The sequence below is a fragment of the Microbacterium meiriae genome (assembly GCF_025143875.1).
Taxonomy (GTDB): domain Bacteria; phylum Actinomycetota; class Actinomycetes; order Actinomycetales; family Microbacteriaceae; genus Microbacterium; species Microbacterium meiriae.
This window is the reverse complement of the sequence record NZ_JAMBDU010000012.1, coordinates 55,770-107,372: the sequence shown is the minus strand read 5'-3', so window position 1 is coordinate 107,372 and position 51,603 is coordinate 55,770. Positions and strand designations below refer to the sequence as shown.

General features: G+C 70.9%; 51 protein-coding genes and 3 tRNA genes (1 of these 54 cut by a window edge). 17 read left to right on the top strand and 37 right to left on the bottom strand.

Annotation, left to right across the window (positions count from 1 at the left end; all coding sequences use genetic code 11):
- Positions 1-201: 201 nt before the first annotated feature.
- Entirely contained in the window at positions 202-2,757 is a 2,556-nt protein-coding gene (hrpB, locus tag M4D53_RS09545; RefSeq protein WP_259953677.1) for an ATP-dependent helicase HrpB, read from the top strand.
- 19 nt (positions 2,758-2,776) lie between these two features.
- On the opposite strand, the gene M4D53_RS09540 is transcribed toward hrpB, so the two are convergent.
- From M4D53_RS09540 to M4D53_RS09520, 5 genes are all read right to left on the bottom strand, one after another.
- Positions 2,777-3,511 carry an ABC transporter permease gene (locus M4D53_RS09540; RefSeq protein ID WP_187663261.1) on the bottom strand — a complete coding sequence of 245 codons (735 nt, stop codon included), beginning with the start codon at positions 3,509-3,511 and terminating at the stop codon, positions 2,777-2,779.
- Entirely contained in the window at positions 3,508-4,290 is a 783-nt protein-coding gene (locus tag M4D53_RS09535) for an ABC transporter ATP-binding protein (protein ID WP_187664094.1), read from the bottom strand. The genes M4D53_RS09540 and M4D53_RS09535 overlap by 4 nt, the downstream gene beginning before the upstream one ends.
- Positions 4,291-4,437: 147 nt before the next feature.
- Positions 4,438-5,034, bottom strand: a complete 597-nt coding sequence (locus M4D53_RS09530; protein WP_187663260.1) for a TetR/AcrR family transcriptional regulator — start codon at positions 5,032-5,034, stop codon at positions 4,438-4,440.
- A 10-nt stretch (positions 5,035-5,044) separates the two neighbouring features.
- Positions 5,045-5,785: an AAA family ATPase gene (locus M4D53_RS09525; protein WP_187663259.1), complete on the bottom strand. Its 741-nt coding sequence runs from the start codon at positions 5,783-5,785 to the stop codon at positions 5,045-5,047.
- A 108-nt stretch (positions 5,786-5,893) separates the two neighbouring features.
- Positions 5,894-7,387 carry an L-serine ammonia-lyase, iron-sulfur-dependent, subunit alpha gene (locus M4D53_RS09520; protein WP_187663258.1) on the bottom strand — a complete coding sequence of 498 codons (1,494 nt, stop codon included), beginning with the start codon at positions 7,385-7,387 and terminating at the stop codon, positions 5,894-5,896.
- A 136-nt stretch (positions 7,388-7,523) separates the two neighbouring features.
- On the opposite strand from M4D53_RS09520, the gene M4D53_RS09515 reads away from it, so the two are divergent.
- The gene (locus M4D53_RS09515) at positions 7,524-7,796 is read left to right on the top strand and encodes a hypothetical protein (protein ID WP_187663257.1); all 273 of its coding nucleotides are present in this window, start codon (positions 7,524-7,526) and stop codon (positions 7,794-7,796) included.
- Positions 7,797-7,888: 92 nt separating this feature from the next.
- Here M4D53_RS09515 and M4D53_RS09510 read toward each other — a convergent pair whose 3' ends face one another.
- The gene (locus M4D53_RS09510; RefSeq protein WP_259953670.1) at positions 7,889-9,619 is read right to left on the bottom strand and encodes an L-aspartate oxidase; all 1,731 of its coding nucleotides are present in this window, start codon (positions 9,617-9,619) and stop codon (positions 7,889-7,891) included.
- A 71-nt stretch (positions 9,620-9,690) separates the two neighbouring features.
- Between M4D53_RS09510 and M4D53_RS09505 the strand changes: the two genes are divergently transcribed.
- Positions 9,691-10,626 (top strand): LysR family transcriptional regulator, encoded by a 936-nt coding sequence (locus M4D53_RS09505; RefSeq protein WP_370428368.1) that lies wholly within the window; start codon positions 9,691-9,693, stop codon positions 10,624-10,626.
- Positions 10,627-10,703: 77 nt separating this feature from the next.
- Here M4D53_RS09505 and M4D53_RS09500 read toward each other — a convergent pair.
- The 14 genes from M4D53_RS09500 to M4D53_RS09435 all read right to left on the bottom strand — a co-directional run bounded on the left by M4D53_RS09500 (position 10,704) and on the right by M4D53_RS09435 (position 21,208).
- Positions 10,704-10,776, bottom strand: a tRNA-Arg gene (locus M4D53_RS09500).
- A gap of 77 nt (positions 10,777-10,853) precedes the next feature.
- The gene (locus M4D53_RS09495; protein ID WP_187663254.1) at positions 10,854-11,438 is read right to left on the bottom strand and encodes an asparagine synthase; all 585 of its coding nucleotides are present in this window, start codon (positions 11,436-11,438) and stop codon (positions 10,854-10,856) included.
- Between the two features lie 113 nt (positions 11,439-11,551).
- Positions 11,552-12,412, bottom strand: coding sequence for a hypothetical protein (locus tag M4D53_RS09490; RefSeq protein WP_259953669.1), 861 nt, complete (start codon positions 12,410-12,412; stop codon positions 11,552-11,554).
- On the bottom strand, positions 12,412-12,657 hold the full coding sequence (locus M4D53_RS09485; RefSeq protein ID WP_259953668.1) for a hypothetical protein: 246 nt from the start codon (positions 12,655-12,657) through the stop codon (positions 12,412-12,414). Before M4D53_RS09485 ends, M4D53_RS09490 begins: the two co-directional genes overlap by 1 nt.
- A 101-nt stretch (positions 12,658-12,758) precedes the next feature.
- The gene (locus tag M4D53_RS09480; protein WP_187663251.1) at positions 12,759-13,418 is read right to left on the bottom strand and encodes a GntR family transcriptional regulator; all 660 of its coding nucleotides are present in this window, start codon (positions 13,416-13,418) and stop codon (positions 12,759-12,761) included.
- 69 nt (positions 13,419-13,487) lie between these two features.
- Complete coding sequence (locus tag M4D53_RS09475) at positions 13,488-14,129, bottom strand: NADPH-dependent F420 reductase (RefSeq protein ID WP_259953666.1); 642 nt, start codon at positions 14,127-14,129, stop codon at positions 13,488-13,490.
- Positions 14,130-14,188: 59 nt separating this feature from the next.
- Positions 14,189-14,623 carry a Fe-S cluster assembly sulfur transfer protein SufU gene (sufU, locus tag M4D53_RS09470; RefSeq protein WP_259953664.1) on the bottom strand — a complete coding sequence of 145 codons (435 nt, stop codon included), beginning with the start codon at positions 14,621-14,623 and terminating at the stop codon, positions 14,189-14,191.
- Positions 14,620-15,927 carry a cysteine desulfurase gene (locus tag M4D53_RS09465; RefSeq protein ID WP_259953661.1) on the bottom strand — a complete coding sequence of 436 codons (1,308 nt, stop codon included), beginning with the start codon at positions 15,925-15,927 and terminating at the stop codon, positions 14,620-14,622. The genes sufU and M4D53_RS09465 overlap by 4 nt, the downstream gene beginning before the upstream one ends.
- A 143-nt stretch (positions 15,928-16,070) precedes the next feature.
- A complete protein-coding gene (locus M4D53_RS09460) occupies positions 16,071-16,874 on the bottom strand; it encodes a DUF1206 domain-containing protein (protein ID WP_259953658.1) in 804 nt (267 codons plus the stop codon).
- A 70-nt stretch (positions 16,875-16,944) separates the two neighbouring features.
- Positions 16,945-17,580, bottom strand: coding sequence for a GyrI-like domain-containing protein (locus M4D53_RS09455; RefSeq protein WP_259953652.1), 636 nt, complete (start codon positions 17,578-17,580; stop codon positions 16,945-16,947).
- Positions 17,581-17,668: 88 nt separating this feature from the next.
- Complete coding sequence (locus M4D53_RS09450) at positions 17,669-18,532, bottom strand: AraC family transcriptional regulator (protein WP_259953650.1); 864 nt, start codon at positions 18,530-18,532, stop codon at positions 17,669-17,671.
- Between the two features lie 83 nt (positions 18,533-18,615).
- Entirely contained in the window at positions 18,616-18,750 is a 135-nt protein-coding gene (locus M4D53_RS09445) for a methionine/alanine import family NSS transporter small subunit (protein WP_187663244.1), read from the bottom strand.
- Entirely contained in the window at positions 18,747-20,366 is a 1,620-nt protein-coding gene (locus M4D53_RS09440) for a sodium-dependent transporter (RefSeq protein WP_259953647.1), read from the bottom strand. The genes M4D53_RS09445 and M4D53_RS09440 overlap by 4 nt, the downstream gene beginning before the upstream one ends.
- Positions 20,367-20,416: 50 nt before the next feature.
- A complete protein-coding gene (locus tag M4D53_RS09435; protein WP_259953645.1) occupies positions 20,417-21,208 on the bottom strand; it encodes an SDR family NAD(P)-dependent oxidoreductase in 792 nt (263 codons plus the stop codon).
- Positions 21,209-21,324: 116 nt separating this feature from the next.
- Between M4D53_RS09435 and M4D53_RS09430 the strand changes: the two genes are divergently transcribed.
- Entirely contained in the window at positions 21,325-21,816 is a 492-nt protein-coding gene (locus tag M4D53_RS09430) for a MarR family winged helix-turn-helix transcriptional regulator (RefSeq protein ID WP_259953643.1), read from the top strand.
- 66 nt (positions 21,817-21,882) lie between these two features.
- On the opposite strand, the gene M4D53_RS09425 is transcribed toward M4D53_RS09430, so the two are convergent.
- Positions 21,883-21,971: transfer RNA gene (locus tag M4D53_RS09425), tRNA-Ser, on the bottom strand.
- A gap of 163 nt (positions 21,972-22,134) precedes the next feature.
- Here M4D53_RS09425 and M4D53_RS09420 point away from each other — a divergent pair.
- A complete protein-coding gene (locus M4D53_RS09420) occupies positions 22,135-22,842 on the top strand; it encodes a potassium channel family protein (RefSeq protein ID WP_187663240.1) in 708 nt (235 codons plus the stop codon).
- Between the two features lie 6 nt (positions 22,843-22,848).
- On the opposite strand, the gene M4D53_RS09415 is transcribed toward M4D53_RS09420, so the two are convergent.
- A complete protein-coding gene (locus M4D53_RS09415) occupies positions 22,849-23,853 on the bottom strand; it encodes a LacI family DNA-binding transcriptional regulator (RefSeq protein ID WP_259953641.1) in 1,005 nt (334 codons plus the stop codon).
- Between the two features lie 148 nt (positions 23,854-24,001).
- Between M4D53_RS09415 and M4D53_RS09410 the strand changes: the two genes are divergently transcribed.
- The 9 genes from M4D53_RS09410 to M4D53_RS09370 are packed head-to-tail and all read left to right on the top strand — an operon-like array spanning position 24,002 to position 34,640.
- A complete protein-coding gene (locus tag M4D53_RS09410) occupies positions 24,002-25,519 on the top strand; it encodes a sugar ABC transporter ATP-binding protein (RefSeq protein ID WP_187663238.1) in 1,518 nt (505 codons plus the stop codon).
- Positions 25,516-26,535: an ABC transporter permease gene (locus tag M4D53_RS09405; protein WP_232089176.1), complete on the top strand. Its 1,020-nt coding sequence runs from the start codon at positions 25,516-25,518 to the stop codon at positions 26,533-26,535. The genes M4D53_RS09410 and M4D53_RS09405 overlap by 4 nt, the downstream gene beginning before the upstream one ends.
- Entirely contained in the window at positions 26,532-27,635 is a 1,104-nt protein-coding gene (locus tag M4D53_RS09400) for an ABC transporter permease (RefSeq protein ID WP_187663237.1), read from the top strand. Before M4D53_RS09405 ends, M4D53_RS09400 begins: the two co-directional genes overlap by 4 nt.
- Entirely contained in the window at positions 27,632-28,663 is a 1,032-nt protein-coding gene (rhaS, locus tag M4D53_RS09395; protein WP_187663236.1) for a rhamnose ABC transporter substrate-binding protein, read from the top strand. Before M4D53_RS09400 ends, rhaS begins: the two co-directional genes overlap by 4 nt.
- 57 nt (positions 28,664-28,720) lie before the next feature.
- On the top strand, positions 28,721-29,101 hold the full coding sequence (locus M4D53_RS09390) for an L-rhamnose mutarotase (protein ID WP_259953636.1): 381 nt from the start codon (positions 28,721-28,723) through the stop codon (positions 29,099-29,101).
- Positions 29,098-30,264 (top strand): L-rhamnose isomerase, encoded by a 1,167-nt coding sequence (gene rhaI / locus M4D53_RS09385; protein WP_259953634.1) that lies wholly within the window; start codon positions 29,098-29,100, stop codon positions 30,262-30,264. The genes M4D53_RS09390 and rhaI overlap by 4 nt, the downstream gene beginning before the upstream one ends.
- Before the next feature lie 4 nt (positions 30,265-30,268).
- Positions 30,269-31,117: an alpha/beta hydrolase fold domain-containing protein gene (locus tag M4D53_RS09380; RefSeq protein ID WP_259953633.1), complete on the top strand. Its 849-nt coding sequence runs from the start codon at positions 30,269-30,271 to the stop codon at positions 31,115-31,117.
- A 47-nt stretch (positions 31,118-31,164) separates the two neighbouring features.
- Positions 31,165-33,201 carry a bifunctional aldolase/short-chain dehydrogenase gene (locus tag M4D53_RS09375; RefSeq protein ID WP_259953632.1) on the top strand — a complete coding sequence of 679 codons (2,037 nt, stop codon included), beginning with the start codon at positions 31,165-31,167 and terminating at the stop codon, positions 33,199-33,201.
- Complete coding sequence (locus tag M4D53_RS09370) at positions 33,198-34,640, top strand: rhamnulokinase (protein ID WP_259953631.1); 1,443 nt, start codon at positions 33,198-33,200, stop codon at positions 34,638-34,640. Before M4D53_RS09375 ends, M4D53_RS09370 begins: the two co-directional genes overlap by 4 nt.
- Before the next feature lie 7 nt (positions 34,641-34,647).
- Here the strand turns inward: M4D53_RS09370 and M4D53_RS09365 are convergent, their stop codons facing one another.
- The 4 genes from M4D53_RS09365 to serS all read right to left on the bottom strand — a co-directional run bounded on the left by M4D53_RS09365 (position 34,648) and on the right by serS (position 38,205).
- Entirely contained in the window at positions 34,648-35,907 is a 1,260-nt protein-coding gene (locus M4D53_RS09365) for an LCP family protein (protein WP_187663230.1), read from the bottom strand.
- A 48-nt stretch (positions 35,908-35,955) separates the two neighbouring features.
- Positions 35,956-36,040, bottom strand: a tRNA-Ser gene (locus tag M4D53_RS09360).
- Between the two features lie 42 nt (positions 36,041-36,082).
- A complete protein-coding gene (locus M4D53_RS09355; RefSeq protein WP_187663229.1) occupies positions 36,083-36,904 on the bottom strand; it encodes an HAD family hydrolase in 822 nt (273 codons plus the stop codon).
- On the bottom strand, positions 36,901-38,205 hold the full coding sequence (serS, locus tag M4D53_RS09350) for a serine--tRNA ligase (protein ID WP_259953629.1): 1,305 nt from the start codon (positions 38,203-38,205) through the stop codon (positions 36,901-36,903). Before serS ends, M4D53_RS09355 begins: the two co-directional genes overlap by 4 nt.
- A 57-nt stretch (positions 38,206-38,262) precedes the next feature.
- On the opposite strand from serS, the gene M4D53_RS09345 reads away from it, so the two are divergent.
- Entirely contained in the window at positions 38,263-39,261 is a 999-nt protein-coding gene (locus M4D53_RS09345; protein ID WP_187663227.1) for a diacylglycerol/lipid kinase family protein, read from the top strand.
- 15 nt (positions 39,262-39,276) lie between these two features.
- On the opposite strand, the gene M4D53_RS09340 is transcribed toward M4D53_RS09345, so the two are convergent.
- From M4D53_RS09340 to M4D53_RS09330, 3 genes are all read right to left on the bottom strand, one after another.
- Entirely contained in the window at positions 39,277-40,023 is a 747-nt protein-coding gene (locus M4D53_RS09340; protein ID WP_259953627.1) for a hypothetical protein, read from the bottom strand.
- Between the two features lie 57 nt (positions 40,024-40,080).
- Positions 40,081-41,541, bottom strand: a complete 1,461-nt coding sequence (cls, locus tag M4D53_RS09335; protein WP_259953625.1) for a cardiolipin synthase — start codon at positions 41,539-41,541, stop codon at positions 40,081-40,083.
- A gap of 86 nt (positions 41,542-41,627) precedes the next feature.
- Positions 41,628-41,801, bottom strand: coding sequence for a hypothetical protein (locus M4D53_RS09330; RefSeq protein ID WP_167627854.1), 174 nt, complete (start codon positions 41,799-41,801; stop codon positions 41,628-41,630).
- A gap of 112 nt (positions 41,802-41,913) precedes the next feature.
- Between M4D53_RS09330 and M4D53_RS09325 the strand changes: the two genes are divergently transcribed.
- On the top strand, positions 41,914-43,029 hold the full coding sequence (locus M4D53_RS09325; protein WP_259953618.1) for a DUF4192 family protein: 1,116 nt from the start codon (positions 41,914-41,916) through the stop codon (positions 43,027-43,029).
- Positions 43,030-43,040: 11 nt separating this feature from the next.
- Here M4D53_RS09325 and lysS read toward each other — a convergent pair whose 3' ends face one another.
- The gene (gene lysS / locus M4D53_RS09320; RefSeq protein ID WP_187663223.1) at positions 43,041-44,573 is read right to left on the bottom strand and encodes a lysine--tRNA ligase; all 1,533 of its coding nucleotides are present in this window, start codon (positions 44,571-44,573) and stop codon (positions 43,041-43,043) included.
- 121 nt (positions 44,574-44,694) lie between these two features.
- Between lysS and M4D53_RS09315 the strand changes: the two genes are divergently transcribed.
- The gene (locus tag M4D53_RS09315; RefSeq protein ID WP_259953616.1) at positions 44,695-46,545 is read left to right on the top strand and encodes a DUF2207 family protein; all 1,851 of its coding nucleotides are present in this window, start codon (positions 44,695-44,697) and stop codon (positions 46,543-46,545) included.
- A 26-nt stretch (positions 46,546-46,571) separates the two neighbouring features.
- Here M4D53_RS09315 and M4D53_RS09310 read toward each other — a convergent pair whose 3' ends face one another.
- The 7 genes in view from M4D53_RS09310 to folP are tightly spaced (at most 34 nt apart) and all read right to left on the bottom strand, a layout consistent with a single transcriptional unit that may run on beyond the window.
- A complete protein-coding gene (locus tag M4D53_RS09310; protein ID WP_259953614.1) occupies positions 46,572-47,264 on the bottom strand; it encodes a DUF2520 domain-containing protein in 693 nt (230 codons plus the stop codon).
- Positions 47,265-47,266: 2 nt separating this feature from the next.
- A complete protein-coding gene (locus M4D53_RS09305) occupies positions 47,267-49,315 on the bottom strand; it encodes a PH domain-containing protein (protein ID WP_259953612.1) in 2,049 nt (682 codons plus the stop codon).
- Positions 49,312-49,893, bottom strand: a complete 582-nt coding sequence (locus tag M4D53_RS09300) for a PH domain-containing protein (RefSeq protein ID WP_259953608.1) — start codon at positions 49,891-49,893, stop codon at positions 49,312-49,314. The genes M4D53_RS09305 and M4D53_RS09300 overlap by 4 nt, the downstream gene beginning before the upstream one ends.
- The gene (locus tag M4D53_RS09295; RefSeq protein WP_259953606.1) at positions 49,844-50,326 is read right to left on the bottom strand and encodes a DUF3180 domain-containing protein; all 483 of its coding nucleotides are present in this window, start codon (positions 50,324-50,326) and stop codon (positions 49,844-49,846) included. The genes M4D53_RS09300 and M4D53_RS09295 overlap by 50 nt, the downstream gene beginning before the upstream one ends.
- On the bottom strand, positions 50,323-50,859 hold the full coding sequence (folK, locus tag M4D53_RS09290; RefSeq protein ID WP_187663218.1) for a 2-amino-4-hydroxy-6-hydroxymethyldihydropteridine diphosphokinase: 537 nt from the start codon (positions 50,857-50,859) through the stop codon (positions 50,323-50,325). Before folK ends, M4D53_RS09295 begins: the two co-directional genes overlap by 4 nt.
- Positions 50,856-51,251, bottom strand: coding sequence for a dihydroneopterin aldolase (gene folB, locus M4D53_RS09285; protein ID WP_259953603.1), 396 nt, complete (start codon positions 51,249-51,251; stop codon positions 50,856-50,858). The genes folK and folB overlap by 4 nt, the downstream gene beginning before the upstream one ends.
- 34 nt (positions 51,252-51,285) lie before the next feature.
- Positions 51,286-51,603, bottom strand: partial view of a dihydropteroate synthase gene (gene folP, locus M4D53_RS09280; RefSeq protein WP_259953601.1) — the 3' end only. Its footprint extends 492 nt past the window's final position; 318 of the gene's 810 nt are visible here — the last part of the coding sequence; its start codon lies beyond the right edge, outside the window; its stop codon occupies positions 51,286-51,288.

Below are 51,603 nucleotides of genomic sequence, written 5' to 3'. Positions count from 1 at the left end.
CCCCCCCCCCCCCCCCGCCGCCGCCCCCGCCGGCGCGGCGCCCCCCACCCGCTGTCTGTCGTCGGGCACCGCCTCTGCCGGTTCACAACTCAGGAGATCGGCAAGCACGGACGCGGCGATCCGTCCCGCTGCGCCGAATCCCCCCGGATCTCCTGAGTTGTGAACGGCTCCGGGCGCCGATCGACCGGGCAGACTGGACGGGTGACCCGCGCTGCCTTCGACCTCGCCGCCATCGGTGCCGGCCTGTCGTTCGCGGGCGCCCTCGAGGAGCTCTCCGCTGCCCTCGACACGAGCGGCTCCGTGGTGGTGACCGCGCCGCCGGGCACGGGCAAGACCACCCTCGTACCGCCGCTCGTCGCCTCACGAACCACCGACCGCGTGATCGTCACCCAACCCCGCCGGGTCGCCGCGCGTGCCGCCGCCCGCCGACTCGCACACCTCGATGGCTCCCCGCTCGGATCCCGGGTGGGCTTCACCGTCCGCGGCGAGCGCACAGCCGGGCCGGATACGAGGGTCGAGTTCGTCACCGCCGGCGTGCTCCTGCGACGGTTGCTGGACGACCCGGGACTCGACGGCGTGAGTGCGGTCATCATCGATGAGGTGCACGAGCGTGCCCTCGAGACCGACCTCCTCGTCGGCCTGCTCTCGGAGGTGCGGGAGCTGCGGGATGACCTCGTCGTCGTCGCGATGTCCGCCACCCTCGACGCTGCCCGGCTCGCCGCCGTCATCGGCACCGCCGAGTCCCCCGCGCCGATCGTCGACCATGACGTCCCGGCCTTCCCCCTCACCGAGCGCTGGGCTCCGAGTCCCACGCCCCGCCTCGACGAACGGGGAGTCACCCGCGGCTTCCTCGACCACATCGCGAGTGTCTCCGCCTCCGCCGCCACCGAGCTGGTCCGCGAAGACCCCGAAGCCGACGTGCTCGTGTTCGCCCCGGGCGCTCGCGAGGTGTCGGAGATCGCCCGACGCGTCCGCACTCGGAACGGCGCCTTCGACGTGCGGGAGCTGCACGGCCAGATCCCGCCGGCGGAACAGGATGCCGTGATCCGCGGTCGTGCACCGGGGGGCGTGCCCCGCATCATCGTCGCCACCTCGCTCGCCGAGTCGTCGATCACGGTGCCGGGTGTGCGGATGGTCGTGGACAGCTGTCTGTCCCGGCAGCCGCAGCGCGACGCCGCCCGCGGCATGACGGGTCTGGTCACCACCGCCGCCTCCCGTTCCTCGTGCGTGCAGCGTGCCGGACGCGCGACGCGTCAGGGCCCCGGCATCGTCGTCCGGTGTGTGGACGAGCGCGCCTACGCGGCGGCTCCCGCGCGTCCGTCCCCGGAGATCGCGACGGCCGACCTCACCGGCGCCGCCCTCCTCCTGGCGTGCTGGGGTGCCCCGGGCGGAGCAGGCCTGCGGTTGATCGAACCGCTGCGAGCCGACAGTCTCGCCGACGCCGTCGCGGTGCTTCGCGGTCTCGGAGCGATCGACGACGACGGGCGCGCCACGGCCGAGGGCCGCGTGCTGGCCCGCATCCCGACCGATCCCCGGCTGGCCAGGGCGCTGCGGGACGGCAGCCCCGTGGTGGGGAGCCGGCTCGCCGCCGAGGTCGTCGCGCTTCTGGGCGGTGATCAGCGCGTCCCGGATGCCGACGTCGCCCACGCTCTTGTCGCGTTGCGGGGCGGCGGGACTGCGGAGGCCCGTCGCTGGCGCGAGGACGCGCGTCGTCTGGAACGCCTCGCCGATCCGACACCGGACACCCGCGCGGGTCTCGACGGCGTCGGTCTCATGATCGCGCTGGCCTTCCCCGAACGTGTCGCCCACCGCGTCGAGCACACGGGATCGGGAGCCACGTTCCTGCTGGCCTCCGGCACGCGGGCCGGAGTGAGCGGTTCCCTCGCGTCCTCGGAATGGCTCGCCGTGGCCGATGTCGCCCGCGCCTCGTCCCGGGCGGCCGCCGGTTCCGGTGCGGTCATCCGCACGGCGGCGACCCTCACCGAGGAGCAGGCGGAGCGCGCGGCGGGCCCCCTGATGAGCGACCGCGTGGAAGCCGAGTTCGTCGGAGGTCGTGTGCAGGCCCGCCGCGAGCGCCGGATCGGTGCGATCCTGCGTTCCTCGGTGCCGGTGCGAGCGGCGGCATCGACAGGGCGGGATGCCGTGGCCCGGGCGGTCCGACGCGATGGCCTCGGCATGTTCACCTGGTCCGACGGGGCGGAGGCCCTCCGCCGCAGACTCGCGCTGCTCCGACGTGAGCTCGGTGAGCCATGGCCCGATGTGTCGGACGCGGGGTTGATCGACGCCCTCGATGCCTGGATGGCACCGGAGCTCGAGGCTCTCGCATCCGGCACCCCCGCGAGTCGGCTGGATCTGCCCTCGGCGCTGCGCCGTCTGCTGCCCTGGCCCGAGGCCGTGCACCTCGAGGCCCTCGTCCCGGAGCGGCTCGAGGTCCCCAGCGGCTCCCGCGTCCGCATCACCTACCCGGAACCCGACGGGGATCCGACCGCACGCCCCGTCGTCGCGGTGAAGCTGCAGGAGTGCTTCGGGTGGGCGGAGACTCCCCGGCTGGTGGACGGCCGCGTTCCCGTCCTCTTCCACCTGCTGTCCCCCGCGGGGCGGCCGCTCGCCGTCACGGACGACCTCGCCTCGTTCTGGTCCGGCCCCTATGCCCAGGTGCGCGCCGAGATGCGCGGCCGCTACCCCCGGCACCCCTGGCCCGAGGACCCCTGGGCCGCCCTGCCGACGAAGCACACCAAGAACCGCGCCGCGCGCTGACCCAGGCCAGGACTCCGGCTCAGCGTGTACGCCGCCGCAGCGTGAGGGCGGCGAGCACCAGAGCGCCGACGGCGAAGGCCACGACGATGAGCAGCGGACCGAACACGTCCCTCCCCTCGTCCCCCGCCGTGACGGCGTTGATCGTATCGATCGCGTAGCTGAGCGGCAGCCAGTCGGAGATGGCGTACAGCACGTCGGGCATCTGGTCGCGCGGCATGAACAACCCGCCGAGGATGATCTGCGGGAACACCAGCAACGGCATGAACTGCACGGCCTGGAACTCGGTCTGGGCGAACGCGCTCGCCAGCAGGCCGAGGGCTGTGCCGAGCAGTGCGTCGACCACCGCGACGAGGCCCAGCTGCCACAGCGGTCCGTCGACGTCGAGCCCGCACACCCCGACCGCGAACGACACCGTGATCACCGCCTGCAGCACGGCCATCAGCCCGAACGCGAGCGCATACCCGAGGATGAAGTCGGCCTTCTCGAGCGGCGTGGTCATCAGCCGTTCGAGCGTGCCGGAACGGCGTTCGCGCAAGGTGGTGATCGACGTGATGAGGAACATCACGATGAACGGGAACAGCGCCAGGATGGCACCCCCGAACTGATCGAACACACCGTCCTGCTCGCTGAACAGCCAGGCGAAGAGACCGACGAGCAGGCTCGGGGCGATGAGCATCAAGGCGATGGACCGCGGGTCGTGTCGGAGCTGCGTGAGCACACGGCCGGCGGTCGCGAACAGCCGGCGGCCGTTCATGTCGCGTCCTCCTCCTGGCGCTCGTGCGCTTCTCGCCGCGCCCGCCGGGTGGTCGCGGCGCCGGCGGCCCTGTCACGTTCGATCAGCGCCAGGAACGCGGCCTCGGCGTCGGTCGTGCCGGTGTCGGTGAGCAGGGACGACGGCGTGGTGTCGGCGATGATCCTCCCCTCCCGCATCAGCAGCAGCCGGTCGCAGCGCACCGCCTCGTCCATCACGTGACTGGACACGATGAGCGTGACGCCCCGGTCGGCCAGCCGGCGGAACAGGGTCCAGAGCTCCGCCCGCAACACGGGGTCGAGTCCGACGGTCGGCTCGTCCAGCACGATCAGTTCCGGCAAGCCGATCAGAGCCACCGCGAGCGACACCCGCGTCGCCTGGCCGCCGCTCAGCGCATCGACGAGCTGCGTGGCCTGTGCGCCGAGGCCGACCTCCTGGATGACCCGGTCGACATCGCCCTTCGGCGCCTTCAGGAGCGACGCGAAGTACGAGAGGTTCTGCCGCACGCTGAGGTCGCCGTAGACCGAGGCGCCCTGCGTACCGTAGGCCACGCGGTGCCGGAGCCGACGCGAACCGCCCGGCTCACCCAGAACGGTCACGTCGCCGGAGGCGATCCGCTGCACACCGACGATCGACCGCATGAGCGTGGTCTTGCCGCACCCCGAGGGGCCGAGGAGACCCGTGATCTGCCCGCGGGGGACGGCGAGGTCGATGCCGTCGAACACGGATACGGCCCCACGCCGCACGCGGAGCTGCGTGATCTCGACCGCCGCGTTATTCATCATGCGATGAATTATGCGCCTCGCCTCGTCGGGCGTCAACGGCTCCGTGGGCACAGCTGCGGAGCGCCGGATCGACACGCCGTCGCCGGCCCGTGCCGACCGGCGCGGCGGTCGAGATCTCCGCAGCCGTGCCCGGGGACGCGGGCGTCAGTCGAAGAGGTAGCGCTGGACGGTGGGGCCGACGCGGCGGACGAGCTCCTCGACGGAGGCTCCGGCGAGCGCGGGGAGCTGCAGCACGTAGCGACCGATGAGCATGCCGGCGATCTGCGAGGCGACGAGGGCGGCGCGGAGGTCGGCGTCCTCCACGTCGAGGCGTCGTGCCACGCGGGAGAGCAGTTCGCGGGAGAGGAAGCCGGCGAGCAGGGGGGTCGTCAGCCTGCTCCCGATCGCCGTGCGCAGGAGCAGCACCCCGCGGCGGCGCACGTCGGGCTTCTCGAACGCGTCGAGCACGTAGCGGACGAGCCGGGCCCCCGCTTCGTCCTTCGGCCCCGCGAGGATCTCCGGGACGTCGAGGTCGGGGCGCAACGGGATCCCGGCGGCCTCTGCGAACAGGTCGGCCTTGGTGCCGAAGTAGTGGTGGACGAGTGCGGAGTCGACCCCGGCGCGGGCGGCGATCGATCGCACCGTGGCGCCGTCGTACCCCTGCGCGCCGAACTCGTCGACGGCCGCGGACACGATGCGCTCGCGGGAGTCGGTGCCGCCGCGCGGGCGCCCGCGTCGTCTCGGCGCCCTCTGCTCGGTCATGCCCGTCAGCCTACGGCTCCGCGGAGCCTCGCTCGTCGAGCAGATGCCGGAGATACCGCTGCGGCTGCCCGAGGAACGAGCGCCAGTGGTTCACGATCTCGAGGTCCTCCCAGGCGGCAGGGCGGAGCCCCCACTCCCCGACCTCCAGGATGGTGGCGCCCGGGAGCGCCGCGAGCACCGGGGAGTGCGTGGCGCACAGCACCTGGCCGCCCTCGTCGGCGATGCGCTGCAGCACGGCGATCAGCGTGAGAGTCGAATGGAACGACAGGGCGGCCTCCGGCTCGTCCAGGCAGTAGAACCCCGGATCATCGAAGCGGCTGTCGAGCAGGGCGAGGAACGACTCCCCGTGGCTCATCTCGTGGAAGGGCACGTCGCCGCGCAGGGAGGGGTTCTCCTCGAGGTACGTGTAGAACGAGTGCATCGTCTCGGCCCGCAGGAAGAATCCCCAGCGGTGCGCGCCGACGCCCCGTTGGAGGCGCAGCCAGTCCGACAGCGGCGACTCGGTCGGACGTGTCCGGTGCTGCGCCTGCCGGGATCCGCCTTCCGGGGAGAGACCGTACGCGATCGCGATGCCCTCGACGAGGGTGGACTTCCCGCTGCCGTTCTCGCCGACGAGGAAGGTCACTCCCGGTCCCAGATCCAGTCCCTCGCGCAGCACCTGTGCCACCGCGGGGATGTTCGTCGGCCACGTCCCGTCCGGGGTCGGCGCCTCGTCGTTCGCCCGCACCGCGACGACCGGCTGCTGCCGCATATGCCTCTCCCTTCCCTCCTCCGTCGACCCACCCCTCTGTGTGCCTGCCACCCCTCTTCATGCGCACGCAACGGGCCGGAACGCACGAGAGGGGGTGGGTCGGCGAGGTCAGCACTCGATGACGTTCACCGCCAGACCGCCCTCGCTGGTCTCCTTGTACTTGGTCGACATGTCGAGACCGGTCTGGCGCATCGTCTCGACGACGGCATCCAGCGAGACATAGTGGCTCCCGTCGCCGCGGAGCGCGAGACGTGCGGCGGTGACCGCGGTGGAGGCGGCGATCGCGTTGCGCTCGATGCACGGGATCTGCACGAGTCCGCCGATCGGGTCGCATGTGAGGCCGAGGTGATGCTCCATCGCGATCTCCGCGGCGTTCTCGATCTGCCGGTTCGTGCCGCCCATCACCGCGGTGAGCCCACCCGCGGCCATCGCGCACGCGGAGCCGACCTCGGCCTGACACCCGCCTTCGGCGCCGGAGATCGAGGCGTTGGCCTTGAACAGCGACCCGAGGGCGGTAGCCGTCAGCAGGAACCGGCGGATGCCCCGGCGGCGATTGGCCTCCGCGATCTCCGCGTCCTCCCCGTCGAGTGCGGGAGCGGGCGGCGGGGCCCCGTCGAACCCGAGCAGCGCGCTGCCGACGAGCTCCCCGTACGGCGTCACCGCGTTCCCGGCGCCGAGCCCCGAGTCGGCGAGGAAGCGCCACCAGTACATCGCCACCGCGGGGAGAATGCCCGCCGCGCCGTTGGTCGGAGCGGTCACGACGCGCCCACCCGCCGCGTTCTCCTCGTTCACGGCCAGCGCGAACGCGCCGAGCCACTCGCCGGGCAGCTCTCGGTGCCCCTCGGCTTCGACCGCCTCGAGCTGTGCGCGGATCGTGCCGGCGCGGCGCTTCACCTGCAGCATGCCCGGAAGCACCCCGTCGGCGTGGAGCCCCGCGTCCACGCAGCCCGACATCGCATCCCAGATCGCGTCGAGGCCGGCGGCGACCTCCTCCTCGCTCCGCAGCGCCGTCTCGTTGCGGCGGGCGACCTCCGCGATGGACAGTCCGAGCTCGTCGCACAGGGCGAGCAGCGAGGCGGCATCGGCATACGGCTGCGGGAAGGCGCCGGTGGAGAGCTGCGCTTCCTCCCCCTCGCGCCGGATGAACCCGCCGCCGATCGAGTAGTACGTCTGCTCGAACAGGATGGTTCCGTCCCGGTCACGGGCGATGAGCGTCATGGCGTTCGGATGACCGGGGAGGCGGGTCCGCGGCGCGAACACGATGTCGTCCTTCCGGAACGGCACCGCGTGGGCGCCGTCGATCCGCAGCGGCTCCCCCTCGGGGTAGGCGGACCAGGCCGCGCGCACCGCCGCCGGGTCACAGGTCTCGGGTGCGAGACCGCGCAGCCCCGCGACCACCGCGTCCGGGGTGCCATGGCCGATGCCGGTGGCGCCGAGCGAGCCGTACAGCGTGCATTCGACCCGGGCGATGCGGTCGAGCTCGCCGGAGCCGGAGAGCCGGCGCGCGAAGTCGAGTGCCGCCCGCATCGGTCCGACGGTGTGCGAGCTGGACGGGCCGACGCCGATGGAGAAGAGGTCGAAGGCCGAGACGTACGCAGTCACCCCTCCAGGCTACGCCGACTTCGCGGATCCGGTTCACCGCGATTAACCGCGTCGCCGACGGGTCCGCGTCAAGGCCCTTCATCTCGCGTCGAGGCGGAGGCAGGCTGAGAGCACGACATCGCAGAAAGGGACGATCATGACCGACAACACTCCCGAACCGACCGCGAACGACGAGCTCTCGCCCGAGGCGCAGACCCCCACGCCGACCCCCGCGTCCGACACCTCGGAGGGCGAGGCGACGACGCCGGAGCAGGCGGACTCCCCGGAGGACGCGGACCCGGCCGAGGTCCCGAGCACCGAGGAGCTGGAGGAGCCCAGCACCGAGAAGTCCCCCGGCGAGGAGCCGAAGGCCCCGAAGCGCGACGACCCGGAACCGGATCACGAGGCCGTCGGCCTCGGCGTCGACTGACTCCCTCCCCGAAACCCCGGACTACCGCCGAGACCCCGCCCCGCAGACGTCTGCAGGGCGGGGTCTCGACGCGAGAGCGGGGTCTCGGGGATCTACTCGACGAGCTTGCCGGTCGTGTCGACGTCGCGCACGAGCTCGGCGATCTCCTCGGGGATCGCGGGGATCTCCTCGCGGGTCACGCCGGCGGACGGGGACCACACGAGGTTCACCTGCAGCGTGGGATCGGTGTCCGGGAAGTCGCTGCGGTTGTGGCATCCGCGAGTCTCCCGACGCTCCCGCGCCGCCTCCAGCGTGGCCCGGGCAGCGAGCGCGGAGGCCTTGAGGTCGAACGCGTGCGCGAGGTCCTGGAATCCGGCGATGTCCGGGTGGATGCCGATGTCCTCCATGCGCCCCTCGATCATGTCGAGGTCGGCGAGGCCCGCCTTCAGCCCGTCCTCCGACCGCACCACGCCGGCGTACTCCGTCATGAGGTTGCGGATCGCGCGCTGCAGAGCCCGCACGTTCTCGCGCCCCTCCGCGGCGAGGAGGTCGTCGATCTCGGCACGAGCGGCGGCGACCGCATCGGCCGACCGGCGCTGGGCGTCGAGCCCCGCGGCGTGGGCCATGGCGGCCTGACCGACGATCCGGCCGTAGACGAGCAACTCGATGAGCGAGTTCCCGCCGAGACGGTTCGCGCCGTGGAGTCCGCTCGACGCCTCCCCGATCGCGTACAGCCCGTCGACGTCGGTCTGGTGGTCGTCCGGCCGCACCCACACGCCGCCCATCGAGTAGTGCGCGGTCGGCGCGATCTCGATCGGGTCCGCGGTGATGTCGAGCATCTGCAGCTCCATCATCGTCTGATAGACGCGCGGAAGCCGGGTCATGATGGTCTCGCGGGGCAGGTGCGACACGTCGAGCCAGACGCCGCCGTTCTCCGTACCGCGGCCCTCCTGGATCTCCGTGTAGGCGGCGAGCGCGACACGGTCGCGCGTCGACAGCTCCATCCGCTCGGGGTCGTACTTCTCCATGAACCGCTCGCCCCGGGCATTGCGGAGGATGCCGCCCTCCCCGCGCGCGGCCTCGGAGATGAGGGTGCCGGCGGCGTTCTCGGGCTCGATGATGCCGGACGGATGGAACTGCACCAGCTCGGGGTCGCGGAGTCGCGCCCCCGCCTCGACCGCGAGCCGGAAGGAGTCTCCGGTGTTCTCGTCACGCCTCGACGACGTCCGGCGCCAGATGCGGTTGTGCCCGCCCGCGGCGAGGATCACCGCGTCCGCATGGATGAGGTAGCGCGTGCCGTCCGCCTGATCGAAGCCGTACGCGCCGAAGATGACGTTGTCGCGCACGAGCAGACGGGTGATGTAGACGTTGTCGAGGATGGGGACGTCGAGCTGCTCGGCGCGGGCGACCAGCGTCCGCTGGATCTCGAGGCCGGTGTAATCGCCGGCGAAGGCGGTGCGGCGGTAGGTGTGCGCACCGAAGAAGCGCTGCGAGATGCGGCCGTCGCCCTCGCGGGCGAAGTCCATGCCCCAGCGCTCGAGGTCGCGGATGCCGCGCTCGGCGCCCTGGGTGACGATCTGGACGGTATGGGGGTTGGCGAGGAGGTAGCTTTCCTTGATCGTGTCCGCCGCGTGCTGCTGCCAGCTGTCTTCGGCGTCCATCGTGCCGAGAGCGGCGTTGATGCCGCCGGCCGCGAGCGACGTGTGGGCGTCCTGCCGCGGGCGTTTGCCGACGGCGAGCACGTCGACGCCGTGCTCGGCGACCTCGATCGCGGCGCGGAGCCCGGAGCCTCCGGTGCCGATCACGAGGACCGTGGTGGAGATCTGACGTTCGGGTGCATTCATGCTCTCGACGCTAGTTAGGCGATCCTAATAACTCCAATGCATAGTTCGTCTGGAAACCATGCGGGTACGCTATGGATATGAACCTCGAGCAGCTCCGCGGGTTCGTCGAAGTCGCCCGCCTCGGCCACTTCACCCGCGCCTCCGAGCACCTCCACCTCGCCCAGCCGTCGCTGAGCCGTCAGATCTCGACCCTCGAACGCGAGCTCGGCGCCGAGCTGTTCCATCGCGCGCGCGGCCACATCGCCCTGACGGCGGCCGGGGAGACGGTCCTCCCTCGCGCGCAGCGCATGCTCGCCGAAGCCGACGCCATCCGCGACGAGGTGGCCGAGCTCGCCGGGCTCCGCCGTGGACGGGTGCGACTCGGCGCCCCGCCCACCCTGTGCATCAGCCTCGTGGCGGAAGCTCTCAGCTCGTTCCATGCCACCCACCCCGGCATCGATCTGCACCTCACGGAGGGCGGCTCTCGCCTGCTCGTCGAGCAGCTCGCGGTCGGCGCGGTCGACATCGCCCTCGTGACCCAGTCCGAGGGTCCGGTGCCGGCAGGGGTCAGCCTCACGCACGTCCCGCTGCTCGCCGAGGAGCTCGTGGTGATCTCGTCGGCGGCGGCCCCTCCGGTGACCCACGGCTCGTCCGTGAGCCTGGCGCACCTCGCCACGCTCCCGCTCATCCAGTTCGACGAGAGCTACGAACTGCGCGCCGCGATGGACGCCGTCTTCCGGGCCGCCGATCTCACCCCGACCCTCGCGCTGGAGGGCGCGGAGATGGATGCGGTGCTGCGCTTCGTCGAGCGCGGCGTCGGCGTCGCGGTGGTCCCGGCGATGGTGCTGTACGAACGCCCCGCACTGCGATCCGCGCGTCTCGCCCACCCCGCGATGTCCCGGACGATCAGCCTCGCCCACCGCTCCGACGTGACGCCCGCCGTCGCGGTCGCCGCGATGCGGTCGGCGATCATGGCGACGGCGGCCGACCTCGCGGAACGCGATCCCGCTATCACCAGCCTGCTCTGACCGCGGCACCTGCCCCCGGACAGCGAAAACCCCCGCCGCTTCCGCGACGGGGGTTTCCGTACTGTCTCAACACAGTGTGCGCCTCGAGGGACTCGAACCCCCAACCTTCTGATCCGTAGTCAGATGCTCTATCCATTGAGCTAGAGGCGCAGGACCCGCGGTGCTTTACCGCTCAGCGGGCCGACGACCAGCCTACAACAGACGAGACCGGAAAGCGAAACGAGGGCTCACTCCCCCTTCGCGGCCACCTTCTCCTGCTTCTTCCGCCGCTTCTCCCTGGCCCGCTGCTGCGAGGAGAGCGCCTGCAGGTCGACGAGCCGCAGTGCCTGCATCCGCGCCTCACGCATACGTGCGTAGTCGGGATCCTGATCGGGTCGCATGCCCTCGACGCGCAGTCGACGGTCGAGGTTGTGCCGCACGTCGGCCCAGGCCGCCGCGCGCGCCTCCTCGACGATGCTCTCCAGCTGGGCACGGTCATCCATCATCTCGCGCAGACGCTGCGCGACGCCGAGCGACTGCTTCGCCCGCCTCCGGAGATTGCGCACATCGCGGTCGCGGTAGTCGTGCGTGCCGACCGGATCGGAATGCCGACCGCGGGCGCGCTTGCGCAAGGCCGTGACCGTGGCCGCGGCCTCCTCGGACTCCTCGGCCATCGCCCCGAGCGCAGCCCTCGCATCCTCGACGTACTTGTCGAGGTCGAAGACGCCGTCCTCGGCGATGGTGCCGATGAGGATGTGATTCTTCACGGCGAGGCGCGCAGCGGCCGTCGCGATCGCGACGCCTTCGGCGATGGCATCCGCAGTCCGTCCCACCGGCACCTCCTTCTCTCGAGCGTACCGGTACCGATGCCGCGCAGTCTCGGCCGGATTGGCTCCGGATCAGCATGCCGCACACCTCCGACATCGAAGCCCGTGTCGGGCCGGGGCTAGCGGACGACCCCGACCCAGATACCGGAGGCCCAGGTCTGCTGCTCGCCGGAGCACCCGACCGAACCCGGGAAGCCGCGGACGACGGCCATGCAGTTGGCCAGGAACTCCGGATCGCCGCCGAACATCGTCGCGTAGGCGCCGGACGAGGTGAGGGCACCCCAGACCCGGAACTGATGGATGTGGGCGAGCTCGTGCGCCATCGCCCAGTTCAGGCGTCCGTCGCTCCACCCTGTGATGTCGGCACGGTACTTGATGTAGCCGTTGCTGTTGGCGCAGGCCGGCGCTGTGCCGCCCGCACACGACGACGACTCGTACAGCCCGACGCCCCCGCCGCCCACCCGGTCGAGGGCCGCGCGCACCCGCGCATAGCCGTCCGGCCCGCTCGACGTCCACACGGGCCCGCCGGGACCGGCGCTCTGCGATGCCTGCCACCCTGCGACCTCGGTGCCGACCTTCTGCGTGAGCGCCTCGACCGTCGCGGTCGCCGCGACCACGGTGTCGGGATCGTGGCGCTCGGCGCGCACCGTCTCCTGAGCCGACCGGGCGGACGCGAGATGCGCCGCGGTGTCGACCTTGCCGTCCGCACCACGGAGGACGGCCGCGAGCGTCGAGAGCTCCTCGAGGAACGCGGGACGCACGGCCAGCACGGCGGCCCGATCCGCGGTGTCCTGCTCGGCCTGCGCGACGGCGCCGGACAGGTGGTCTGTGCGCTGCGCGGCGTCGTGCGATCGGTCGGCCAGAACGGAGAGCTGCGCCAACGCCTCCGCCCGCTCGTGGTCCAGCGCGTCGGCCCGGGCGACGACGGCCGCCGCGAGGAGCACGGCCACCGACACCGTCACCGCCAGTTTCCGGCGCATCACGGCAGGAAGCCCGTCGTGTTCGAGAGATCGGCGTCCTGCTCAGCGATACGGGACCGGAGTTCGGTGAGACGCTCCGCGAGGGCGAGGTTCTCCGTCTGCGACTCGTCGAGCACGTCCTCGATCCGAGCGATCTCGGCCTTCACAGCGGCGACGTCCGCGGCACGCTCCTGGTCGGCCACGACGAGGAGCGCAGCACCGCCGAGCAGGAGGATTCCCCCGACGACGACAGCAAGATTTCGCATCTCGCTCCCCAGGACAGCGCGAACAGACCGGACCGACTCCGACCGGACAAGGATACAACCGGCCTTCCGCGCGGTGGGGGTGTCATCGCAGACGGACGCGCTCAGCCGGTCACGGTCTGCGCCAGCCGTCGTTCGGCTGCCGAATGTCCGCTGGCCAGGTGAGCGGGGACCATCCGGCGCACCGCCTCGACGTCCCGCGCGGCGACGGCCTCGAGGATGACGCGGTGCTCGTCCGCCATCGCCGCCAGATCGTCGTGTTGTCCGAACAGCCACCGCAGGCGGGTCAGGAACACCGCGATGAGCTCGCCCAGCATCTCGTTGCCCGCCAGATCGACGGCGATCTCGTGGAACTCGGCCGCCGCTGTGCGCGCGGTCTCGGCGTCTCCTGCCCGCGCCGCCGCAGCCTCGCGCTCATAGGCATCCCGCAGGCGTGCGAGCCCGGCGGCGTCATGCCGCTCGGCCGCGAACACGAAGATGAGGGTCTCGATCGCCTCCCGCACCTCGGCGAAGTTGCGGATGTCGTCATGGGTGAACTCCCGCACGACCGCCCAGGTCCGCGGTCGTGCGACCACCACGCCCTCCGCGACCAGGGTCCTGATCGCCTCCCGCACCGGGAGACGCGACACCTGCAGCTCGGCGGCGATGTCCCGTTCCACGAGACGCGATCCCGGAGGGCGTCGCCCGAGCACGATGTCGTCTCGGAGGATCCTCGTGACCCTGACCGACTCGAGTTCCCCGCCTACCCCCACAGCCCCCGCCATCCGGGCATTCTCGCACCCCGGCCCGGGATTGGCCAAGTTTGGTATCCCAGACCGGAGGCGCGAGCCGACTCAGGGCAGACGGTTCGCCCGCGCGACGTTCGCGGTCAGCTCTTCCGCGTTCTGCCGGACGACGTACGCCGGACGGTCGCGCTCGACCCGCCACGACTCGCTGAGCGGGCCGACGTTGACCGTGTCGAAGCCGGCCTCGTCGTAGAAGCGGGTCACGAAGGCCACAGCCTCGGCGTCATCACCCGCGGTGGCCAGCGCCCGACGGTTCGGCGTACCGGCCGGAGTCCCGTCGGTCGTGATGTCCGCGGCGTAGATGTGGTTGAACGCCTTGGCGATCCTCGACTCCGGGAGCTGCGCCTGCACGAGCTCGGACGTGGTGGTCTCGCCCTTGTCGAGGGCCTCGATGTGCCCGTCGCGCTCGAAGTAGTAGTTGTTCGTGTCGAGCACGATCTTCCCGGCGAGCTGTGCGGCGGGAAGCTGATCGATCGCGTGCAGCGGCACCGTCACCACGGCCACGTCCGCCGCGGCGGCCGCTTCCTCCGCCGTCGCCGCCTTCGCGTGCGGCCCGAGCTCTGCGACGAGGTCGGCCAAGGTCTCCGGCCCTCGCGAGTTCGCGATCACGACGTCATAGCCGTTGGCCACCGCCACTCGGGCGACCTGGCTGCCGATGTTGCCTGCTCCGATGATTCCGAGAGTTGTCATGCTCGGGCCAACGTCTGCCGCCCGATGCTATTCCCGGTCCGAGACAGGAGCGGACGAGGTCAGAGGCGCGTGAGCGCGTCCTCGGCCGCCACCCAGGCCAGCATGGCGCACTTCACGCGAGCCACATACCGGGAGACCCCGCCGAGGGCCGCGGCGTCGCCGAGCAGCTCCTCGTCCGGCTCGATCGTGCCCCGGGAGCGCATCGCCTCGCGGAAGGCCGCGATGCGCACCTCGAGCTCGTCCACGGTGAGGCCTTCGGCGAGCTCGGCGAGCAGGGAGGCGGACGCCTGGGAGATGGCGCACCCGTGCCCCTCCCACGCGATCGCCTCCACGTCGCCGTCGGCGCCGCGATGCACCTGCAGGGTGACCTCGTCGCCGCAGGTCGGGTTGAGCTGATGCGACTGCGCCGCGATCTCCTCGCGGAGCCCGAAGCCGTGCGGCGTGCGCGAGTGGTCGAGGATCAGCTCCTGGTACAGGCTCTGCAGGTCGCTCATGCGCCCCTCCCGAAGAACGCGATCGCCCCGGCGACCGCCTCGATGACGGCATCCACCTCGGACGCTGTCGTGTACAGATAGGTGCTCGCCCTCGTCGACGAGGTCACACCGAGCCGGCGGTGCAGCGGCTGCGCGCAGTGGTGCCCGACGCGCACGGCGATGCCCCGGTCGTCGAGGAACTGCCCGACGTCGTGCGAGTGGATCCCGGCGACGTCGAAGCTTGCGAGCCCCACGCGCGGCAGCTCGATGCCCGCACCCAGGACCCGCACGCCGTCGATCGCCCCGAGCCCGTCGACGAGTCGCTGCCCGAACGCGGCCTCGTGCGCGGCGATGCGATCCATCCCCACCGCGGAGAGGTAGTCGACCGCGGCGGCGAGCGCGATCGCCTGGGACACCCGCTGCGTGCCCGCTTCGAAGCGCTGCGGCGGTGGCAGGTATTCAGCCTCGGTCGTGGTGACGGTCGTGATCATGGAACCGCCCGTGAGGAACGGGGGCATCGCGGTGAGGACCTCGCGACGGCCGTAGAGCGCCCCGATGCCGGTGGGGCCGAGCATCTTGTGGCCGGAGAGGACGGCGAGATCGACCCCGAGCGCGTGGAGGTCCAGCGGCAGGTGCGGAGCCGACTGGCAGGCATCGAGCAGCGTGAGGGCGCCGACCTCCCTGGCCAGCGCGACGAGGGTCTCGACGGGGTTGATCACGCCCAACACGTTCGATACGTGGGTGAAGGCCACGAGCTTCGTGCGCTCCGAGATGAGCTCCGCGGCCGCATCCAGACGGAGGGCCCCGTCGTCGTCGAGCGGGATGACCCGGAGCGTGGCCCCGGTGCGCGCAGCGAGCTCCTGCCAGGGGATGAGGTTGGCGTGGTGCTCCATCTCGGTGGTGACGATCTCGTCCCCCTCGCGGAGCCGGAGGACTGCAGCGGCGGCACCGCCCCGGCCGAGCGAGGCATTGGAGAGGGAGTAGGCGACGAGATTGACGGCCTCGGTGGCGTTCGAGGTCCAGACGATCTCGTCGTCGTCGGCGCCCACGAAACGAGCGAGCGTGCTGCGGGCATCCTCGAACAGCTCGGTCGCCTCTGCCGCGAGCGTGTGGGCGCCGCGGTGGACGGCCGCGTTCATGGTGGTGGCGAAGCGTCGTTCGGCGTCGAGCACGGACTCCGGACGCTGCGACGTCGCGCCCGAGTCGAGGTACGCCAGGGGGTGGCCGTGCACGCGGGTGTGCAGGATCGGGAAGTCCTCGCGGATCCGCTGCACCTCGGTCTCGGTCAGCGGGGTGATCACGTCGACTCCGGGAGAAGCGCTCATCGTTCCAGTCTCCCATCTTCCGCGTGGCCCGGGTCCGGCTCCGGGCGGGCACAGCTTCGGAGACGGGACGAGACACCCCGGGCCGTGCGACTACCGAGCGGCGCGTCGGCGGCGATCTCCGAAGTCGTGCACGGGCGGAAGGACTAGGACATGCGGGCGAGACGGGCCCGCGCGATGCAGAAGGCGCCGTACAGCGCGAAGCCGACGCCGACCGCCCCGAGGATGAGGCGGCCGAACGGCAGGGTGAGGAGACTGTGCAGGGCGGCGTCGAGCCCCGCGGCGCGCTCCGGATCCTGCGTCACAGCGGCCACCACGAACAGCACGCCGGTGACTCCCACCGCGATGCCCTTGCCGATGTAGCCCACGATGCCGAGGGCCATCACTCCGGCTCGGGCGGCTCCGGTCGGCACGTCGATGAGCTTGCGGAACGAGCGCATGACCCCGCCGACGATGAAGCCGATGCCGACACCGATGACGCTGAGACCGATCACCACGAGCAGCACCACCCCGCCGGGCGCGGACAGGACCACCTGGCTCAGGGTCTTCGAGGCGTCGGAGGACTCCGCCCGGCCGCCCACGGCGTAGATGAGCGCCAGTCCGGCGATCACGAGGTACGTGCCGGAGATGCCGAAGAGCTTGAGACGCTTGCCCCACTTCTTCGTCTCGGCGGGGTCGGCGGCGAGGAACCCGCTCGCCACCTGCCACACGGCGAGCGCGAGGAGGCCCACGGCGATCGCGAGCAGCAGCAGTCCCCCGACCGGGTTGTTGCGCACCTGCTCCATCGCGCCGTCCTGGTCGGCGTCACCCGACCCGCCCGCGGCGATCGTGATGGCGATCGCGCCGATGATGATGTGGATGACGCCGAGGACGACGAAACCCGCGCGGGCGGTCCGCCGGAACGCGGTGGAGTCCTTCGCCACGCGCGCCGCATGCTTGACGGTGCTCATGCTCGAAGAGTATCCGCCGCGGGCGGTCGGAATCAGGGGGTTGCTTTCCGCACGCGCGGTGCGGAAGTGCTCAGGTGATCCGCTCCACCGGCTGCCGCAGGATGGTGCGCAGCTTCTCCGGGGCCGTCCGGCGACGGTCGCTGAGGTAGATCTCGTGGTGCCGACCGCGCATCCGCAACCCGTTCTCCGGGACGAACCGCTCGTGCAGCTCCTCCAGCACGGGGCCCTCATCGTCGAACGGTCCGACGTGCACCGTCTGCACGCACAGCCCCTCGTCGAGCACCTCCCGCCGGACCGCGGCCAGCGCCGGGAGCTCCTCCCCCTTCTTCGCGCTCTTCGCCGCGACCGACTCGACCGCGCGGTCGAAGAAGGCGGGAGCGACGTGGTCGCCGACCATGATCATCAGCGTCCAGAGCCAGGTCGACTTGTCGCGCCGGGTGGTGAACGACGCCATGTCGGGCGCGTGCCACAGGCCTTCCAGGGGCATCACGACCTGATCGACGCCGAGCTCGGCACGGCTGGCGAACTTGAGCGTGTACGCCAGCGGGTAGAGGGCAGCGACCGCGTCGAAGAACGCCGGCGCGGTGTTCGGATCGCCGGCGCCGTCGACCATCAGATAGGTCAGTGGCGGCACGTCGAGGATCCGGAAGGTCCCCCGTTTCGCCTGGTACGCATCGAGCGTCTTCTTCGGATCGGTCGCCGTCATGGCCTGCCCCCGCTTCGTCGTCGTGCGGTCAGTGTGCCCCAGGGCACCGACATCGGGTCGAGCCCCACGGGCCCGACCCGATCCACGCTCAGCTCTGCTCGACGGGGAGCCAGAGCTCACAGGAGGCCGTGTCGCCGGTGAACTCCCGGTAGCGGACGATCGAGGGCCCGGGTCGCAGCCGCCACGGGTTCGACGGGAACCACTCGGTCGCCGTCGCCGCCCACAGATCCTGCAGAGTCTCCGGAAACGGGCCGCTCGCGCCGAACACGGCCCACGTGCCCTCCGCCACGCGCAGGGTGTCGAGCTCGTCCGGAACCGCGGTGTCGTCGCGCACGGCCACCCCGTGCAGGTAGGTCAGCGGCGTCCCCTCCGGGGCATCCGGATCGATGTCGGCGGTCACGGCGAGGATGCCCGCGGGCTCCTCGTTGCCGAGCGCCTTGAGGCGGGCGTGCTCCTCCGGCGGGATGGCGGCGATGTGCGCCTGGATGTGCGGATTGACGCCGACGTGGATGAGCGGGACCTCCGCGGCATGACCGACGAGGGCGAACGCGGGGCGGTGGGTGATGGTGACATCCATCGGGGTGCTCCCTTCGACGCTCAGGCGGAACCGGAGCGTGGGTTGTGTGCGGAGAGGACCCCCGTGCCGACGCGCGTCCGCCGGCCCGATGCCGTGCACGGCGCGGAACGCCCGGGCGAACGCCTCGGTCGAGCCGTAGCCGTGCCGAACGGCGACATCGAGCAGACTCGGTGCACCGGCGGCGAGCTCCGCACCCGCGAGCGTCATCCGACGACGCCGCACGTATTCGGTCAACGGCACCCCGGCGAGCGCCGAGAACATCCGGCGCAGGTGGTACTCGGTGGTGCCGTGCGCGCGGGCGAACGCGGCGACGTCGATCTCCTGACCGCTGTCCGCGTCGACGAGGTCGACCAGGGCGTTGAGCGTGCCGATCACGGGGGTCCTCCTTTCCCCACCATCGTGTCGCCGCAGCCCTCCCGGCACCCGATCGTCCCGGTCCGATGCGATCGGGTCGGAGATCAGAGCTCGGTCGGCACCGCCGGCTCGGCGTCCTCCACCTCGGGGTGCCGAGCGAGGTTCACGACGGCGGCGATGAGGCCGCCCCACACCGTGACCATGGCGATGATCATCATGACGATCGCAGTGGTGGTCATGCCCCTGCTCCCTTCGTCTGCGCGGCCGGGACGGCGATGCTCGTCGTCTCCGGATCGGCGGCGTACTCCTCCTGGTCCAGGAAGTCGTCGTAGCCGACGTCGTCCTTGGCGCGGGAGCGCCTGCTCCACGGCACCAGCGACAGCAGTACTCCGCCGACCACCAACGCGATGACCATGCCCCAGCCGAACACGCCGAGGAACCAGCCGGGGTAGCCGCTGTACGGCTCCGCGATCTTCGTCAGGAGTTCGGTGATCAGCAGGTACCCGAGCACGAGCGGGGCCAGCACGCCCACGAGCAGGCGCCAGAGGAGGCCGACGCGGAAGCTCGAACGGCGGTTCAGGTGCTCCTGCAGCTGCGGCAGCTTGTGCAGCACCCAGGCCACGACGATCACCGCGACGAGGGCGACCGCCATGATGCCGAAGGCGTTGACGAAGGCATCAGTGGTGTCGAGTACCGACAGCGCGGTGGTGGTGGAGAACAGCGCGGCGGAGATGATGGCCAGCGGGATCGAGACGACGAGGGTGGTGCGCACCCGCGCCCAGCCGAGCTTGTCCTGCAGTGCCGCGACGATCACCTCCAGGATCGAGATCATCGAGGTGATCCCGGCGAAGACGAGGGCGCCGAAGAACAGCACGCCGATGATCGACCCGCCGGTCGCCTGGGACACGATCGTCGGGAACGCGACGAAGGCGAGGCCGATGCCCGAGGTCGCGACGCCGGAGACATCCGTGCCCTGCGCCTGCGCCATGAACCCGAGGGCCGCGAACACGCCGATGCCGGCGAGGATTTCGAAACCGGAGTTGGCGAACGCGACCACGAGGCCCGAGCCGGTGAGGTCGGTCTTGCGCTTCAGGTACGAGGCGTAGGTCACCATGATCCCGAAGGCGACGGACAGCGAGAAGAAGATGTGCCCGTAGGCGGAGGCCCACACGGCCGGGTCGGCGAGTGCCTCCCAGTTCGGCGCGAAGAAGGCGTTGAGACCGTCCAGGGCGCCGGGGAGGAAGAGGGCCTGCACCACGAGCACGGCGAACATGAGGGTGAGCAGCGGCATCAGGATCATGTTGGCGCGCCCGATACCGCGCTTGACGCCGAGCGCCATGATGATGATGACGATCAGCCACACCGCGATCAGCGGCAGGCCCACCTGCGGCACGAACTCGCCGGAGAGGCCGACCTCCGCGACGTCGGCGGACTGCAGGAAGTCGACGAAGAAGAAGTCGTTCTCGTTGCCCGCTCCCCAGGTGAGCTGGGCCGAGAACCAGGTGTACATGCCGGCCCAGGCGACGATCACGGCGTAGTACACCGCGATGACGACGCAGATCAGCACCTGCCACCACCCCAGCGGTTCGGCGGCCCGGTGCAGGCGTCGGAACGCGAGCGGCGCGGAGCCCCGGAACCGGTGGCCGATCGCGTAGTCCAGGAACAGCAGCGGGATGCCGGCCGTCAACAACGCACACAGATACGGGATGAGGAACGCACCGCCGCCGCCCTCGTAGGCGACGTACGGGAAGCGCCAGATGTTCCCGAGACCCACGGCCGAGCCGATCGCCGAGAGGATGAACACGTTCCGCGAGCCGAAGGCCTCGCGCTGCGGCGTCTGGGTGGGTCTAGGCATGCCCGCGAGGATACCGGAAGCCATGGGCCCCGGCGAGTGACGCGCTCGGGTCAGAGCATCGCCGTCAGCACGCCCCCATCCGCCCGCAGCGCGGCGCCGTTCGTCGCGGAGGCCCGGACGCTGGAGAGGTAGACGACGAGGTCCGCGACCTCGGTCGGATCGAGGAAGCGCTCCAGGAGTGTGGTCGTGTTCTGTCCGATGATCGCCTCTTTCATCACGTCCACGGAGACGGACTGGGCTGCTGCGACGGCGGCGACGCTCGCCGCGACGCCCTCCGAGTAGGTCGGGCCACCCAGGACGGTGTTGACCGTCACGCCGGTGCCGCGGGTGAGCTTGGCCAACCCGTTGCCGAGGGCGATCATCGCCGCCTTCGTCACGCCGTAGTGCACCATGTCGGCCGGGACGTTCACGCCGGACTCGCTGCTGACCAAGACGATGCGTCCCCAGCCCCGGTCCCGCATCCCCGGCAGGAGAGCCCGGGAGAGGCGCACTCCGCTCATCACGTTCACCTCGAAGTAGCGCGCCCAGTCCTCATCGGTGATGTCCGCGAAGTCGGCGAGTCCGAAGAGACCGACGTTGTTGACGAGGATGTCCACCTGACCGAGCTTCTCCGTCAACGCGGCCACCTGGTCGGGATCGGTGAAGTCCGCGGCGATCCCGGAGACGGCCGCACCGGGATGCGCGAGGGCCACGGCGGCGACCGCCGCGTCGACGCGTCCCTCGTCACGACCGTTGATCACGACATCGACCCCCTCGGCAGCGAGAGCGGACGCGACCGCATATCCGATCCCCTGGCTCGACCCGCTGATGAACGCCCTCTTGCCGCGCAGCCCCAGTTCCATCCGTCTCCCTCTCGCTTCAGCGGACCTCCCGCATGACTTGCCTGAGCAAGTCATACTAGCCGCTGTTCACTTTCCCAAGCAAGCGACGAGCATGGCTCAACCGCTACGGTGGAGGAATGTCGCCGCTCTCCCCCGCCCCCTTGAACGCCGAAGAGATGGACGTCTGGTCGGCACTCGCGACGCTCCTCGAACGGCTCCCTGCGGCCCTCGACGCGCAGTTGCAGCGGGACAGCGGGCTCACCCACTTCGAGCACGGGATCCTCTTCGCCCTCGATTCGGCGCCGGAGCGCACCCTCCGCCTCAGCGTCCTCGCCGGCTACGCGAACAGCACGCTGTCCCGGCTCTCCCGCGCCATCACTCGCCTGGAGGCGAAAGGCTGGGTCCGACGCGAAGTCGACGCGGAGGACGGGCGCTTCACCCTCGGCATCCTCACCGACGCCGGCCATCGGAAGGTCGAGGAGTCGACTCCCGCCCACCAGGCCCTCATCCGCCGCGTCGTCTTCGATGCCCTCACACCGGCGCAGGCGCGGCAGCTCGGCGCGGCCAGCCGGAAGATCTCCGCCGCACTCTCCCCCGACCCGACCTGGACGCCGGGGACGCCGGCGTGAGGAGGGCCCGTCCGCACGCGAGAACACGAAAGCCCCGGCGAGCGGACTCGTCGGGGCTTCTCCGTGCGGAGACGAGGGGATTTGAACCCCTGGTCCCCGTGAGGGGACTCCACCTTAGCAGGGTGGTGCACTAGGCCGGACTATGCGACGTCTCCAGGCATCCGGCTCGAGAGCACGGATGCACCCCACCATCATAACGGGTCCGACGCGTGGTCACGAACCGCCGGTCTCGGACGCTCCCCGGCGCGGGCCGGCCGCCCTGCGATACTGGCCGCACGTTGCGAGGGCCCGCCCCCCGCGGACGCGAGAGGAGACGCCATGTCCGAGCCATCGGGAGCGCACGTCCGCGCGGGGTTCGCCGCCCCGGCCGACCCGAGGCGCGGCGCCCTCGGCTATGCCACGGTGCTCGCCCTCCTCATCGTCTCGTACGGACTGTGCGCGGCCCAGCCCGGCACGGTTCCCAGCCCCTGGGCGTTCCTGGCGATGCTGGTCACGGTCGCGATCGTGTTCCGCGTGACCAGGGCCCGCGCCCTCGTGCAGCGGGTGTCGTGGGTCGTGCTCTCGGCCGCCGGGCTCGCTGCCCTCCTCGCGGCGTTCTTCGCCACGGACAGTCCGGCCCTCGCCGTCGCCCTCTCCGCCGCCTCCATGATCGCGCTGCTGGTCGCGCCGTGGGCGATCATCGCGCACCAGGTCACCCGACGAGGCCTCGACGTCGAGGCCCTCCTGGCCGCCGTGACGGCCTACATCCTCGTGGGCATGTTCTTCGCCTTCGTCTACAACCTGCTGTCGCTGCTGCTGCCGACCCCGCTGTTCGGCGATGCGGCGAGCGATTCGCTCGGCAATCAGCTCTTCTTCTCGTTCACCGCCCTGACGACGACGGGCTACGGCAACCTCGTCCCCGTCGGATCGGGCGTGCAGGCGGTGGCCATCGCCGAGGGGATCACCGGGCAGCTCTTCCTCATCACCGCCGTGGCGCGCATCATGCGGGGCGCCAGCGCCCAGCGCTCCACGCCGACGCCGGCCTGACCGCGGTCACTCCCCGGTGGTCGAGCGGCGGGCGACGAGCTCCGGCCGGAACAGCACGTGCTCCGGCGCGGGCGCCACGTCGTCCTGGCCCCGCAGCAGCAGGTCGACCGCGGTGGAGCCGATGAGCGCGGCCGGCTGCCGCACCGAGCTGAGCGGGATCACGGCGGCCGCGGCGAAGTCGATGTCGTCGTAGCCGACGAGCGCGATGTCCTCGGGGACCCGGGCATCGCCGGTCATCACCAGGCTCTGCAGGAGGCCGAGGGCCAGGAGATCGTTCGCCGCGAAGACGGCGTCCGGCCGGTCCCCCGCGGCACGGTCGAGGATCTGCGCACCGGCGCGCCGCCCCTCCTCGACGGTGAGCGCGGAGGTCGCGATGAACTCCAGCCCGACCCCTGCCGCAGCCGCCGCGGCCTGCGCGCCGCTCAGGCGATCGGAGACCTGGCGCAGCGCGACCGGGCCGCCGACGAAGGCGATCCGGCGACGGCCGACCGCGAGCAGGTGCTCCGTCGCGATGCGCCCGCCCTCCACGTCGTCGACGGCGACGGAGGCGAACCGCTCATCCTGCGATTCCCGGTCGACGAGGACGGCGTGCGTACCGCGCTCATGCATCCGCACCAGCCGCGGCAGTGACTCCGCCACCGGGGTGACGAGCACACCCGTCACCCGCTGCTCCTCGAAGAGGTCCAGGTGCATCGCCTCGCGCTCCTGCTTCTCGTCGCTGTTCGCGACGAGGACGGAGAGTCCGTGCTGGTCGGCGCGCTCCTCGGCCCCGCGGATCACCTCGGCGAAGAACGGGTTCCGGATGTCGAGCACGACGAGCCCGATCGTGCGGCTGCGCCCGGCACGGAGCTGCCGCGCCGCGTCGTTGCGCACGAACCCGAGACGGTCGATGGACGCCTGTACGCGAGCGACGGTCTCCGCGGCCACCTTCTCCGGCCGATTGAGCACGTTCGACACGGTCCCGACGGAGACACCCGCGTCCTCGGCGACCTCCCGCACACTGACGGCCATCGCGCCCTCCCTCCGGTTCCCGCCGCTGAAACGACTCATCCGCGGGGATCGCCTCAGACTCTCACGCCGTATTGACACGCGTCAACACAGCCCCTAGTCTCAACTCCATCAGGGTTTGAAACGATTCATTCCCTCAATGGAGAGAGAAATGATGTCCTCACCCACGACGGCGCCCGTGCTCGAGCTCGCCGACGTCCAGAAGGCCTTCGGGTCGGTGATCGCCCTGCGCTCCGGCACCATCGCCGTCCACCCCGGTTCCATCCATGCGCTCGTCGGCGAGAACGGTGCCGGCAAGTCGACCCTCGTGAAGATCGTCGCCGGTCTCTACCAGCGCGACGGCGGAGTCTTCCGCCTCCGCGGCGAGGACGTCGACTTCACCTCGACCGCGCAGTCGAAGGCCGCCGGCGTCGCGGTGATCTACCAGGAGCCGACACTCTTCCCCGACCTCTCCGTCACCGAGAACATCTTCATGGGCCGCCAGCCGGTCGGGCGGTTCGGACGGATCGATCGCAAGGCCATGCGCCACGAGGTCGAGCGCCTCTTCACCCGCCTCGGCGTCACGATCGACCCCGACCGTCCCGCCGAGGGCCTGTCGATCGCGGACCAGCAGGTCATCGAGATCGCCAAGGCCGTCTCCCTCGACGCCACGCTGCTCATCATGGACGAGCCCACCGCGGCACTGTCCGGCGTCGAGGTGGAGCGTCTGTTCGCGATCGCCCGGAGCCTGCGCGACGAGGGCCGCGGCCTCATCTTCATCTCGCACCGGTTCGACGAGGTGTTCGCGCTCTGCGACACCGTGACGGTCATGCGGGACGGCGCGTACATCGCGACCTCCGCCATCGCCGAGACCACCGTGGACGAGCTCGTCCATCAGATGGTGGGTCGCGAGGTGTCCGAGCTGTTCCCGAAGCAGGAGGCGACGATCGGCGAACCGTTGCTCGAGGTCGAGGGGCTGACCAGCCCCGGCCTCTTCCACGACATCTCCTTCTCCGTCCGCGCCGGCGAGATCGTCGGACTGGCCGGCCTCGTCGGCGCCGGACGCAGCGAGGTCGCCCGCGCCGTCTTCGGCGTGGACGGGTACCGCGAGGGCAGCGTGCACATGAAGGGGCGCCGTATCCGCGCCCGGCGCCCGGTGGACGCCATGCGCGCCGGGCTCGCCCTCGTCCCCGAGGATCGCCGCAAGCAGGGCCTCGTCATCGAAGCCGGCGTCGGCGGCAACATCACCCTCGCGATCCGTCGGCGCCTCGCCCGCCTCGGCCTGCTCACCACGGCGATGGAGAACCGTGCCGCCCGGGAGTGGGCCTCGCGGCTGGAGGTGAAGACGCACGCGCTCGACACCGTCGCCGCCACGCTCTCCGGCGGCAACCAGCAGAAGGTCGTGCTCGCGAAGTGGCTCGCGACGCAGCCGCAGGTGCTCCTCATCGACGAGCCCACCCGCGGCATCGACGTCGGCACCAAGTCCGAGGTGCACCGTCTGCTGTCCCAGCTCGCCGGTCAGGGCATGGGGATCCTGATGATCTCGTCCGAGCTGCCCGAGGTCCTCGGCATGGCCGACCGCGTGCTCGTGATGCGCGAGGGTCGCATCACGGCCGAGATCCCCCGCTCGGAGGCCACCTCCGAGAACGTCATGTTCGCCGCGACGCACGCATCGGAGCTCAGCTCGTGACCACCGCCATCCCCGTCTCCGCGCTCACCAAGCGCATCTCCGGTCTCGGCAGGGCCCGCGAGTTCGGCATCCTCCTGGCCCTCGTGCTCGTGGTGACCGCCGCGACCCTCAACAACCCCAAGTTCTTGTTCAGCGCCGACGGCTGGCGCGACCTGCTGCTGACGCCCTCGATCCTCGTGCTCGTCGCGGTAGGACAGGCCATCGTCCTCATCACGCGCAACGTCGACCTGTCCGTAGGGTCCGTGATGGGTCTGACCGCCTACCTGACCGGACGACTCTTCATCGACATCCCGGGCATCCCGATCGTGCTGGTCGTGGTCGCCGCCGTGGTGCTCGGCGCCCTCCTCGGCCTCATCAACGGCGCCCTCGTCGCGTACGCCAAGGTGCCGGCGATGGTCATCACCCTCGGCACCCTCTACGCCTACCGCGGCATCAACGTGCTGTGGACCGGCAGCGACCGCGTGAACGCGTCCGACATGCCGCGCGACTTCCTGGCTCTGGGCACGGGCCAGCTCCTCGGCATCCCGATCCTCGCGATCGTCGCGGTCCTCGTGCTCGCCGTCGCCGCCTGGTACATGAAGAACACCCGCGGCGGCCGGGAGTTCTACGCGATCGGCTCCGACCCGGCGGCGGCCGAGCTGTACGGCCTGCGTGTCACCCGCCGCGTGCTCACCGCTTTCGTCCTGTCGGGGGCCCTCGCCGGACTCGCCGGCGTCTTCTACGCGGCCCGCTACGGCACCATCAACTCCCAGGCGGGAGCGGGATGGGAGCTGGACGCGGTGGGCGCGGCCGTCATCGGCGGCGTCGCGATCACCGGCGGCATCGGCTCGGTCTGGGGCGCGGCGATCGGCGCCGTCCTCCTGCTGACCATCAACCGGGCGCTGCCGATCCTCGGCATCCCCGACTTCTGGCAGCGTGCCGTCGTCGGCCTGCTCATCATCGGCGCCATCGTGCTCGACCGCGTGCTCGCGGTACGGCAGAGACGGCGGCTCATCGAGGCGAGGGACGAATCATGACCACCGCGACCGCCACCGCGACCACCCGCGTCATCCGCGACTACGACAAGCCCCTGTGGCGTCGCCTCCTGCTCACCCGCGAGGCCGCGATCGTGGGTCTGCTCCTGCTCGTCGCGATCGTCTCGGCGTCCAGCATCCGCGGGTTCGGACAGCCCATCACGCTGACCTACCTGCTGCTCGACATCGCCCCGATCCTGCTGATCGCCCTGCCGATGACCCTCATCATGATCACCGGTGAGATCGACCTCTCGGTGGGCAGCATGGTCGGACTGTCCAGCGTCGTCACCGGCGCGCTGGTGCAGGCGGGGATCCCTTTCGAGCTCGCGGCCCTCGCCGCCCTCGTCGTGGGCGTGGTCGGCGGAGCGTTCAACGGCTTCCTCGTGACAGTCGTCGGCCTGCCCTCGCTCGCCGTCACGATCGGCACACTCGCGCTCTTCCGCGGCCTCGCCGTCGGGCTGCTCGGCACGGCGGCCGTCACCGACTTCCCGGAGTTCTGGACGGCTCTCGCCAAGGCGAAGATCGCCGGGACCCCCATCCCCGTCATCACGATCCCGTTCCTCGTGCTCGTCGCGGTCTTCTCGGTCCTGCTGCACTTCACGCCGTTCGGCCGCGGGGTGTACGCGATCGGTCTGTCGAAGGACGCGGCCCACTTCTCCGGTGTGCACGTCGAGCGCACGAAGCTCATCCTGTTCGTGCTGTCCGGGGCGGTCGCCGCGTTCGCCGGCATCTTCTACACGCTCCGCTACGGCAGCGCCCGCGGCGACAACGCCACCGGCCTCGAGCTCCAGGTCATCGCGGCCGTCGTGCTCGGCGGCGTGTCGGTGTTCGGCGGTCGCGGCAAGATCTACGGCGTCATCGCCGCCGCCTTCCTCATCGGAGCGCTCGCGAGTGCACTCCGCCTGGTGAACGTCACCTCCGACGTCATCAACATCATCACCGGCACGCTCCTCGTGATCTCGGTGGTGGCCGCAAGCTTCCTGGCCTGGCTGCAGAAGGCACGCCGCCGACCGGGCAGACCCCCCGCCGGTGCCGCCACAGCGACGAAGGCACCGATGGACGCCGCATCCGCGGCATCTCCCGACGAAAGGAACGAACAATGACGTTTGCACGCAAGCGTGTCACCGCCTTCGCCGCCCTCGCGGTGGCGGCGGCGGTCGCACTGACCGGCTGCGCCGGCTCCACCGACGGCGGAGGAGACGGCGGCGGCGACGGGTCGGACGCCTCGATCACCTTCCTGCCCAAGAACCTCGGCAACCCGTACTTCGACACGTCCAGCGAGGGCGGCAAGAAAGCCGTCGAGGAGTTCGGCGGCACGTTCTCCGAGGTCGGCCCGGCCGAGGCCACGCCCGACGCCCAGGTCAGCTACATCAACACGGCCACGCAGCAGGGAGTCGGCGCCCTCGTCGTCTCGGCCAACGACCCGCAGGCCATCTGCGACGCGTTGAACGAGGCCAGGGACGCCGGCGTCAAGGTCGTCACCTTCGACTCCGACACCAACACCGACTGCCGCGACCTGTTCATCAACCAGGCCGACTCCGAAGGCATCGCGAAGGTGCAGATCGACCTCATCGCCGAGCAGATCGGCGGCGCCGGGGAGATCGCCATCCTCTCCGCCTCGGCCAACGCCACGAACCAGAACGCCTGGATCGAGCTGATGGAGGAGTACGTCGCCAGCGAGTACCCCGACATCACGATCGTGGAGACGGTCTACGGCGACGATGACGACCAGACGTCGTTCGACAAGACGGCCGCGCTGCTGCAGACCCACCCCGACCTCAAGGGCATCGTCTCGCCCACCACGGTCGGCATCGCCGCCGCGGCGCGCTACCTGTCGACGTCCGACTTCAAGGGCCAGGTCGCGCTGACCGGCCTCGGCACGCCCAACCAGATGCGCGAGTACGTGGAGGACGGCACCGTCACCGCCTTCGCGCTGTGGAACCCGGCCGACCTCGGCTACCTGGCCGCCTACGCCGCGCAGGCCCTGATCGCGGGTGACATCACCGGTGAGGAAGGCGACACCTTCGAGGCCGGCGACCTCGGCGAGTACACCGTCGGCGCCGACGGCGTCGTCCTGCTGGGCGACCCGTTCGTGTTCGACGCCGACAACATCGGCGACTTCGACTTCTGAGTCGCCCTCCGGCCGGCGCCCCCCGCGGGCGCCGGCCGGACCTCCGAGAGGAATCGCATGACCCGCGTCGCCTTCCAGCTCCAGGTGAAGCCCGAGCTGCTGTCCGAGTACCTCGCCCGCCACACGCCGGTGCGTCCCGAGATGCTCCGCGAGATCGCGGCCGCCGGCCGGCGCGACTACAGTCTCTTCCTCGGTGCCGGCGGCGTGCTCTTCGGCTACTACGAGACCGATGACGATGCGGCCGCGCAGGCCTACCTCGCCGCCTCCCCCGTCGCCGCACGCTGGGAAGCCGAGATGGCCCCCTTCTTCCTCGAGCTCGACGGCCGTCCCGATCAGGCCGCCACCCCTCTCACCGAGGTGTTCCACCTCGAAGACCAGCTCGCCGCCGCCGGCGAGAGCGCCACACCCGCCACCGACAACGAAGGCCGTGCATCGTGAGCATCCTCACCCCCGACATCCTCGCCGCGCTCGAGAAGCAGAGCATCGAGCTGCCCAGCTGGGCGTTCGGCAACTCCGGGACCCGGTTCAAGGTGTTCAGCACTCCCGGCACGCCCCGCGACCCGTACGAGAAGATCGCGGACGCCGCGCAGGTCCACGCCCACACCGGGCTCGCCCCGACCGTGGCGCTGCACATCCCGTGGGACCTCGTCGACTCGTTCGACGACCTGCGACGTCACGCCGAGGACCAGGGCGTCTCCCTCGGCACGGTGAACTCCAACACCTTCCAGGACGACGACTACAAGTTCGGCGCCCTCACCCACGAGGATGCGGCCGTCCGCCGCAAGGCCATCGATCACCACCTGGCCTGCATCGACGTCATGGACGCGACCGGCAGCCGCGACCTGAAGATCTGGCTCGCGGAGGGCTCGAACTATCCCGGGCAAGCGGATCTGCGCGGGCGGCAGGATCGGCTGCACGATTCTCTGCAGCAGATCTACGCGCGCCTCGGCGACCACCAGCGCCTCGTGCTCGAGTACAAGTTCTTCGAGCCCGCGTTCTACCACACCGACGTGCCGGACTGGGGGACGTCCTACGTGCAGGTGACCGCCCTCGGTGACAAGGCGATGGTCTGCCTCGACACCGGTCACCACGCGCCGGGCACCAACATCGAGTTCATCGTCATGCAGCTGCTGCGCCTCGGGAAGCTCGGCTCGTTCGACTTCAACTCCCGCTTCTACGCGGACGACGACCTCATCGTGGGTGCCGCCGACCCGTTCCAGCTGTTCCGGATCCTGTTCGAGGTGATCCGGGGCGGAGGGCTGAACAACCCCGACGTGGCGTTCATGCTGGACCAGTGCCACAACATCGAGGACAAGATCCCCGGACAGATCCGCTCCGTGCTGAACGTGCAGGAGATGACAGCGCGTGCGCTGCTCGTCGACCGCGAAGCCCTGACGACCGCTCAGCGCAGCGGGGACGTGCTGACGGCGCACGCCGTCTTCATGGACGCCTTCTCCACCGACGTCCGTCCGGCGCTGGCCGAATGGCGAGAGGGACGGGGTCTCCCCGCCGACCCGATGGCGGCCTACGCGGCCTCCGGGTACGGGCAGCGGATCGCGGAGGAGCGCGTGGGCGGCGTGCAGGCCGGCTGGGGGGCCTGAGCCGATGACCGCGCACGACATCCGCGACCACGTCCTCGACGGCCCGCACGGTCCGCTGCGTGTGCGCGTCTACTCCTCGAAGTCGCCGAGCGGCCACGGCCTGGTCTGGGCGCACGGCGGCGGATTCGCGGGCGGCGACATTGACATGCCGGAAGCCGACGCCGTCGCACGGGCGTTCGTAGATCGGGGAATCGCGGTCGTGAGCGTGGACTACGCTCTCGCCCCGATCACCCCCGAGTGGACCGCGCGCCTCGGCGCGCCCGAACGCGGCGGCGTGCACTACCCCGTCCCGCACGACGAGATGGTCTTCGCGTTCCGCTGGGCCGCCACGTCGGACGTCGCCACGCGACGATGGGCGATCGGCGGAGCCAGCGCAGGTGGCAACCTTGCGACCGGCGCGGCGCTCCGCCTCTCCCACGAGGGCGGCATCGTGCCCGCTCTCGCCGTCCTCGCCTACCCGACGTTGCAAGCGGTGCAGGCGGCGCCCGGCCCAAAGCTGCGCGCCCTGCTCGACGGAGATCCTTCCGCCGACGTGTTCACCCCCGACTTCGTGCGTGGCATGTATGAGAACTACCTCGGCGGCGACCCCGAGACGGCGGACGTCTATGCCATCCCCGGCACCGCAGCATCCGCGGCGCTCGTCTCCTTCCCGCCCACCATCATGGTCAACGACGAGACCGACGAGCTCCGCGTGTCCGGCGAGACATTCGCCCGAGCCCTCACCGCCGCCGGCGTCGAGGTCGCCGTCGCTGTCGAGCCGGGCACCACCCACGGCCATCTCAATCGCCCCGAGGAATCCGCGTTCGCCTCGACGATCGATCGGTTCGCGGCTCGGATCCTGCAACTCCCCTGACTCTCCGGCGCCGACCGGGTATTTTCACTTACGAACCGAGGACTCGCATGACGAACCCCACCGCCGCCGAACTACTCGCGCGGAGCAACCGCCTGGGCGCCGACCCCAAGAACACGAACTACGCCGGCGGCAACACGTCCGCCAAGGGCACCGAGATCGACCCCGTGACCGGGCAGCCGGTCGAGCTCCTCTGGGTCAAGGGGTCGGGCGGGGACCTCGGCACGCTGACCGAGAACGGCCTGGCCGTCCTCCGCCTCGATCGCATGCGCGCGCTCGTCGACGTCTATCCGGGCGTCGAGCGGGAGGACGAGATGGTCGCCGCCTTCGACTACTGCCTCCACGGCAAGGGCGGCGCCGCCCCCTCGATCGACACCGCGATGCACGGCCTGGTCGATGCCCCGCACGTGGACCACCTCCATCCCGACTCGGGCATCGCGATCGCCACCGCCGCCGACGGCGAGGAGCTCACGAGAGCGATCTTCGGCGACCGGGTCGTCTGGGTGCCGTGGCGCCGCCCGGGCTTCCAGCTGGGGCTGGACATCGCGGAGATCAAGGCGGCGAACCCGCAGGCCATCGGCACGATCCTCGGCGGACACGGCATCACCGCCTGGGGCGATTCCTCCGAGGAGGCGGAGGCGAACTCCCTCTGGATCATCGACACCGCCGCCGCCTACATCGCGGAGCACGGGTCCCCCGAACCGTTCGGCGGCACGCGCTCGGGCTTCGAAGCCCTGCCGGAGCCGGAGCGCCGCGCGCGGGCGGCCGCCCTCGCCGGAACCATCCGCGGGCTCGCGTCGACGGACAAGCCGATGGTCGGTCACTTCACCGACAGCAACGTGGTCCTCGACTTCCTCGCCTCCGAGAAGGCCCCGGCCCTCGCCGCCCTCGGCACGAGCTGCCCCGATCACTTCCTGCGCACCAAGGTCAAGCCGCTCCTCCTCGACCTCCCTGTCACGGCGACCGTGGAGGAGCAGACCGCACGGCTGCGGGAGCTCCACGCCGCCTACCGCGCCGACTACCAGGCCTACTACGACGCCCACGCCACGGCCGAGTCGCCGGCGATCCGCGGCGCGGATCCGCTGATCGTCCTCGTGCCCGGCGTCGGCATGTTCTCCTACGGGGCGAACAAGCAGACCGCTCGGGTCGCCGGCGAGTTCTACGTGAACGCCATCAACGTCATGCGCGGTGCCGAGGCGCTGTCCACGTACTCCCCCATCTCCGACGCCGAGAAGTTCCGCATCGAGTACTGGGCGCTGGAGGAGGCGAAGCTGCAGCGCATGCCGAAGCCGAAGTCCCACCAGGGCCGCATCGCCCTCGTCACCGGTGCCGCGAGCGGGATCGGCAAGGCCATCGCGACCCGCCTCGCCGCGGAGGGCGCCTGTGTGGTCGTCGCCGACCTGGACCTGGACAAGGCCAGGGCCGCGGCCGCCGAGCTCGGGAACGACGACGTGGCGATCGGCGTGGCCGCGAACGTCGCCGACGCCGATGCGGTGCAGGCCGCGATCGACCAGGCGGTGCTCGCGTTCGGCGGCATCGACCTCGTGGTGAACAACGCCGGCCTGTCGCTGTCGAAGCCTCTGCTGGAGACGACCGAGAAGGACTGGGATCTCCAGCACGACGTGATGGCGAAGGGCTCGTTCCTCGTCTCGAAGACCGCCGCGCGCGTGCTCATCGACCAGGGACTCGGCGGCGACATCATCTACATCTCCTCCAAGAACTCCGTCTTCGCCGGCCCGAACAACATCGCGTACTCGGCGACGAAGGCCGACCAGGCGCACCAGGTGCGGCTGCTCGCCGTGGAGCTCGGCGCGCACGGCATCCGGGTCAACGGCATCAACCCCGACGGCGTGGTCCGCGGGTCCGGGATATTCGCCTCCGGCTGGGGAGCGAACCGGGCGGCCACGTACGGCGTCAAGGAAGAGGACCTCGGCCAGTTCTACGCCGACCGCACGATCCTCAAGCGCGAAGTCGTGCCGGAGAACGTCGCGGACGCCGTCTATGTGCTGACCGGCCCGGAGCTGAGCCGCACCACCGGTCTGCACATCCCCGTCGACTCCGGCGTCGCCGCGGCGTTCCTGCGATGACCGACGACCGCTCGCCCGCGACCGTACGGCACGTCCGTGCGGTCGCGGCGGTGGATCTCGGCGCCACGAGCGGTCGGGTGATGATCGGCCGAGTGGGACCGGGTGTCCTGGAGCTCGAGCCCGTGTCGCGGTTCCCGAACGGACCGGTGACCCGCGCCGACGGTCTGCACTGGGACTTCGACGCCCTCGTCGCCCATGTCCTCGACGGCCTCGCGGAAGCGGTGCGCCGGGAACCGCACATCGAGTCCATCGGGATCGACTCGTGGGCGGTCGACTACGGCCTCCTGCGTGCCGGTGAGCTGCTCGCCGAGCCGTTCCACTACCGCGACGACCGCACCGCCGGCGGCGTGGACGAGGTCCACGCCCTCGTCCCGTTCGAGGAGCTCCACGCCCGCAACGGCCTGCAGTTCCTCCCGTTCAACACGCTCTACCAGCTCCGGGCGGACGAGCTCCGGCACGACGCCGACACCGCGCTCCTCATCCCGGACCTCCTCGCCTTCCTCCTCACCGGTGCCCGCGTCGCCGAACGGACCAACGCCTCGACGACAGGCCTGCTGGACGTGGAGTCCGGCACCTGGGATGTGGCGCTCGCGACCCGTCTCGGGATCGACGCCTCCCTCCTGCCGGACCTCGTCGATCCCGGCACGGTCATCGGCCGGCTGCGCCCGGAGGTGGCAGAGCGCATCGGCGCCGATCTGCCGGTGATCGCGGTCGGTTCGCACGACACCGCGTCGGCGGTGGCCGCCGTTCCGATGACATCGCCCCGCGCCGCGTACATCTCCTGCGGCACCTGGGGGCTGGTCGGTGTGGAGCACGCTCAGCCGATCCTCACGGACGCGGCCAGGGAAGCGAACTTCACCAACGAACGCGGTGTGGACGATCGGTTCCGCGTCCTCCACAACGTGACCGGTCTCTGGCTCCTCAGCGAGACCGTGCGCGCGTGGGAGAGCGAAGACGGCAAGGCCATCGACCTGTCCGGGCTTCTCGACCAGGCGGCCGCCACGGCGCCGCCCTCCGCCGTGTTCGACGCGAACGACCCCTCGCTGTCGGCCCCCGGGGACATGCCGACGCGTATCGCTGGCCTCCTGCACGCACACGGTGCCGTCGCGCCCACCGATCGTCCGGCGTTCGTCCGGCTCGTCGTGGAGAGCATCGCCGCCGCGTTCGCCGACGCGGTCCGCACGGCGGGCCGGCTCTCCGGGCAGTCTCTCGACGTCGTCCACCTCGTCGGCGGCGGGTCTCTCAACCGGCTGCTGTGTCAGGCGACGGCGGACCGCACCGGGCTTCCCGTCCTGGCAGGGCCTGTCGAGGCGACAGCCCTCGGCAACGTCCTCGTCCAGGCGCGGGCTCTGGGCGCGGCGCCGGCCGAGCTCTCGGAGCTTCGCGCCCTCGTCGCCGCGACGCATCCGCCGGCGGCCTATCGCCCGCGGAGCTCCTGAGCCCCGCTCAGCGCACGTTGCCGTTCGAGCACGTCTGCTGCGCGGCGGAGTTGCCCTTGATGGAATCGGGAAGCGCCACGACGTCCGGAGCCGTCGTGGGGGTCGGCGTCGCCCCCTGTGTCGGCGTGGTGGGCTCCGTGGGCTCGGTCGGAGTCGTCGGTTCCTCCACGACGACGCCATCGTTGCTGGTGTTCTCGTGCGTGATCTGCAACTGGGCGTTGGCCTCGATCGCGTCCCAGAGGGCGGCGGCGGCCTCCTCGTTCGGCACGACCTTGTTCGGGTCGTCCCAGTCCTCCAGGGTCGGATACTGCACGAACACGATGTCCTCGAACGGCACCGACTTCACGGCCAGCGCGATCTGCACGATCATCATCGGGTCGGCGAGCGACGTGCTCGTCTCCAGGTTCTGGATGCCGGTGTTGGCGAGCTTCAGCATGACCGGCACGTTGCCCAGCACCTCGCCGCTGATGAGCTTGCGGGCGAGACTGGACATGTACTGCTGCTGGTTGCCGATGCGGCCCAGGTCGCTGCCGTCGCCGACGCCGTGCCGGGTGCGGAGGAACTGCAGAGCCTCGAGGCCCTGGACGGTGTGCGTGCCGGCCGCCATGTCCAGACCCGTGTAGCGGTCCCGGATCGGGTTCGCGAGGCAGACGTCGACCCCGCCGATCGCGTTGGTGATCTCGATGACACCACCGAACGTCACGGAGGCGGCGAACTGCACCTCCTGGTCCGTGAGCGCCGAGATCGTACGGACGACGCAGTTCAGCCCGCCGTCGGTGTACGCGACGTTGAGCGGCTGCTTGCTCATCGCGGCCGTGGCGTTGCCGTCCTCGTCCTCGCACGACGGGATCGGGATCATGAGGTCACGCGGGAAGCTGACGACGGTGATCCGCCGCGGCTCCTCGGACACGTGCACGAGCAGGTTCACGTCGTTGAGCGTGCCCTCGGCGTCGCCGCCGGTGCACCGGTCGCCGAAGTACTGCTTGTAGTCGTCCTCGCAGGTGTCGACTCCGGCGAGGACGAGGTTGAACCCACCCTTGTAGGCCCCGATGTCCGGCGGCAGGTCTTCCTGCCCGTCGAGATCGACGGCGTTCGCGGAGACGGTGCTGGAGAAGTCGAGGTAGAAGTAGGCCGCGACGCCGATGCCGCTGACGAGCACCACCGCCATGCTGATCGCGAGAAGCCGGAGGAGCTGGCTGACGGGACCGGGCGAGCGCAGCTGACCATGTCGCGCGACGGTGCGGCGGCGTCGGGTGTTCTCGCTCACTCGGGCCCTTTCGGATTCAGCGACGGCGGGGGTACCGCGCTCAGGAAGCGGAGGGTGTGGGATTCGAACCCACGAGACATCTCTGCCCACTGGTTTTCAAGACCAGCTCCATCGGCCGCTCGGACAACCCTCCCGACAGAAACTTCTGTCGACCAGGCGCGAGTCTAGCCGAGTTCTATTCTCCGGCGTCGACCTGGGCGGGCGCTGGAAGCGTGTTCAGGGCGGCGGCGAGCCCTCCCCGCTCGACGTCGGCGGTGATCTCCCCCGCGGCGTCCTTCACCTCGACCGGCGCCTGTCCCATGGCCACCGCGCGTCCGCCGCCGCTGCGGGCCCAGCCGAACATGCCGATGTCGTTGCGTCCGTCCCCGGCGACGAGCACCCGCGCAGCGTCGAGACCGAGTTCGTCCCGCACACGCTCCAGGGCCGTGCCCTTGTCGACGCCCTGCGGAGCGATGTCCAGCCAGGCCGTCCACCCGATCGCATAGGAGACCTCGTTGAGGCCGGCGTCGGCGACGAGCCGATGGAAGTCGTCCTCGTCGTGTCCGGGCGAGACGACGACGATCCGGGAGACGGGAAGGGCTCCGAGCTCCTCGAAGTCGACCTGGCGTCCGCCGTCGAGAGTCCAGTCGTCGAGCTGCTCGGTGAACAGGCGCTGGCCGGAGCCGAGCTCGACCATGTACCGGGCGTCCGGAAGCCGATCCCGCAACAGGGCCAGCACGGGTGTCGGGTCGAAGGTCTCGACGTGCCAGCGCTCCCAGTCATCCCCGTCTCGGCGCATCGTCACGGCACCGTTGGAACACACCACGTAGTCGGCGGTGAGGCCGAGCTCCTCCACATAGCGGCGGGTCGCCATCCAGCTGCGGCCGGTGGCGATGGTGACCACGTGCCCCGCCTCGCGGACACGGGTGATGGCCTCGGGAACCCCGGGGCTCATCGTCTCGTCCTGGAGGAGGATGGTCCCGTCGACGTCGAGGCCGACCAGCCAGGGCGCCGTCACCGGGTGCTCTGCTCGTCGGCGAGCGGGCGGATCACCTCGAGTCCGCCGAGGTAGGGGCGCAGGACCTCGGGGACCCGTACCGAGCCGTCCGCCTGCTGATGCGTCTCGAGCAGGGCGACGATCCAGCGCGTGGTCGCGAGCGTGCCGTTGAGGGTCGCGACATGCTGGGTCTTCGGTGCCGTGCCACCGTCCTCCGCCGTCGGGCGGTATCGCACGTCGAGACGACGCGCCTGGAAGGTCGTGCAGTTCGACGTGGAGGTCAGCTCGCGGAACGCTCCCTGGGTGGGCACCCACGCCTCGATGTCGTACTTGCGGGCTGCGCTCGACCCGAGGTCACCTGCCGCCACGTCGATCACCCGGTACGCGAGACCGAGCGAGGTCAGCATCTCCTCCTGGAGAGCGACGAGGCGCAGGTGCTCAGCCTCGGCGTCCTCGGCCGTGGTGTAGACGAACATCTCCAGCTTGTTGAACTGGTGCACGCGGATGATCCCGCGGGTGTCCTTGCCGTGCGAGCCGGCCTCACGGCGGTAGCAGGTCGACCATCCGGCGTAACGGAGCGCACCAGGTGCCAGATCGACGATCTCGTCCTTGTGGTAGCCGGCGAGGGCGACCTCGCTCGTGCCGACCAGGTAGAGGTCGTCGTCCTTGTCGAGGTGGTAGACCTCGTCAGCGTGCTCGCCGAGGAAGCCGGTGCCCTGCATGATCTCAGGGCGCACGAGGGTGGGCGTGATGAGCGGGACGAAGCCGTTCTGCAGCGCCTTGTCGAGAGCGAGGTTCATGAGCGCGATCTCGAGCCGGGCGCCGATCCCGCGGAGGAAGTAGAAGCGCGCTCCGGAGACCTTGGCCCCGCGCTCCATGTCGATGGCGCCGAGCATCTCACCGAGCTCGAGGTGGTCGCGCGGCTCGAAGTCGAACGCGGGGACCTCGCCCACGCGGCGCAATTCGACGAAGTCCTCCTCACCGCCGGCGGGGACACCGTCGATGACGACGTTCTCGATCCGCGCCAGTGCCGTGGCCGCGGCCTCGGCCGCCTCGTTCGCCGCCTGCTGCGCCTGCTTGACCCGGTCGGCGAGGTCCTTGGCCTGCGCGACCAGGGCGGCCTTCTCCTCCTTGGGTGCCTTCGCGACCTGCTTGCCGAACGCGTTCTGCTCGGCGCGCAGCTCCTCGAATGCGGCGAGCGCGGCGCGGCGCGATCGGTCGGCCTCGAGTGCGACGTCGACGGTGCTCTGGTCGTTGCCACGGGCAGCCTGCGAACGGCGGACGATCTCCGGGTTGTCGCGGAGGAGTGCGAGGTCGATCATCCCGCAAGTCTACGAGGTGCGAAGGGAGGGCCCGGGCGGGCGGTCTAGAGTAGCGCCATGACCACGAGTCCCCCCGTCCTGAAGCAGGCGGCGCTCGTGTACAACCCGGTGAAAGTGGACGGGAAGCGCCTGCGCGCTCAGGTCCGCGACCTCTCCCGCGAAGCGGGGTGGGATCACCCCGCTTTCTATCCGACGACCATCGAGGACGCGGGGCAGGGTGCGACGGCGGAAGCGCTCGCACGCGGGGTGGACGTCGTGCTCGTGGCCGGCGGCGACGGCACGGTGCGGGCGGTCGCCGAAGCCATCGCCCGCACGGGTGTCCCACTCGCGATCCTCCCGAGCGGCACCGGGAATCTCCTCGCGCGGAACCTCGGCCTCCCGCTGACCGACCCTGCGGAGATGATCCGCGCCGCGCTGGGCGACTTCCACCATCCGATCGACATCGGGTGGGCACGGATGACCAGGGAGGACGGCAGCGAGGAGGAGCACGCCTTCGTCGTGCTCGCCGGCATCGGTCTCGACGCCGACATGATCGCCAACACCCGAGCCGACCTGAAGAAGTCCGTCGGCTGGATCGCGTACGTCGACGGCGCGGCGCGGTCCCTTCCGCGCGCGAAGCCCTTCCGCGCCGTGTACCAGATCGGCACGGGACGCCTGCACTCCACGAAGGTGCACAGCATCCTGTTCGCGAACTGCGGCACCCTCCCGGCGGGCATCTCCCTCATCCCGGACGCCTCCATCACGGACGCCACCCTCGACGTCGCGGTCATCCAGCCCACCGGCGTTCTCGGCTGGCTGGGCGTCTGGCGGAAGATCTGGTGGGACAACTCCGTGCTGCGCCGCTTCCGCGCCGGACGCTTCGTGCTCGATCGCCGCGGCACGGACGCGTCCGTTCACTACTTCCGCGGCGCCCGCGCCGAGGCCGCCGCACCCGGCCCCACGCCGATCGAGCTCGACGGCGACGAGTTCGGGGAGGCCGTGCACGTCACCTGCCGGGCGGACCCCGGTGCGCTCCTGCTGGCGCTGCCCACCGGGCACCCGGTGCACATCCTCTGACCAGGGGCTGCGGACTCAGCGCACCTCGACCGTGCCGTCGAGGCCGCCACCGACGAGCGTCAGCTGGAACGGACCGTCGTCGTCGACGTCATCCTCGGGGAATTCGACCACCGTGGCCCGCGGCGCCATGTCCATGGTGCAGACCTGGTTCTCGTCGGTGACGAAGGTCACGGTCCCCGTGGATCCGTCGGCCTCGGCGGATTCGACGACCGGAGCACAACTGGAGGACCCCCAGGTCAACAGGACGAGCCCGCCGTCGTCGAACCAGCCGGCCGACGGCTGGTACTCGGTCGCCGAGCCCGGCGTCGCCGTGGCCTCGGGGTCGGCATCGACATCGATCTCGTCGAGCAGGTCGCCGTAGGTCACCACGAGAGTGATGTCCTTCGTCGGGTCCACGCCCTCGGGCAGAGCACCGACGCTCGCCCGCGGCGCGAGGTCCGCCGTGCACGCCTGCTCCGTCGCGCCATCGCCTTCCGGTTCGACGAGGGTGACCGAGACCCGCTGCCCCTCGGCGGTGATCTCATCGACCTGAGGCAGGCACGTCGAGGATCCCCAGCTCACGACGGCGAACATCCGCCCGTCGTCGAGGAGCGTCGCGTCCATGTCGTCCTGCTCGTCGCTGCTCCCGGCGTTCCCGGGGCCGCTGGAGGGATCCGACGTGGTGTGCGGTGCGGTGCCGCCCGGGCCGACCGTGCAGCCGGCGAGGACGAGGGCCGCGGCGAGCGCGGAGGACACGGCGATCACGAGCCTGCGGGGAGTCATGCCCTCAGGGTAGCGGCGGGTTCCTCCACCCGAAACGGGGGTTGACGGAATGCCCGCTCACTGCAGTGCGGAGGTGAGCCGCGCGAGGTTGTCGAGCACGGTGGAGCGCAGGGGCTGCTGCATCCATTCCTCGAGGGTCAGCTCCCTGCTCAGCGACCGGTACTTGTCCTCCACCTCGCGCATCTCGGCGACGAACTCCTCGCCGCGCACGAGCATCGAGACCTCGAGGTTCAGGCCGAATGAGCGCATGTCCATGTTGCTCGAGCCGATGACGGCGACCTCGTCGTCGATGGTGAGGCTCTTCGTGTGGAGGATGTACGGCTTCCGGTACATCCAGATCCGCACGCCGGCGCGCAGCAGCGCTTCGTAGTAGCTGCGCTGCGCGTGGTAGACCATCGCATGGTCGCCCTCCTCCGAGACGAACAGCTGCACCTCGACCCCGCGGTCCACGGCCGCGGTGACCGCCAGCAGCAGGGCCTCGTCGGGCACGAAGTACGGGCTGACGATCATGATCTGCTTCTTCGCCGCGTAGAGGAGCGCGAGGAACAGCCGCAGGTTGTTCTCGACCTCGAAGCCGGGGCCTGAGGGCACCACCTGGCAGTCCAGGTCCCCGGAGCCGATGTTGGCGTGGGAGATGTCGATCTCTTCGAGCACGACATCGGTCTCGCTGTACCAGTCGCTGAGGAAGATCGCGTTGACGCTCAGCACGACGGGTCCGTCGAGCCTGACCATCAGGTCGACCCAGTGCAGACCGCGCCGGATGTTCTTCGGCAGGTTGTAGGTGGAATCCGTGATGTTCTGAGACCCCAGGAAGGCGATGTTGCCGTCCACGACGAGGAGCTTGCGGTGGTTGCGCAGATCCGGCCGCTGCATCTTGCCCTTGAGCGGCTGCACGGGCAGCATCAGGTGCCACTCGGCGCCCATCTCGTTCAGACGCGCGATGGTCTGGCGATAGCGGGGCTTGCCGCGGTTCGCCCAGTGGTCCAGGAGCACGCGCACCGCCACGCCCCGCGCGGCGACCTCCTCGAGGGCGCGGAAGAAGTTGTCCGTCGAGTCGTCGGACTGCAGGATGTAGAACTCCACGTGCACGTAATCCTGCGCGGTGCGGATGGCCTCGGCCATCTCGTCGAGCGACTCCTGGTAGTCCGAGATGAGGTGCGCGCCGTTGTCCCCGGAGAGCGGCAGGGCACCGAGGCGCTGGTTCATCTGCACGATGGGACCGAACCATGCGGGGGCGTTGGGCCGCAGCGTCCCGAAGTGCAGGTGCTCGCTCGTCTCGGCGATGTACTCGTTGATCTGTTCCTGCTTCCGGCGCCGCGCGCGCGGCAGGCGGGGGTTCCCGATCAGCAGGAACAGGAAGACGCCGACCACCGGGATGAAGAACACGGCGAGGAGCCAGGCCATCGCCGCGGTGGGGCGGCGGTTGCGCGGGATGACGATGACGGCGGTGACGCGGATGATGATGTCGAGCACCAGGACCACGGCGGCGACCCACCAGCCCCAGGACTCCGCGGTCATCACGCCCCCTCACCCACACCGGGGATCGTCACCCCGGGGCGCACCGGACCCGGCGCGCTCGCTTCACAGTAGCGGATGGGTCGGACTCAGGCCCGCGGAGGCAGCCCGCGCGCGGCGCGTTCCTCGGCCTCGATCTGCGCATGGACCTTCCGTTCCGTGCGGTCGAACCGCAGGATGCCGCGGAGCACGACGAAGAAGACGATGCTGACGCCGACCGTCGGCAGGAGCGACCATGCCGCGGCGAGCCAGAAGTTGTCCATGCCTCCATCGTACGCGAGCGACTGATCGTGCACAGGCGGCGCTTCTCAGGATTCTCATCCACATGGGTCCATCACCGGTCCGACGGGGGCGAAGGCACGCGAACCTCTCCTCATGACAACCGTGCTCCGCGCCTCCGACTCCGCCCAGTTCCTCAGTATCGTGCCCGCTCTCGCCGGCTTCACGCCGCGCGAGAGCATCGCCCTCCTCCCGTTCCACGGCACCCGCAGCGACGGGGCGATGCGCCTCGACCTCCCTGACGCCGCCGTCCCGGTCCTGCACTACGCCGCAGCGGCGGTCGAGCTCGTCGTCCGTGTACCTGGCACCGACGCGGTGGCCGTCGTGGTGTACACCGACGAGCTCCCACAGCGCACGCCTGACGGTCTGGTCCTGCCGCACGCCGTGATGGTCGACACGCTGCTGGGCTGCGCCGAGGGAGCCGGCCTGCGCGCCGTCGAGGCCCTGTGCGTGACGCCCGAGGGATGGGCCCGCTACGACGACGCCGAGCCGGCGATGCATCCGCTGTCGGACATCGTTCCCCCGCCGGACGCCTCCGCGCTCGGCGACGTCTCCGGCGACCAGTTCTCCGGCGCGGGACTGCCTCCGGTTTCCGCCGCAGAGGAGCAGCAGGTCGCGCGCGTGCTGCGCGGACTCGACGGCGCGCTCCCGTCCGGGCCTGCCGAGGCCTCCGATCCGGCGGACGCGGAGGTGATCGCGGCGTACGCCCTCCTCGACGACATCCCCGCCTTCCTCGAAGCCGTCGCCCTCGCCCGTGAACCCCTGCAGCCTCTGGCCGCCGCAGCGCTCGTGTGGTGCCTCGGGCGCCCGCCGGTGCGCGACGCGGCCATCGCCCAGTGGGCCACCGATCACCGCCGCGGGATCCGCACCATGGAGGCGCAGCTGGCTTTCGCAGCCTCCGGCGCTCCGGTACCCGACGACATCGGACGGGTGTTCCTCGGTCGCGGCCCGGCGCCGGACGGCGAGCGCCTTCGTACCGCGCTGCACGCCGTCCGACACGCCACCGCCCTGGCGCCACGAGGAGCGCGCCCCGGACCGCTCACGGTCGCCGCGTGGCTCTCCTGGGCGCTCGGCCGCGCCACGCACGCGGGCCGCTACCTCGACATGGCCAGGGAGATCGATCCCGACTACAGCCTCGCCCTGCTCCTGGACACCATGATGTGCGGTGCCGTGCTGCCCGAGTGGGCCTTCCGCGGGCGGCGTGGAGAGTGACTGGCTCGCGGCTACTTGACCAGCGGGAAGAGGATCGTCTCGCGGATGCCGAGGCCGGTGATCGCCATCAGCAGGCGATCGATGCCCATGCCCATACCCCCGGACGGCGGCATGCCGTGCTCCAGCGCCCGCAGGAACTCCTGGTCGATCGGCATGGCCTCGACATCGCCGCGCGCGGCGAGCTTCGCCTGCTCCTCGAACCGTTCCCGCTGGATGACCGGGTCCACGAGCTCGGAGTAGCCGGTCGCCAGCTCGAAGCCACGGATGTAGAGGTCCCACTTCTCCACGACGCCCTCGACGGACCGGTGCTCGCGCACGAGAGGCGACGTGTCGACGGGGAAGTCCATGACGAAGGTCGGCCGCACGAGGTCACCCTTCACGAAGTGCTCCCAGAGCTCCTCGACGAGCTTCCCGTGCGTGGCCTGGGGCGGCACGTCGACGCCGTTCGCCTCGGCGAAGGCGATCAGGTCCTCGACGGCGTCCGTCGGCGTGACGGTGCGGCCGGAGGCGGCCGACAGCGACTCGTACATCGAGATGCGGTCCCACTCACCGCCCAGGTCGTACTCGGTGCCGTCCGCCCAGGTCACCGTGGTCGACCCGGCGACCGCGACCGCCGCCTGCTGGACGAGCTCCTGGGTGAGCGCGGCCATCTGGTTGTAGTCGCCGTAGGCCTGGTAGGCCTCGAGCATCGCGAACTCCGGGCTGTGGGTCGAGTCGGCGCCCTCGTTGCGGAAGTTCCGGTTGATCTCGAACACGCGCTCGATACCGCCCACGACCGCGCGCTTCAGGTAGAGCTCCGGCGCGATGCGGAGGTAGAGCTCGGTGTCGAAGGCGTTGGAGTGGGTGATGAAGGGTCGGGCGGATGCGCCGCCATGCTGCACCTGCAACATGGGAGTCTCCACCTCGAGGTAGCCGTGCGCGGCGAACGTGGACCGCAGGCTGGCGTTCACCGCGGCGCGTGCGCGCACGGTCGTCCGCGCCTGTTCCCGCACGATGAGGTCGAGGTAGCGGCTCCGTACCCGGCCCTCTTCGCTGAGCTCGGCGTAGGCGTTGGGGAGCGGCAGGATCGCCTTCGAGGCGATGGCCCAATCATCCGCCATGATCGACAGCTCACCGCGGCGGCTGGAGATGACCTCGCCGTGCACGAAGACGTGGTCCCCGAGGTCGACGAACTCCTTCCACTCGGCGAGCGACTCCTCGCCGACGTTGGCCAGCGAGACCATCGCCTGGATCCGGGTGCCGTCCCCGGCCTGGAGGGTGGCGAAGCAGAGCTTGCCGGTGTTGCGGCTGAAGACCACGCGGCCGGCGACGCCGACGATCACACCGGTCTCGGCTCCGGGCTCGAGGTCGCCGTACTCCGCCCGCAGGGCGGGGATGCTGTGCGTCACCGGCACGGCGACCGGGAACGCCCCGCCGCCCGCGTCCGCGCGCTTCTCGATCAGGCGCTCGCGCTTGGCGAGGCGGACGGCCTTCTGCTCGTGGATGTCCTCTTCGGCGGAAGAGGCGGCCGAGGCCGTTTCGGGCGCGGCGGGCGCGTCAGTCATGTGCGGGGCTCCTTGGAAGTCGTACCCAGTTTACCGAGATGGCGCGGCGGACTCCGGCCGGTCGGGCGGAGACCGACGGCGGGCGTTCTTCCCGCGGCGCGGGGCTCGGTAGCCTCGAACCATGGCCCCCACCCGGATCCTCCGCGCCAGCGCCGTCCTCGCCCTCGCCGTCATCCCGGTCCTCGCCCCCTCGGTCGCCATGGCCGTGGAACGCCCGGCGACGACGGTCGCTGCGGCCGCCGATGTCGACGACTTCTCGTACGCATCCTGGGATGCGGTCTACGACGTCGGACTCGACGACGATGGCCGGGCGCGCATGCAGGTGACGGAGACGGTGGTCGCCCGCTTCCCCGACGCCGACCAGAACCGCGGCATCGTGCGGGGCCTGGCGACGACGTACAAGGGCGCCGGCATCGACACCCGGGTCATCGCGGTCACCGACGAGGACGGGACCGCGGTCCCGTACGAGACCGAGGAGGACGACGGGACCCTCTTCGTCCTCACCGGGGACGACGACTTCGTCCATGGCCTCACCACCTATGTCATCGAATACGAGATGCGCGACGTCATCGTCGGGAGCGCACCCGACGCGTCCGGTTCCCGCGCCGCGGACGAGTTCTACTGGGACCTCCTCCCCCTCGACAGCACGCAGCCGATCGAGGCGTTCCGGGCCGACATCCGATTCGATGCCGCCCTGAGCAGCCATCTCACCGGGGCGACGAAGTGCTACATCGGTCCTTCCGGTTCCACGGAGCCCTGCGACCTCGAGGGACCGGTCGCAGACGGAGACGCCACGACTTTCCGCGTCGAGGCCGGACCGCTGCCAGCGGCGGACGGGGTGACGGTGGCCGTCGGCTTCGACCCCGGCACGGTGGTCCAGCCATCCGCGCGGACCCCCGACCCCGTCGCCGATGTCGGGCCGGTGGTCGCCGCCGTCGGCGCCGTCGGTCTCGCGGCGGCCGGCTGGGTGGCGACCGTGGCCGCCGACCGACGTCGACGCCGCGCCACCGGGATCATCGTGGCGCAGTACGACGTCCCCGATGACCAGCCCCCCCTGCTCGCCGCGGCGCTCATCCCCGGCGCGAAGAACGTCGTCCCGGCGGAGATCGTCCACCTCGCCGTCCGCGGCACGCTGCGCATCGAGGAAGGGGCGTCGGACGAAGCGCCCCGGCTGCGACGACAGCCCCAGGGCAGCGCGCCGAGTCCCCTCGACCAGGCTGCGCTCGACGCGCTCTTCCTCCACGCGGATGCGGACGGCGTCGTGGACCTGCCGGCCGAGAGCGAGGCCTTCGCCACGCGGATGACCGCGCTGACGACGAAGGGCCAGGAGGAGGCCTCCCGCCGGGGCTTGACGACCAGGGTGCGGAGCCGCGCTGCCGTCATCCTGCAGTCCGTGGCCATCGCCGTCGCCGTGGTGGGTCTCGTCGTCGCCATCGTCGCCGTGGCATCCGGTCGCCTGTCTGCGGGACCCGCGCTTCTGGCCATCTCCGTCGGGACGCTGCTCGTCGCGGCTTCGAGCTTCTTCACCTTCTCTCGGCACACGGTCCTGACTCCGGAGGGAGCGCAGGCGTACGAGCACCTGCAGGGGGTGCGCGAGTTCATCCGCGTCGCGGAGGAGGATCGGTTGCGGATGCTGCAGTCCTACACCGGCGCGGAACGGCGCACGGAGGAGGGCGCGGACGTCATCCATGTGTACGAGCGCCTCCTCCCCTACGCGATGCTGTTCGGCATGGAGGACGAGTGGGGCCGGGTGCTCGAGACGGCGTACAGCCGGGAGGCGTACGGCCCGACGTGGATCGGCGACCCCACGTCCTTCGCTCTCCGCACGTCGCTCGTGGCGTTCATGAGCTCCTCCACGGCGGCCGCGACCTACTCGGCCCCGTCCACCGGTACGTCGTCCAGCACCGGCGGCTCGTTCGGCGGAGGCTTCTCCGGGGGCGGCGGTGGCGGCGGCTTCTCCGGCGGACGCTGAGCCGGGGTCACGGCGCGGGCGCGTGATCAGACGAGAGGTGGCGGGTCCGAGGCGTCGCGCAACGCCCGCTCGACGGTCGACTGCACCAAGGCCGACAGGAAGCCGCCCGGATTCTCGACCCCGATCTCCCGGAGCCGCGAGGTGGACTGTCCGATGATCGAACGGGAGAACTCCGTGGCCGTGGCGATCGCGTCGGCATAGGCGGCACGGTCGGCCTCCGCGATGACGACCGGTTCGCACCCCATCTCGACGGCCAGCGCCTGGGCGATCGGAAGCACGGCGGCGGGAGCGGTGACCGCCGCGAATCCTGCCTGCAACTGCCGGAGATCGATCGAGGTCCCGGTGAACGTGATCGCCGGATGCACCGCCAACGGGATGGCGCCGCGCTCCGCCGCCGGGCGCAGGACCTCGATGCCCTGTGCCGGATCGGTGTGGAGGACGAGCTGGCCGATCTGCCACCCGCCGAGCTCGGCGATGCCCGAGACCAGGGCCGACAGCTCAGCGGAAGGGACCGCGAGGATCACCAGTTCGGACCGCCGCACCACCTCCTGCGTCTCCAGCACCGGGACGCCGGGGAGCACCGCCGACGCACGCTCGTCGTCCGACCCGCTGGTGATCCCGACGATCGCGTGCCCGGCCCCGGCCAGCGCCGCGCCGATGACCGGTCCGACCCGCCCCGCGCCGATGATGCCGACGCCGAGACGGCCGTCGCGCACCACGCTCACTCCTCGCGCGGCGCGTCGGTTCGCGCCGGCGGCGCGGGCGGCGCGGTCGGCGCCGGCGGGGCCGAAGGCGCGGTCGTCTGCGGCGCCGGCGGAGCAGGTGGGGGTGCGACCGGGGGCGCCGTGACGGGAGGGGCCGGAGGCGGTGCGACCGGGGGCGCGGTCACCGGAGGCGCCGGCGGCGGCGTCACCGCAGGAGTCCGCACCGGCGGAGCAGGTGGGGCCGCCGACCCCGGGGATGCGGAGGGCGGCGCGACCGGGGGCGCGGGTGCCACGGACGGGGCTGATGCCGGGCCGCCGAACACGGGAGGCGCGGGAGGCATCGGAGCGGCAGGACCGCCGAACTGCGGCGGAGCGGGCGGCGCGACGGGAGCCGCGGCGTGCTCGCTCCACCGGTGGGTGTGGTCGCGGGATGCCGCTTCGGCGGCGGCGATGCTGACCTCGTCGAGCAGTGCGAGGGCATCGGCCCGCTCGAGACCCGACAGGAGGCCGGTGATCGGTCCGGGCACGGTGTGCACCTGGGCTCCGGAGACCGCCTGAGCCCGGTCGATCGGCCCCTGACTGAGCGACACACCCTGGAGACGCGCGAGCGGGAAGACCGCGAGCTTGCGCCACACGATGCCGCGGCGCAGCAGCAGTCCGTCCGTCGTCAGCGCGTATCCGTGGCGCTTCCAGGAGACCGGCCGCCGCCACCACGCCCGGCGCGGCATCGTCCGGTAGGGGTCGTTCTCGGCCGGACCGACGACGCCCTGATCCCACAGCGCGGGGATACTCTCCGCCGGGACGTCGGGCAGCACGAGCGACAGCACGCGCTCGACGTCCGCGCGCTTGCCGACGGGCAGCACGACGTTGAACTGCTGACCGCTGCTCGACGACTGCTGGGCGGCGCTCTTGCCGCTCATTCGGTTGATCTTGATGGTCCACCAGCCGAACGGCCGCCAGAGCAGGGACTGCGACACCTCGACCGCGAAGATACGGCCGGGCGGGAGGGTCTCGGTGACGGTGGTGAGCAGTCCGTAGGTGATGCGCACGCCGTCGGGGGTGGGCGCGATGGAGTACCGCAGCGACTTCGAGATCTGCGCCCAGGTGATACCGACGACCGCGATGAGCATCGGGACGCCCATGCCGAGACCGATGCCGAGGAGGACGATCCCGCCGTCGGGATCCCCGTCGATGAGGACGCCGATCAGGGTGCTGCCGATCGCGATGGCGAAGATCACGCCGAAGAACACCAGCCACAGCAGCCCGGAGATGAGCTGCGAGCCGATCAGTCGGCCGGCGGGGATCTTGACGACGCTCTCGGGCACGACGTCCTGCAGGTCCACTCCGGCGAGCAAGCCGTTGACGCCCTCGTTCATCGAGCCGACGAGTTGTGCGCGCGCGGAGGTCGGAGCGGACCCGTCGGGCGTCGCTGCGCCCTGAGGGTCGAGGGCGGCGTGCCGTGCGGCGCGCGCGCCCGAGGCGAGTCGGAGGATCTCGGCGCGCACCCCCTCGGCCCGCGGCGTCGCCAGGTACTCCAGCGCGACGTTCGCATCCGTGCCCGCGCCCACGACCTCGAGCTTCGCGAGGCCGATGATGCGTGCGGGGAACGGCCGCGTGAGGTTCACGCCCTGCACGCGGTCGAGGGGCGCGCGGCGATGGGAGCGGAAGATGATGCCCTTTCGCACCTCGACGTGGTCGCCGGTGATGCGGAACTGCTGGAAGCGCCAGACGAACCAGAAGACCGCCACGAGCACCACGACGAGCGCCAGGACACCCAGCAGCGCGATCAGGGCGAAGTTGTTCGCGAGCACCCAGTCCACCGGGTCGCCCCCGGTGTACTCGTCGTAGTGCGCCTCCTCCGGCGCGAACTGCCCGACGAGCCAGGCGATGACCCGGTCGCGCATGTTCGCGATCACGATGCCGCCCACGATGATGAGCGCCAGGCCGCCCTTGAACAGCGGCGTCAGCGGATGCATCCGGTGCCATTCGCCGTCCGCGAGGTGCGTCGACGGCGTGCCCGCGGAGGTCTGCCCCGGCGCGGCGGTGGGAAGCTGCGACTCGCTCACAGGCCGGTCCGGCGGGTCTCGGCGACCTGGATCAGCGTGTCGCGCAGCGCCTCGGCCGCTGCCTGGGTGAGGCCGGGGATCTGCACACCGGTGGTCGCCGCCGCGGTGACCATCTTGAGCTGGGAGATGCCGAACGCCCGGTCGAGCGGCCCCTGGGTGATGTCGACGAGCTGCATACGCCCGTACGGCACCGCGATCATGCGCTGCCACAGGATGCCCTTGCGGAATACGATGTCGTCCGCCCGCAGCATGTAGCCGATCGCCCGCGCCTGTCGCGGGAGGATGATCAGCGTCACGAGCGTGATGAGGATGATCATCCCGGCCGGGATCCACACCCAGTCCTGCTCGAGCACGATGTTCAGGACGATCGCGGCGGCAACGACGATGGCCAGGAAGATGACGTTCTGCACGATCTGCGACACGACGTAGCGCGGCGAGATCTGGTGCCAGGTGCCGTCGAGCTCGAGGCGGGACTCGTTGCGTGCCGTGCGCAGCCGCGTGTACGTGCCCTGGTCGAGGGCGTCGAGGTCAGTGCCCTCCGCCGGGTTCAGGGGCGCGGTCTCTGGGTTCTGAGTCATCAGGATCCTTCGGCAGGGTGCAGAACTGTTCGGCGACGAGAGCGGCGACGACGAGCACGACCGCACTCGCGATCAGCGCCACCATGGCCACAGTCGACCCTATCGGGGGATCGATGGGGCGCGTGAGGAGGAAGGCCAGCAGCCCGGCGCCGAAGCCGGCCAGGATCGCGCCCAGCAGGCTGGACGCCCGGGCGAGGGTCGCGGCCCGCAGGGCACGGAACGGGTCGATGCGCACCCCGGACCGGACGCTGCGCCGCACCGGCCAGGCCACCCCGAGCGATGCGCCGGCGATGAGGACGAGCAGCACCGGGAGGAACAGGGACGGCGTGAACGTGGCTCGACCGGTCGCCGTGAGCATCTGGTCGAGGATGAACCCCGCACCGGCGCCGACGAGCGCGAGGACGGCGAGCAGCCCGGCAGAGGTGCGCTTCATCCCTCGCCTCGCGCGCGGAGGTCCGCCGCCAGATCAGCGACGCGGCGCCCCGCGAGCTCGGCGTCGGGGGCGACGTCGAGCCAGGGCTCCAGGACGAACAGCCGCTCCGCCGCCCGCGGATGGGGCAACTGGATCCGGGGGTCGTCCGAGACGACGTCGCCGTAGGCGATGAGGTCGAGGTCCAGAGTGCGGTCACCCCACCGCTCGCCGCGGACGCGACCGTTCTCGTCCTCGATGGCGTGCAGCATGCCGAGGAGGATCTCCGGAGCGAGGCGCGTGGTCACCAGAGCCACTGCGTTCACGTAGCCGGGGGCGTCGGGATCGGGGCCGTCCACGCGGAGCGCCACCGTCTCGAACAGGCGCGACAGGCGCACGTCGGAGACGAGCGGAAGACGCCCGATTCGTGCCGCCGCAGCGCGGATCGTGTCCTCGCGGTCGCCGAGGTTGGCGCCGAGCGCCACGACCGCCACCGTCTCCGGGCGTGGCGGCCGGGGGCCCGGCACCTCCGGCGGGCGCGTGAGGTTGCGGCTCATGTCGTGATGTCCTCCAGCGACTCCGGCGCCCGCGTCCGATGCACCGTCACGGCCACATCACCGAAGGTCAGCGGGATCGGCGCCTGCGGCTTGTGCACCGTCACGGTCACCTGCTGCACGCGGCGGTCGCCGAGGGCGACGTCCGCGATCCGCTCGGCCAGGGTCTCGATGAGGTTCACCGGCTCACCCGACACGACCGCGGCCACGCGCTCCGCGAGCTCGCCGTAGTGGACCGTGTCGGCCACGTCGTCGGAGGCGGCGGCCTGTTCGAGGGAGAGCCGCAGCCGGAGGTCGACCGTGAACTCCTGCCCGTTCTCCCGCTCGTGCGGGTAGACGCCGTGGTGGCCGAACACAGTCAGCCCTGTCAGCACGATCTCGTCGAGGAAGTCCATGCCTCTAGGGTACGGTGACGCTCCGACTCCGCACTCAGCCTTCCCAGGCGCGGGTGATCGCAAGGGCGTCGCGGGTCCCCGCGACGTCGTGCACGCGCACCGCCCAGGCGCCGGCGCGCATCGCGAGCGCACTCGTCACCGCGGTGGCGAGGTCCCGGCGCTCCTCGGAGACGCCGTCACTGCCCGGCGCCGCCGACTGCAGCACGTCGGCGAGGAAGCGCTTGCGCGACGTCCCGACCAGCACGCGGAAGCCGAGGCCCACGATCTCGTCGAGGCCCCGCAGCACATCCCAGTTCTGGCCGCCCGCCTTGGCGAACCCGATACCCGGGTCGACGATCACGCGGGACGGCGC

Bases quoted from the DNA above. Each gene is read 5' to 3' on its own strand.
- M4D53_RS09540 (WP_187663261.1), bottom strand. From the start codon at position 3,511: ATGAACGGCCGCCGGCTGTTCGCGACCGCCGGCCGTGTGCTCACGCAG.
- M4D53_RS09535 (WP_187664094.1), bottom strand. From the start codon at position 4,290: ATGAATAACGCGGCGGTCGAGATCACGCAGCTCCGCGTGCGGCGTGGG.
- M4D53_RS09530 (WP_187663260.1), bottom strand. From the start codon at position 5,034: ATGACCGAGCAGAGGGCGCCGAGACGACGCGGGCGCCCGCGCGGCGGC.
- M4D53_RS09525 (WP_187663259.1), bottom strand. From the start codon at position 5,785: ATGCGGCAGCAGCCGGTCGTCGCGGTGCGGGCGAACGACGAGGCGCCG.
- M4D53_RS09515 (WP_187663257.1), top strand. From the start codon at position 7,524: ATGACCGACAACACTCCCGAACCGACCGCGAACGACGAGCTCTCGCCC.
- M4D53_RS09510 (WP_259953670.1), bottom strand. From the start codon at position 9,619: ATGAATGCACCCGAACGTCAGATCTCCACCACGGTCCTCGTGATCGGC.
- M4D53_RS09505 (WP_370428368.1), top strand. From the start codon at position 9,691: ATGGATATGAACCTCGAGCAGCTCCGCGGGTTCGTCGAAGTCGCCCGC.
- M4D53_RS09490 (WP_259953669.1), bottom strand. From the start codon at position 12,412: ATGCGCCGGAAACTGGCGGTGACGGTGTCGGTGGCCGTGCTCCTCGCG.
- M4D53_RS09485 (WP_259953668.1), bottom strand. From the start codon at position 12,657: ATGCGAAATCTTGCTGTCGTCGTCGGGGGAATCCTCCTGCTCGGCGGT.
- M4D53_RS09480 (WP_187663251.1), bottom strand. From the start codon at position 13,418: ATGGCGGGGGCTGTGGGGGTAGGCGGGGAACTCGAGTCGGTCAGGGTC.
- M4D53_RS09475 (WP_259953666.1), bottom strand. From the start codon at position 14,129: ATGACAACTCTCGGAATCATCGGAGCAGGCAACATCGGCAGCCAGGTC.
- sufU (WP_259953664.1), bottom strand. From the start codon at position 14,623: ATGAGCGACCTGCAGAGCCTGTACCAGGAGCTGATCCTCGACCACTCG.
- M4D53_RS09465 (WP_259953661.1), bottom strand. From the start codon at position 15,927: ATGAGCGCTTCTCCCGGAGTCGACGTGATCACCCCGCTGACCGAGACC.
- M4D53_RS09460 (WP_259953658.1), bottom strand. From the start codon at position 16,874: ATGAGCACCGTCAAGCATGCGGCGCGCGTGGCGAAGGACTCCACCGCG.
- M4D53_RS09455 (WP_259953652.1), bottom strand. From the start codon at position 17,580: ATGACGGCGACCGATCCGAAGAAGACGCTCGATGCGTACCAGGCGAAA.
- M4D53_RS09445 (WP_187663244.1), bottom strand. From the start codon at position 18,750: ATGACCACCACTGCGATCGTCATGATGATCATCGCCATGGTCACGGTG.
- M4D53_RS09440 (WP_259953647.1), bottom strand. From the start codon at position 20,366: ATGCCTAGACCCACCCAGACGCCGCAGCGCGAGGCCTTCGGCTCGCGG.
- M4D53_RS09435 (WP_259953645.1), bottom strand. From the start codon at position 21,208: ATGGAACTGGGGCTGCGCGGCAAGAGGGCGTTCATCAGCGGGTCGAGC.
- M4D53_RS09430 (WP_259953643.1), top strand. From the start codon at position 21,325: ATGTCGCCGCTCTCCCCCGCCCCCTTGAACGCCGAAGAGATGGACGTC.
- M4D53_RS09420 (WP_187663240.1), top strand. From the start codon at position 22,135: ATGTCCGAGCCATCGGGAGCGCACGTCCGCGCGGGGTTCGCCGCCCCG.
- M4D53_RS09415 (WP_259953641.1), bottom strand. From the start codon at position 23,853: ATGGCCGTCAGTGTGCGGGAGGTCGCCGAGGACGCGGGTGTCTCCGTC.
- M4D53_RS09410 (WP_187663238.1), top strand. From the start codon at position 24,002: ATGATGTCCTCACCCACGACGGCGCCCGTGCTCGAGCTCGCCGACGTC.
- M4D53_RS09400 (WP_187663237.1), top strand. From the start codon at position 26,532: ATGACCACCGCGACCGCCACCGCGACCACCCGCGTCATCCGCGACTAC.
- rhaS (WP_187663236.1), top strand. From the start codon at position 27,632: ATGACGTTTGCACGCAAGCGTGTCACCGCCTTCGCCGCCCTCGCGGTG.
- M4D53_RS09390 (WP_259953636.1), top strand. From the start codon at position 28,721: ATGACCCGCGTCGCCTTCCAGCTCCAGGTGAAGCCCGAGCTGCTGTCC.
- M4D53_RS09380 (WP_259953633.1), top strand. From the start codon at position 30,269: ATGACCGCGCACGACATCCGCGACCACGTCCTCGACGGCCCGCACGGT.
- M4D53_RS09375 (WP_259953632.1), top strand. From the start codon at position 31,165: ATGACGAACCCCACCGCCGCCGAACTACTCGCGCGGAGCAACCGCCTG.
- M4D53_RS09370 (WP_259953631.1), top strand. From the start codon at position 33,198: ATGACCGACGACCGCTCGCCCGCGACCGTACGGCACGTCCGTGCGGTC.
- serS (WP_259953629.1), bottom strand. From the start codon at position 38,205: ATGATCGACCTCGCACTCCTCCGCGACAACCCGGAGATCGTCCGCCGT.
- M4D53_RS09345 (WP_187663227.1), top strand. From the start codon at position 38,263: ATGACCACGAGTCCCCCCGTCCTGAAGCAGGCGGCGCTCGTGTACAAC.
- M4D53_RS09340 (WP_259953627.1), bottom strand. From the start codon at position 40,023: ATGACTCCCCGCAGGCTCGTGATCGCCGTGTCCTCCGCGCTCGCCGCG.
- cls (WP_259953625.1), bottom strand. From the start codon at position 41,541: ATGACCGCGGAGTCCTGGGGCTGGTGGGTCGCCGCCGTGGTCCTGGTG.
- M4D53_RS09330 (WP_167627854.1), bottom strand. From the start codon at position 41,801: ATGGACAACTTCTGGCTCGCCGCGGCATGGTCGCTCCTGCCGACGGTC.
- M4D53_RS09325 (WP_259953618.1), top strand. From the start codon at position 41,914: ATGACAACCGTGCTCCGCGCCTCCGACTCCGCCCAGTTCCTCAGTATC.
- lysS (WP_187663223.1), bottom strand. From the start codon at position 44,573: ATGACTGACGCGCCCGCCGCGCCCGAAACGGCCTCGGCCGCCTCTTCC.
- M4D53_RS09315 (WP_259953616.1), top strand. From the start codon at position 44,695: ATGGCCCCCACCCGGATCCTCCGCGCCAGCGCCGTCCTCGCCCTCGCC.
- M4D53_RS09300 (WP_259953608.1), bottom strand. From the start codon at position 49,893: ATGACTCAGAACCCAGAGACCGCGCCCCTGAACCCGGCGGAGGGCACT.
- M4D53_RS09295 (WP_259953606.1), bottom strand. From the start codon at position 50,326: ATGAAGCGCACCTCTGCCGGGCTGCTCGCCGTCCTCGCGCTCGTCGGC.
- folK (WP_187663218.1), bottom strand. From the start codon at position 50,859: ATGAGCCGCAACCTCACGCGCCCGCCGGAGGTGCCGGGCCCCCGGCCG.
- folB (WP_259953603.1), bottom strand. From the start codon at position 51,251: ATGGACTTCCTCGACGAGATCGTGCTGACAGGGCTGACTGTGTTCGGC.